This is a genomic window from Mucilaginibacter sp. OK268 (assembly GCF_900103125.1).
Taxonomy (GTDB): domain Bacteria; phylum Bacteroidota; class Bacteroidia; order Sphingobacteriales; family Sphingobacteriaceae; genus Mucilaginibacter.
In genome coordinates this window covers 57,672-115,342 of sequence record NZ_FNJV01000005.1, presented here as the reverse complement: position 1 = coordinate 115,342, position 57,671 = coordinate 57,672, and the positions used below count along the sequence as shown (strand labels likewise).

Sequence of the window (57,671 nt, the reverse complement as noted above, 5' to 3'; positions counted from 1 at the left end):
CAAACCAACACCACTTGTGCCGTTGGCACCGGCAATTACCGCGCTGCCACAGCCCATCAAAACCAATACCAGTGTGCCGAAAAACTCGGCCGAAAATTTTGAAAAAGTGCTTGTTTCCATTTGAATTATAAAATTAGGTTAAAGGATCAGGTAAATGATAGTTAAACTACAACATGGGTTTAATTATACCATAACCTGTGCATAGTTATATAAAGCTACGCATTGTTATATTGCAAATCCACATCAAATAAAATAAGTTTTAAATCTAATATTAAATAGTTTCGACAGATACCCGCATAATGTCGACAAAAGTTTAAAACCTGGGGATTAAGGTTAAAACCATTTGTCGATAAACTTTTTAAACGGTTCGCGATATTGTTCGCTAACTGGTATCAGTATTTTTCCAAACCGGATGGTGCTCCTGGTAACACTATCGATCTTATCCAGCGACACGATGAAAGAACGATGCACTCTCATAAATGCGCCAGTTTTTAATTTTTCTTCCAGGTTTTTCATGGTCGTCAATGATTTTATATAACCATCGGTGTTGGTTACATAAACTTTCACATAATCCTTAAATCCTTCAATGTAAAGTATGTTCTTTAGATAAACCTTCACCAATTCATACTCAACCCGTAAAAAAATAAAATCGTGCTCCGTATAATCAGCTAAGATTTGCAGTTGCCTGTTGTTCTCTATATCTGCTTTAGCCTTATAAACCGCCTTCATAAAAGCATCATGCTCAACTGGTTTAAGCAGGTAATCAAGAGCGTTGACTTTGTAAGCATCTATAGCAAAATGCTTAAATCCGGTAGTAAAAATAATACGCGGCGCATCGGTACCCATGCGCTCATTAATGATGCGGGCCAATTCAATACCATTGAGCCCGGGCATATGAATATCGAGAAAAACAAGTTGAGGATTTTGGCTTTCTATAGCCAACAACGCTTCGGCAGGATCAGCATAAAACGATAACAGGTTTAAAAATGGGGTGTTGTCAACAAGAATGCGAAGAGGGAAAAGCACCATCTCATCGTCATCAACAATCATGCAATCAATTAACATAGGTTCTGAATATAAGCTGGTCAGGCAAAATTCAGGCCATGGGGTAACAAGTTAACAATAACTTATGCGAACAAAAAGTTGGGTATTTTATTCCTCATAGCTCTACAAACAGTAATATAGATCGATTTAACTCCTGATCTCACTGGGTAGTATCCCAAAATATTTTTTGAATGCTTCAGACAGGTGCGACTGATGCTTAAAGCCAACCTCATAAGTTACTTCCCTAATAGTCATTTTCTGATCAACAAGCAGGTGACGGGCACGTTCCATTTTTAACCGGGTAACGTATCCATAAATGGTAGTGCCGAAATAGGCTTTAAAACCACGTTTTAATTTAAATTCATTCAGGGATACCATGCGCGATAAAACCGGCAACACTGGTGGATTAGCGAAATCCTGATCTAAAATATCCCGGGCTTGCTCTATTTTTTCCTGCTCCAGATTGGTATACTTTCGTACCTCATCGTGCTGATCATTCTGGAGTTGCTCCATCTGGAGCATCAGTAGTTCCAGTATTTTCGATTCGGTATGCAGGCGTTTCAGCTCTCCTGTTCTTTTGCATTCCACAATATCGTTGATGGTTTGTTTCATCTCATGCGAAACCAATAGATCCTGCGCCGATATGGAGGTGTATTTTCCATTCTTGATCTCCTGTACAAAATCGGCATGCAACGAAGAATCCTGGTTAATGAGATGAAAATAATATTCTTTTGACAGCACCACCAGGAAGTAGTTGTAAACCACATCTGGCAGCAACTCATATTTACCTGATAGTGACGGTATATAACGAATATTATGCCTCGCCCCTCCCCGCATTTTTTTTATGCGCTGCTTATCCTCAACCGCCTGCTTGTGCTCATAAAATATAAACTGGGAGGTTACGGTTTCGCCTTCTATCTCGAACAGAATGTTGGCCGGTTCATTGAACCGCATATGTACATTCATCAGGAACAACCCTCCAGAACTAATCATATGATTTGAAAACTGGTTAACCGGAGGCCTAGAAATCACCGCCTTTCAGGATGCCTGGAAAGCCATGAAAGATAGCCATGAGTTTTTTGGCTTGTTAAGAAAGTTTAAATTGAGCCGTACACAGGCATTGCACCTGGCTCCTGCGGGGTATGCTAAAAAAGTTGATCTGCAAGCGTTCAAAACCATTGCCGAAACATGCTCAGGGCAGCAAATACCTGTGATGATATTTGTAGGTAATAAAGGCTGTATCCAGATCCATAGCGGTAACATCACCAAATTGGTACCGATGGGGCCATGGTTTAATGTACTCGATCCGGAATTTAACCTGCACCTGCGCGAAGACTTGGTAGCCGGGGTATGGCACGTAATTAAACCATCAACAGACGGTGATGTAAACTCTATTGAACTGAACGATGCTGAGGGCGAAATGATACTGCAAATGTTCGGTAAACGCAAACCAGGCATCCCCGAATTAACAGAATGGCGCGAGCTGGTGAACCACACCTCCAAATAATATAACATACCTATGAAAAGCAAAATGGCCTGTAAAATTTACAGGCCATTTTTATTGAACAAGATCCGCTCTTTTAAAAATGTGGGTTTATTGGGTCTTTCGGAATATTCACGATACCATTACGGATGAGTGAATGCTTTTTACTATAGAAGAAATAAATAACCAAGCCAAGGATCATCCAAACAGCCAAACGGATCCAGGTATCAAGGGGTAATGAAACCATCATCACAACGCATATGATAATACCCGCTATCGGCACAAAAGGCACCCATGGTGTTCTGAAAGGACGCGGAGTATTTGGATCTGATTTCCGCATCACCATTACGCCAACACAAACCAAAACAAACGCGAATAATGTTCCGATAGATACCATTTCACCTACCACCCTTACAGGCACAAAAGCGGCAAATAAACTCACAAATACCGCGAATAATAGATTTGATTTATACGGGGTCTGGAATTTTTTGTGAACCGATGCAAATGTTTTAGGTATCAATCCATCCTTTGCCATGGTATAAAAAATACGGGATTGCCCCATAAGCATCACCAATATCACCGAAGTATAACCGGCCAATATAGCTACTATGATTGATTTTTGTAACCAGGCATAGGGGGTTTTGGCTATGGCTACTGCAACAGGCGCGGCGCTTTCTTTAAATTCTTTATAATTGGCAACTCCAGTCATTACATGCGAAAATAATACGTACAATATGGTACATACTACCAGTGAGCCTATTATACCTATCGGCATACCGCGTTTAGGATCTTTTGCCTCCTGGGCAGCTGTTGAAACCGCGTCGAAGCCAATAAAGGCAAAGAACACTACGCCAGCGCCCCGCAATACACCGGACCAGCCAAATTCACCAAATTTACCTGTGTTTTCCGGAATGTAAGGGGTATGATTGGCCGGATTAATAAAGCCCCAGCCAACAGCTATAAAAACTAATACGACAGCAACTTTAAGCACAACCAATAAGTTATTTACAAAAGCCGATTCCCTGGTGCCGCGAATCAATAATAAGGATAAGCAAACAATGATAAATACAGCCGGAAGATTCATGATTCCATGAACCACCGAGCCATCAGCAAGCGTAATGTTTTCCCAGGGCGACTTGGTAAACTGGGGTGGTATTTCCCAATTGAAATAATGCAAAAACTTGGTTAAATATTGCGACCAGCTAATGGATACCGTTGCTGCGCCTAATGCATATTCCAATACCAGATCCCATCCAATTATCCAGGCTGTAAATTCACCCATGGTTGCATAAGAATAAGTATAAGCAGAACCAGCGATTGGGATCATACTGGCAAATTCAGCATAACATAACCCAGCAAACGCGCAACCGATAGCACCTATTACAAATGATATGGTAACAGCCGGGCCTGCATTATTGGCAGCAGCCAGGCCGGTAAGTGAAAATAGCCCTGCCCCTATTATCGCACCTATCCCCATGGTAACCAGATTAAAACTGCTTAAAGTGCGCTTTAACGTACCGCCACCAGTTTCAGAGGCTTCTTTTAGTAATAAATCTAACGGTTTTTTAAATCTCATAAGGCTTAAATAAAGTTGTTTTGAATTATTATTTTTTTGTCGTTAAACGTACTTAAATTTATTTAAAACCAAAATAGAGTGATATAATAATATGATAATAAGCAACTTCAAATAAAATCGGGTCTTATTTAATTTAAACAAAAAAGGCCGTCTCTACGAGACGGCCTTTAGATATTATCCTAATTATTACCAGAACCTTACGTAGATGGCTGATAACAGTATCAGTATCACAGCTATCAGTATAATCGATGATGGTTTTAATTTAAACATCGATCTTTCAATAACAATAGCTTTAGCATTGATAACCTGTCCTCTTAAGCTAACGGCTATCATAACAATAAAGGTGATCAGGAACGACCAGCTCAGAGAGATAAAAAATGGGATCTCATAATCACCCTTCGCATTGTGAAATGCCGAGTACAATATCGTTTCAGGCCCAAGCAATTGGACGGCAAACTGGTTGAAAAACACGGAAGAAGCAAAGCCTACCAATATGCCAATAACTGCTGCTTCGGCAGTGGTTCTTTTCCAAAACATACCCAACAGGAAAGTAGCCAATACACCCGGACTTACAAAGCTGGAGTATTTCTGCACAAAGGTATATCCGCCCGCGCTACCGATGCCTAAAACATCGTTCCAGGTAAACATCACGGCTATTAGTAAACTCATTAAAATAGCCATTCTGCCTGTCCAAACCATACGGCGTTCGCTGGCATCTTTTTTCATGTATTTTTTATAGATATCCAGCGTAAAAATGGTGGCAATACTGTTAACCTTACCAGCCAGCGATGCTACTATAGCGGCCGTTAAAACCGCTAATGACAAGCCTTTTAAACCAGATGGCAAAAAGGACAACATAGCTGAATAAGCACCATCCTTACCCCCGGCTAATTGCGGCAGATGACCATTTTTATATAGTACAAAGGCTACAATGCCCGGCAGCATTACAATTACCGGCATCAGTATTTTTAGTAAGCTGGCAAATAAGATACCGGTACGGGCCGTAGTGATGTTAGCGCCCAAAGCCCTTTGGGTGATGTATTGATTACAGCCCCAGTAATTCAAGTTACTGATCCATTGTCCCGAAACATACATAGCAAAACCAGGTAAAATCAAGTATTTGGTTATGGTTTCGGTTGAAGCACCGGCTGTAGGTTTTTTAAATATCAGGTGAAAGTGATCGGGCGCGTTTTTCAATAGCAAATTAAAGCCGGTAAGCACATTGGTGCCAAAGCCAAATTTTTCGCTCACAATGGTTAATGACAGGTAAGTAATAGCAAGGCCTCCAATAATGAGCACCCCCACTTGTATAACATCGGTATAACCTACCACCTGCATACCCCCCAGGGCAATAATAACCCCGAATATAGCCAAGCCGATCATGATCTGGTGGAAATACTCACCGCCCAACAAACCGTTAATGGCTAAAGCCCCAAGGTATAAGATAGCGGTAAGGTTAATGAATACGTACAAAAGCAGCCAGAATATCGACATCACCAGTGCCACTCCACCGTTATACCTATCCTGCAGGAACTGAGGCATGGTGAATATCTTATTCTTAATATATATCGGCATAAAAAACACCGCCACAATGATCAAGGCGGCTGCGCCTACCCATTCATAAACCGCTACAGCTATCCCGGCAAAAAAACCGTCGCCACTCATACCGATAAACTGCTCTGCCGAAATATTAGAGGCTATAATAGAGGCACCTATGGCCCACCAGGTGAGTGATCCTTCGGCCAGGAAAAAGCTGTGTGAGCTATTATTGGTTTCTTTTTTACGGCGATTATAAATGTAGTATCCGTAACTGGCAACTATGATAAAATAGAAGAAAAAGACCAACAGATCGGCCGTAGAAATGTGTTTCAGCATGAGTATTTTTTTGCAATAGGAAATTTAGGCCGGTAATTTCAAGGCCGGTTCAATTTTTCAAATCTATGAAATAAAATGAATTGACATAACCGCCGGTGATATAATGTCACCAGCGGTTATGTTAATGGGGTATTGGTAGAAAACCCGCTTAGAATTTCAATGTTGCCGGTAAATATTTAGCAACCAGATCTTCATAGTACGGGCGCAGTTTTTTCCAATCCGGTGGCACGGGACTCTTGGAATAAAGGTCATATGGGTTAAACAGATCAACCGATTTAAATAACTGATGATCATGCGGGGTCATTAAATGACTGTAAGCATTTTCCCTGTGCTGTGGATAAAATGAGTGGTAACGAAGCATGTACAATGCCTGCTCAGGCAGATAAGGCTTCATAATATGGTAAATATACTCATCGTGTCCCCAGGTCATGTGTACGTTCTCTAAACCACAATTTGGCTCATAAACGCCATATTTGGTATTATATCGAGGGTCGTGATGATCGGGGTTTTGATCAAAATATTGCGCGTATACGATCTTGTCAGAAAAAGCGCATCCCACCGGGTAGCTATCGCCCACTACGGCCCATTGGGGCTCGCCAAAAAGGCATAATACCTTACCCAGATCATGGAATAAGCCTGTTAACACCATCCAATCAGGACGGCCATCTGCACGGATAGCTTCTGATGTTTGCAGCAGATGCTGTAATTGATCCAGGTCAGTATCCGGGTCGGAGTCATCAACCAGTTGGTTTAAAAAATCAAAGGCTTCCCAAACCGTCATCTCCTGTTTATCAAACGACAGATATTGTTGTTTCTTTTGCAATACAAAATCATAGGTTTGGTTGATGTGCTGTAAGCGATAAAACTCCCTTACACTATCTTTTGTAGTGGCTTCGTAGTCGCGATATGCTTGCGTATCCCTGCCAGCGGCTATGGAATCAGCATCCGGATAACGAACTAATAAATCATCTTCCCATTCTTCTATGGAATTTAGAGGGCCTTGTTCCGGCGTTCCGATTATCTTGCTCATGATGTTATAATTTAAAAGGAAATATAATTGGTAAACAATCCTTTATAGCTGGTTTTTATAGCTGTGTTATACAAATTTGTCCATTTTTAGAATCAGATTTATCAAAAACTCCGTATTTATTTGCTTAAACGTTTACTTAAACTGTACAAATGACAGCTATATTATCCTCACTTATTTTAAACGCTATTTTTATTACCTTGCTAAACTTTTTTATAGTTTAGCGATAAAAAATCACTTAACAGATAGTTAAAATCCCGAAAACCAATACCCCGATGGCCGAAGCAAAAAGTAACAAAGTAAACATGAAGACACTTGCCAAGGTGTTAAATGTATCTATTGCAACTATATCAAAGGCACTCAGGGACAGTCATGACATTGGTGAGGAAACCAAACAAAGGGTTATAGAAACCGCGAAATTGCTGCACTATGTACCCAATCCTTATGCCAGCAGTCTCCGGAAACGATCAAGTAATACTATCGCCATTATTATTCCCGAAATTGCTGACAGCTTTTTTAGCCAGGCTATCAATGGCATCGAAAGCATTGTTGGCCAGGAAAAATACCATGCCTTGATCTATTTAACCCACGACAGTTATGAACGTGAGGCACAAATGTTTAACGATCTGAGCAGTGGCCGCGTAGATGGGGTGCTCATGTCGGTTGCCAGTAACACCAAGGACATCAAGCATATACAAGAACTGCAACAGGCCGGTGTGCCCATTGTTTTCTTCGATCGGGTTTGTGAAGATATCCCTACCGCCAAGATCAAAACCGACGATTTTAACAGTGCCTATATGGCTACCAAACATCTGCTTGAACAGGGTTGTAAAAACATATCATTGGTTACTATTGAAGGCTACCCTTCTATTTTGCAAGCCCGTGAAGGTGGTTATAAAAAGGCACTGACCGAACATCAGGTTAAATCCAAAGAAGAAAATATAATCAGCTGCTCTAATAAGTATAACCAGGAAAACATAGCCGTTTTAAAAGAGCACATTACCACCGTCAAACCCGATGGGATCATCGCGACAGTTGAGCACCTGGCCACAACCACTTACCTCGCTTGCGAGGAATTAAAGTTGAACATCCCCAACGATATCAAAGTAGTATGTTTTACCAACCAGATCACCGCGGCTATATTGAATCCACCGCTTACCACCGTTTTACAACCGGCTTATGACATGGGCCGCAAAGCCGCAGAGCTTTTATTTGGTCACCTTGCGGGTAAGCCTATACAGCTGGAAAAGGAAAATATAACGCTGCCATCCAAACTGATAGTCAGGGACTCCACACGTGCCACCGACTAATCAGATTTTTAATATTTTATAACTTACTTCTGCGGTTTATCGGTCATAATAAATACCAGCGTCCCGCCCTCGCTGATCTCCTTGTGCGAGATGATGTAATCTTTTATTGGTGTACCATTAAAGCTTACGGCCTTCACATACTTATTTTTAGCTGAAAGACCTGTAGCCTTGATGATCAGTTTTTTACCATGCTGTAAGTTCAAAACTATATAAGGAAACTGCGGCGCCCCAATGCTGTAAACGCCTGATGCTGGCGCCACCGGGTAAAAGCCCATCACGTTGAAAATATACCAGGCCGAAGTCTGGCCGCAATCATCATTGCCGTTGATGCCGATGGCCGCGTTCCTGAAGTTCTGTTTCGAAGTATGTTCCCGTACCAGTTCCTGTGTTTTCCAGGGCATGCCGCAATAGTTAAACAGGTACAGGTAATGATGGCCAGGTTCGTTATCCGCGCGATAGTGGCCGCCGCTAAAATTCAGGCTCAGTTTATCGGCAAAGGCCTTTTCACCGCCCATCAGTTTAATCATCCCCGGTATATCATGCATGGCGCCGAAGGTATAGGTCCACTTGGTGCCTTCCGTAAAACCGGAATCCGGTTTGGCAGAAAAATGCCCGTCTGAATTACGCGGAGCCATAAAACCGGTTGCTCTATTGTACACGTTCTGGTAGTTTTTACTCCAGGCCATCAGCTGTTTATAGTCATCATCCTTACCTAAACCTTTGGCCACCTGGGCTACTGCATAATCATCAATAGAATATTCAATGGTACGCGAAACAGATTCCCGGGTCTTATCCACAGGTATATAGCCTAATTTATGATAGTTGGTCAAGCCACCACGGGCTTCAAAGCTTGTCCACAGGTCGCGGTCGCCCCAGCGTTTGTGGGTATCGCCATCCGGGGCATCGTAGGAGTCTTTATGCAGCGCCTCATAAGCCAGCTTGGTATCAAATCCGCGAAATCCTTTCACATAAGCATCGGCCACAACGGCATCGCCATGGGTACCTATCATAATATTGGTATAGGTTGGGTTTGGCCACATCGGCATCCAGCCACCCTCCTGGTACATTTGCAGCAGCGATTGCACCATCCCATCAACCCGTTGAGGTTGAGTAAGGGTTAGCAGCGGATGCAGCGCCCTGAAGGTATCCCAAAGTGAATAATCATTGTACGATTCGCCTTTGTGCACCTTATCATCAAAAGCGCTGTAATATTTGCCATACTCCGAAAACTGCCTCGGAAACAACATGGTATGGAATAAGGCAGTGTAGAAAATAGTCTTCTGATCCCTGCTTACCCCGCTTAATTGTATCACTTTTAAAGCCTGTTGCCATTGGTCGCGCGTGTTTTTTACTACCCGGTCAAAATCCCAATCAGGGATCTCCTTTTTGAGGTTTTCGCGTGCCTGCTCCAGACTGATAAATGAGGTGGCTACCACAACTCTTACCTCGTCATTGGCTTTGGTACGGAAGGATATAAAGGCTCCCATGCGGGTACCATATTGCTCGTGACTGCCCTTGTTGATCACCTGCTTATCCCAGGTACCGTATTTTTTGATCTGCTTGTTAAATTTGATGACAAAATAACCCTTAAAGTTCTTTAAATCTGGACCTAACTGGGCCGACTGCCTGTCGGGGTTATAGCCTGTTATTTCGTTGTTTACCGTATCTACGCGTACGTAGCCTTTCAGCTTTTTTATCCTTACGGTATAATCATTGGCCCAGTCCGTTAATTCAGGGTTCAGGTTGATGCCCTGGATAATGATATGCGCCTGATCGGCCTTGGGGAAAGTAAACCGGAACATACCACAGGTATTAGCGCCCGCGATTTCGGCTTTGATCTTCTCTGTACCGGTAGTTTTCAGCTTTACCGAGTAGTAATATGGCTTTGACACTTCATCTTTATGGCTGAAGGAAAGCACCCGTTCCTTTGGTAAAACACGCAATTTACCTACCTGCGGCATCACCGAAACATAGCCATAATCGCCCATCCAAACGGTAGGCTGGTGACTGGCAGTGAACCCGATAACCTTACTATCCTCATAGTGGTATACCATGTAGCTCATCTTGTTTTCGCGACTTTGCGCTACAAAATTGGTCATGGCAAAGGGTACGTTTACGCAGGGCATGGTGCCGCCGCCACCGTTGCCTTCCTCAAAACTCTTGGCAAAACCTTTTAGAGAAGTGCCTATCAACGGATCAACATAATCAACCTCATCCAATGGCTTTTTGGGGGTTGTGCTTTGGGCGAAATTATCCGCGTAAACAAAAGTTAGTAAGCCCAACAGGCAAATGCTCCGTTTTAATTGCATAGTTAGCAGAAGGTATAATTGGTGAATGATCTGCTTACAGATCGAAAACAAATCTCTTATTTTTAAGATCATATTTCTCAAAAATAGTTGAATTATTTACTTAATCGTTTTCACCCTTTTTTTGTTTGACCCTGATCCGTTCCCATACCATCATCCCCGCTTAAAAACTTTTTAAACCTTAAATTTTAACACTTTTTTAGTCAAAAACAGCATAAAAACGCTTGTTTTCATTCATTTTAACAAAGTTTTAACGCCATTTTAACACTTTTTAACAAATTTTTGATGGATTTTGAAAGGTTTAAAAAGTATTAAATAATTGATTGTCAAATAACTACACTAAAAATGGTCTATTTTGGCTTGATTTTATCCTAACCAAACGGCCCGGTTCCCTAATAAAAGAGAACCGGGCCGTTGCCTGATATACAAATATAACGATTTTTTTGGAGGGATGAAACTAATTAATCCAGTCATGCCGAACTTGTTTCGGCATCCCATAAGTAAGGTGCATAACATGCCGGTTAACCCGTCCTGTGGGATCCTGAAACAAGTTCAGGATGACTTATCCTACTTTACCTATCCCTCGTCTCCATTTGCCACCCAATTGTAAGAAATGAGCGAAAATCATTAAATAAATACAAAGTCTATGGGATTAATAGAATTATTTATATGTTTGCAGCCGAAGTCGTTCTTTATTTCATTTTTTAATTATCCAGAAAGACTGAGGGAAAGGCCCTGTGATGTCTTAGCAACCTGTACAGATTGTTATAAAGGTGCTAATTCCTATCTGCAATAATTTGCAGAAAAGATAATGATACGTCCACACGCTTACAGCTATAGGCTGTTCTTCATACCTCTCCTATTCTTTCTGTTTAATTGAAATCTGTTATTTTTTTATCGCCGGCTTAATTATAGCGGGCCCTTTAATAAATTCAATGAACAATAAATTTTTACTCATAGTTTATCTTTTCCTGTTTACCGGCATTACTGCCCGTGCACAGACTGCCGACTCTGCCAATATCGACCGCGGTTACCTGGTTAAAGTTGGCGAACAGGCTCCTGATGATTTTGAACTGGTACTCACCAACGGTACCAAAACTACCCTAAAGCAGTTACGCGGCAAAGTAGTAATACTACAATTTACAGCCAGCTGGTGCAGTGTGTGCCGTCAGGAAATGCCGCACTTACAAAAAGATATCTGGGAAGCCTACAAAAATAAAGGTCTGGTATTGATAGGCGTTGACCGTGACGAGCCCCTGCAAAAAGTTCAAAAATTTCACCAGGACATGAAGATCACTTACGATCTGGCGCTTGATCCTGGCGCGGATATTTTTGGAAGGTTTGCCAATAAAAAGAGCGGAGTTACGCGCAATGTGGTGATCAATCGCGAAGGCCGCATCGTTTACCTTACCCGCCTGTATGATCAGCAGGAGTTTGCATCAATGGTTAAAGTGGTTGATGCACTGGTGAACAATAAAACCGCATCCGTAAACTAAAAATAAATAATAAAGTAGGTGTCCCTGATCCTGTCATAACACATTGCTATATCGATTTAACCATTAATCACACCGCACATGAAAACAAATTACATAACCTTAAACAACGCTTCTATTTTGAACATTTACGTTTTATTATCTGCTTCTACTATGAATACCCCTATGTCATCTATGCAAAACAAGTGTTGCTGCTGTTAAACTACAGCGTTGCTTAGGTCGGTCAGGCTTTTTTCTCAGGCAACATAGCACAACCCAACAATCAAAGCTTTTACAGTTTAAGGGAATATTATCAACAGCCCGATCATCCGATTTGCGCATGGCTGGCCGTCTTTAGTTTTCCGGATGCTGTATGGTATCGTTAACATTCACAATCTATTACCATGTTTAAAAATTACAAACTACTACTGGCAATACTATTGCCTTTTATTTTCATCCAAACGGTTGCGGCGCAATCTGTTAAAATAAGCGGGGTGGTAACCGCCAAATCAGACGGGCTTCCCTTGCCGGGCGTGAGTGTTTCTGTTAAAGGAACAACCAACGGTGTACAAACTGCCAGCGATGGTAAGTTTACCCTGAGCGCCAAAGTAAATGACGTACTACGGATAACCTATATTGGTTTTACCACTAAAGAAATATCCGTTACCGGGGCCGATGGATCACTCCATATTATACTCGAGGAGCAAGCTAACGCTTTGAACGAGGTAGTGATCACGGCGCTCAATATCTCAAAAGATAAAAAATCACTGGGCTATGCCGTACAGGGTTTAAAATCAAAAGATATCTCAGAGGCTAAGGAAACCAACCTGGTAAACGCGCTGGCCGGTAAAATAGCCGGTGTAAATGTAACCAACAGCCAGGGCGATATGGGCTCATCACGCATCATTATCCGCGGCGAAACCTCGGTGGCCGGTAATAACCAGCCGCTGTTTGTGGTTGACGGTCTTCCGGTTGATAATACCCAGCAGTTAGGTACCGGTGGCTCAAGGGATTTTGCCAACCCGATATCGGATATCAATTCCGAGGATATTGAATCTATTTCGGTGCTTAAAGGGCCAAATGCCGCGGCGCTTTACGGTTCACGTGCGGCTGCCGGTGTTATCCTCATCAAAACAAAAACCGGTAAAGGTGCCAAAGGCCTGGGTGTTACTATTAATTCAAACACTTCATTTTCCAACTTATTGGGTCTGCCAAAATATCAAAATGAATACGGACAAGGATCCAACGGTAAATTCAGCTATGTGGATGGCAAAGGCGGCGGTGTTAATGATGGTGTCGACGAAAGCTGGGGACCTGCCCTGGATGGTCAGCTGATACCTCAGTTTAACTCCAACGGCACACCCGTACCATTTATAGCACACCCCGATAATGTGAAAAATTTCTTTTTAACAGGTGTTACGCTTAATAACGGGATCTCATTGGCCAGTTCGGGCGATAAATATGATTTCCGCCTGTCATACAACAACCTGCATCAAACGGGTGTAATTCCTAATACCGAGCAGGGTCGTAATTCATTTTTATTGAATGCTACCTATAAACTTACGCCGAAATTAACTTTAACTACCATTGCCAACTATATTAAGGACGATGCCGATAATTTACCAGGTTCGGGCGGCAGGCGTGCTACCAGTACCATGCTGCAGTTTACCTGGTTTGGTCGTCAGGTTGATATCAGTCAGTTAAAAAACTACCGCGATGCCAATGGCAATACTTTTAACTGGAATAACAGCTACTACAGCAATCCATACTTCCAGGCTTATGAAAATACGGTAAGCCAAACCCGTAACCGTTTTATTGGTAGCGCGGAATTAAACTACAAGATCATTGATGGCCTGTCGGCAAATTTCCGTACCGGTACCGATTATTATAACGATCGCCGCAAGATCAGAATAGCTTATGGCACCAATGGTACCCCATTCGGCTCATACGAAGAAGATGCTTACGATTTTACCGAAACCAATACCGAAGGCAGGCTACAGTATACTAAAAAACTAAACGATGATTTCTCGATCGACGCGTTGATCGGTGGTAACATCCGCGCAAACTCATTGGAGAATAACGATCAGAAAGCGCCTAAATTAGCGGTAAGCGGTTTATATACCTTGAACAACTCACGCGACCCGCTGATATCATCAAATACTTTTAGCAAGTATAAAACATACAGTTATTTTGCTTCCGGACAAATTGGTTTCAGGAACTATGCTTTTATCAACGTTACCGCCCGTAATGATTGGTCATCCACCCTTCCGGCATCCAGCTTATCTTATTTTTATCCTTCTGTTAATGGTAGCTTAGTGTTATCAGAAGCGCTGGATATTAAGAGCGATATATTAAGCTATTTAAAGCTACGCGGCGGCTGGTCAAAAGTAGGTAAAGCTACTGATCCTTATCAGTTGATCAATACCTATGACTTTACCGCTCCATTTAATGCTAACCCACAGCAAAGCGCAAATAACGTAGATCTGAACCCTAATTTAAAACCAGAAACCACAACCTCGGCCGAAGCCGGTTTTGAGTTGGGCTTTTTTAATGACAGGATCCGTTTAGACGCGAGTGTTTATAATACCAACAGTAATAACCAGATCTTAAAAGTTAATGTGAGCCCAACCACGGGATACAATCAAAAACTGATCAACGGCGGTACTATTAACAACAAAGGTTTAGAGGTACAGTTAGGTTTAACACCAATAAAACTAAAAGATTTTAGCTGGGACATCAACGTAAACTACTCCCGTAACAAGAGTAAAGTTGTTTCACTGGATAAAGAAGGTCGCTTGCAAAGCTATATCTTAGGATCTGACGGTACGGTACAAGTACTGGCCGCGGTTGGACAGCCTTATGGCGCCATTTATGGTAATGCCTTTCAGCGTAATGCCAGCGGGCAGGTAGTTGTAGATGCCGATGGAACACCTGTTATTAACCCAACCATACAATACCTGGGCAAGTTTACGCCAAACTGGTTAGGTAGCATCAATAACAGCTTTACTTATAAAGGTATTAATTTAAGCGTTTTGATTGACGCCCACATTGGTGGTTCTATTTTCTCAGGCACCAACCAAACAGGTACCTATACCGGTATACTGGCATCTACCCTGCCGGGCCGTGGTACAGCTAACGGTGGTTTAAGCTATTATTACCCGGGCAACAATACATCGGCAGCAGCAATTCAGGTAAGCGGCAGCGCCCCGGCCGGTGTAACTGTGTATAATGATGGGATCATTTACAATGGAGTAAAAGCCGATGGCAGCAAAAATAGCACCATTTTATCGGCACAATCATACTATAAAGCCTTAACCAATGCCGATGAGCCTTTTGTTTACAGCGCTACCTACATCAAATTAAGGGAAATAAAACTAGGTTATACCGTACCACAAAAATGGGCAAAAAGTATTGGTTTCCAGGGAGCGTCGTTCGCTGTTGTGGGTCGTAACCTGCTCATCATCCACAAAAACGCGCCAAACATCGATCCCGAAACCGCTTTTAATACCGGCAACGGACAAGGCCTGGAAGACTTAACCCTACCAACCGTACGCAACATTGGTTTTAATGTTAACCTTAAATTCTAATTATCATGAAACTTAAATATACATCCATCATATTATCCGGCACGCTATTGCTATCGCTGGCATCGTGCAAAAAAGAGCTGGTAAAAGTTAACCAGAACCCCAATGCCACACAAAATCCGCAGCCTGATTACCTGCTTACAGGAGTTATTAAAAACATATCTGATACTTACTGGGGTGTAGAAGACAACATGGGTTCAAGCTTGCTTTTTGTACAAAACTGGTCCAAAATACAATATACCGATCCCGACCGCTATATATTCACTAACACGTCGTTTCAAGGCTTGTGGACTACTGCTTATACCAAAGGAATTATTAACCTGAACCAGATCATTAAGCTGGCTGATGCCCAGGCGAACCCTAATTACAAAGGTGTTGCTTTGGTATTGCGTTCATGGGTATTTACTTTGTTGACTGATCAATATGGCGATGTGCCTTACAAACAGGCTATCAACATTGATCAGTACCTTACCCCTGCATACGATACCCAAAAAGATGTTTATTTTGCCTTGCTTGATGATCTGAAAGCGGCTCAGGCTTCTCTTGACCCATCAGGTAAAGCTATTTTAGGAGATGCTATATATGGCGACCCTAAGCTGTTTCCGAATAATATTAGAAACTGGAAAAAGTTTGCCAATTCTCTTCGTTTGCGCATAGCGCTTCGCATTGCCGATCGCGAGCCTGAAAAAGCCAAACAAGTATTAGCCGATATACAAGCCGAAGGAAGCGGGTATATCAGCTCAAACAACGAGATAGCGCAGCTGGTTTATGTTGATTCGCCAAACCAGAACCCTATCAGCAATTTGTTTGATACCCGTGACGATTATCGCATCAGCAAAACTATAGTTGATCAGTTATTTGCGCTTAACGATCCGCGCTTGTCTATATATGCCAGTCCGACCAAAGATGCTACCCCACAAACCTATGTGGGCGTGCCCAATGGTTTACTGGTTGGCGATGCCAGCGGTCTGGGCTTAACCAAAACATCAAAACCAGGTACCTATTTCCTGGCACCGCATGCACCAGCAGTGATCATCAGCTATGCCGAAGTACTGTTTGATCAGGCTGAAGCCGTAGCACGTGGCTTTATAGCCGGTAACGCAGCCGATTTCTACAATCAGGCGGTTACAGCTTCACTACAACAATATGGGATTGGTAATGCAGCTATTACTACCTATATCAATTCGGCAGCCGTTAAGTATGACGCCTCGAACTATAAAAAGTCGATAGGTAATCAAAAATGGATAGCTTTATTTGGCCAGGGCCTGGAAGCCTTTGCCGAGTGGCGCCGTCTGGATTATCCACAGCTACAACCAGCCGTTGCCGGCACCCTGAACGGGAAAATACCGGCAAGGTTCATTTACCCGGGAACAGAGCAATCATTGAATGGCACAAGCTACAAAGCGGCTGTTGCCAATCAAGGTGCCGATGTGCTCACCACCAAACTTTGGTTTGATGTGAATTAACGTTAAATAAGGATGTCATGCTGAGCTCCGTCGAAGCATGGTGGGCGGGCCTCTGCGCACGCCCTTCGACAAGCTCAGGGTGACATCCCTGCATATTTATTCGTAATATCTCCATAAACAACAGGGGCCGCTTAAAACGGCCCCTGTTGTTTATATCTTCGTCACCAACTTCCTGCCCTTAGTAAGATTATCATCGCAAAACAAAGGAGAACAAGTCGCGAAACCTAGTACTGCGGCTTTCTTTATATAAATACTTACACATTAGTTTATTTTTTAGCTCGATAGGCAATATAAATTTCAAATAGTACCATAATCGGCTTTATAAGTCCTTAATTACCGCTATCCGAGAAACCCCTGACTCACAAGCCTTTGACAAATCACCATTTTAGAATAAATCATAAATTATTAAATATCAATCAATTATAAATTAATTATTGATATTATTAGTCGATTATGGTAAAGTAAAGCTTTCATTAAATAAGCATTAACAAATTGGTCAAAATAGCGACAAATAAAGTTATTTAACTCAGATGAATCTATTTTTTAACCAATAATTATCATTATTATTTGAGGTAAATCCTTTAATCTGCCTGATAAACAACATAATATTAGGCCATTACCATATGTTTCAGGGCCTTTTTTTTCATTTTATTCTTTTTCTGTTCATTGTATTCACTGTGCATAAATATAAAAATATAGTGGTATTATTGTATAATTAATAAGATTAAGATGTCTTTGTTGTTAAATTTTTACTTTTTGATTAAAGTATAAGATTAATTTATTATTTTCATCTGCCATAATATTTAGTGTTCTGTATATCCTTCATCTGGGATTTTATGGTAGTTTTTACAGATAGCCATCGATTTTAACATTTTACCTACCCTATACCATGAAAAAACGTGCAATAATTGGATTAACCCCCTTCGAAAAACCCGATGTATCGCTTGCACTTGAATTGCATCACGCGGGAGCTTTTCCTGTACTGAGTCTCGGGCTCGATAAAACCACCGCCGAAGCAGCGCTTGAAAATTTAGTAAGCCGTGGCTTAATCGATTTTGGTGTTTGTTTTCCCACAGCGGACCTGGCCGATATCAAACTTCCGAAACAAGTAAGCATGATCATCGCGCCTTTCGGCGTAAAAATAAAACGCCCGGAAAACACCCAGCTTGTTTATCAAATAAACGACTTGGCTTCTGCAAAGCTGGCCAAAGCCCAGGGTGCAGATGGCATTATCATCAAAGGTAATGAGGGGGCGGGCAATGTGGCTTATGAATCTTCATACATATTATTCCAGCGCGTTATTCAGGAAGTAAAAGACATCCCGGTGTGGGTACAGGGTGGTGTAGGTATACATACAGCCGCGGCTCTATCTGCACAAGGGGCAGCCGGTATTGTGCTCGACAGTCAGCTGGCTTTATTCCCGGAATGCTCGGCTCCAAAAGAACTGAAGGAACTTTGCACCAAATTAAGCGGTACAGAAACCAAACTGATCGACAACTGCAGGGTACTGGTTCGGCCAAACTCCCCTGCTCTGCCAGAAAATACTACATATAACGATCTTAAAGCTTATTTCACCGATCTTAATGTCGAAAAAAGTTATATCCCTATGGGGCAGGATATCGCCCTGGCTACAGACCTGGTTAATCGCTACAAAAAATTAAACAAACTCGTATTTGGTATTAAAGAAGCCATATACGGTCACCTGAACCAGGCACGCTCACTCAATGTGATCAGACCGAACAATCCTTTAGCCAAAGATCTTAATATTACCTACCCTATTGCCCAGGGGCCCATGACCCGCGTAAGCGATGTGGCTCCCTTTGCCGATGCCGTAGCAGAAGCAGGCGCTTTATCGTTCATCGCGTTATCCTTATTAAAAGGTCCACGTGCTAAAGAACTGGTGATGGATACCAAAAAACTCGCCGGTGAAAAAACCTGGGGTGTAGGTATCCTTGGTTTTGCACCGCAGGAACTGCGCGACGAGCAAATGCAATACATCCTGGAAGCTAAACCACCCGTGGTACTGATTGCCGGTGGCAGACCATCACAGGCCAAACCACTTGAAAAAGTAGGTATAAAAACATTTTTACATGTTCCATCGGTTTCCCTGCTGGACATGTTCCTGAAAGAAGGCGCTCGCCGCTTTGTTTTTGAAGGCCGTGAATGCGGTGGCCACGTTGGCCCGCTATCAAGCATGGTGCTTTGGGAAAAACAAATTGAGCGCCTGTTAAAAGAAGATAAGCCCGAAGAGATCAGCGTATTTTTCGCTGGAGGTATACATGATGCCTTTTCATCTGCTTTTATAGCGGTAATGGCAGCACCATTAGCGGCCAAAGGCGTAAAAGTAGGCGTGCTGATGGGCACGGCTTATCTATATACTAAAGAAGCGGTTATTACCGGTGCTATACAGGACAAATTCCAGGAGCAGGCCATGCAGGCCAAGGATACCGTATTGCTGGAAACAGCTCCGGGGCATGAAACCCGCTGTCTGAATACGGCATTCGCCGATTTCTTTAGCACAGAAAAAGCTAAACTACAAAAGGCAGGTATCGACAAAAAAGAGATCTGGGAAAAACTGGAAAGCCTTAACGTAGGCAGGCTGCGCATAGCCGCCAAAGGTATTGAACGCCGCGGCGACGAGTTGGTGACCATTGATGAAGCCGACCAGCTAAACCTGGGTATGTACATGATCGGTCAGGTAGCCGTGATGCACAACAAAGTTATTTCCCTACTGGAACTACACCAGGATGTTGCCGAAAACAATTATCAGCATATCCAAGAAGCAGCTTTACCTGCTGCACCGGAGTCGACCGAGCGTTCACTTGATGTGGCTATCGTGGGTATGGCTTGTATTTTCCCCGAAGCAAAAAATATTGAAGAATACTGGCGCAATATCATCTTAGGAAAAGATTGCGTTACCGAAGTGCCCGATGAGCGCTGGAATAAAGCACTATATTACGATCCTGCATCTACCGCAGACGATATGTCGCACTCCAAATGGGGTGGTTTTATTCCGAAGATCGATTTCGATCCGCTCGAATTTGGTATCCCGCCGCAGTCATTGGCCGCTATTGAGCCAACACAGCTGTTAACCTTAATGGTTGCCAAGCAAGCTATGGAGAACGCCGGTTATGGCAGCGGTAATTTCGACCGTGATAACATATCTGTAATCATCGGTGCCGAAGGTGGTAACGATCTGGCCAACAGCTATAGCTTTAGAGGGTATTACAAACAGGTATTTGGTGAGATCCCAGCCGAAGTGGATGCAGTCCTGCCAAAAACTACAGAGGATTCTTTCCCTGGTATCCTCGCCAACGTAATTTCTGGTCGTATCACCAACCGCATGGATTTTGGTGGTCGCAACTTTACGGTAGATGCCGCCTGCGCATCGTCATTAGCCGCAATTGATCTGGCCTGTCAGGAATTGTTCCTTGAAAAATCAGACATGGTATTGGCCGGTGGCGCCGATTTACACAACGGTATCAACGATTACCTGATGTTCTCCAGCACCCATGCCCTATCCCGCAAAGGTCGCTGCGCCACATTTGACGGCGAAGCCGACGGGATTGCTTTAGGCGAAGGCGTGGCTATGATTGTTCTGAAAAGACATGAAGATGCCCTGCGGGATGGCGACCGCGTTTATGCCGTGATCAAAGGTATTGGCGGCTCAAGCGATGGTAAAGCCCTGGGCTTAACCGCTCCCCGCAAGATCGGACAGGTTCGCGCGCTGGAACGTGCTTACGAGCAAGCTGGTATCACCCCTTCACTATTAGGATTGGTTGAGGCACATGGTACAGGTACCGTAGTTGGTGATAAAACCGAGTTAAGCGCATTGACCGATATGCTTAACCAATCGGGTGCACTTGCCGGTCAAACACACTTGGGTTCGGTAAAAACACAGATCGGGCATACCAAATGCGCTGCGGGTTTAGCCGGATTGATCAAAGCTTCCTTGGCGGTTTATCATGGTATAAAACCACCAACCATACATTTAAAAACACCAAACGGATTCTATAATGCCGAAACCAGTCCATTCGCTTTCCATACCGAAGCTGGTTTATGGATGGATGAAAAACGTTACGCGGGTGTAAGCGCCTTCGGTTTTGGCGGTACCAACTTCCACGCCGTAATTGAAAGTAGTGGCCCTGCATCGGTGCAAAACCCGGTATTAACGTCATGGCCTTCGGAGCTTTTTGTTTTCCGCGGCGATACTTATAACGAAGCAAAAACAAAACTAAATTCAGTAAAAGCTTTACTGGAGATCAATGGCAACATCGATCTGAAAGACATTGCGTTTACCCTCGCAACAGCCAACACAAAACCAGTACAACTAAGTATTGTTGCAGATAATGCCGACGACCTGATGATGAAGGTTGAACTGGCCCTTTCCGGCATCGAAAGCAAAGACACTTATATTGTTAAAAAACAGGAAGGTAAAGTGGCGTTCATGTTCCCGGGTCAGGGAAGCCAGCGCATCAATATGGCCCGCGACCTGTTCGTGGTGTTCCCGGCCATGCGTAGTTTGCTAAAACAGTACCCGGACTATGAAAAAGTATTGTTCCCTAACGCGGCCTTCGACCCTGAACTGATAAAAGGACAGAAAGAAGCCATTAAAGATACCCGTATGGCACAACCATTATTGGGTATTGTTGACCTGGCTTTAGCCAATTTCCTGAAAACCATGGGTATTGAACCAGATATGGTTGCCGGTCATAGCTACGGTGAATTGCCTGCCCTTTGTTTTGCCGGAGCTTTTGACGAAAACGAACTGGTAAAACTGAGCGCCAAACGTGCCCAATCTATTTTAGATGCCGTTGTTGATGGTGATGCCGGCGCGATGATAGCCGTAAATGCTACGCAGGAGGAATTGCAAAAGATCATTTCGGGATTAAAGGATATTTACCCGGTTAACTATAACTCTCCATTACAATGTGTAATAGCGGGCACTACGCCAGCCATACATAATTTAATGGAAACACTTAAAACTGCAAAAATATCTGCCAGGAAACTGGAAGTTGCCTGTGCCTTCCACAGCCCGTTGGTGGCCCGGTCAAAAGAACTGTATACTGAAGTACTTGCCGGGGTAAACTTTAACGATCTGAGTTTGCCGGTATGGTCAAACACCACTGCCGCAGCCTACCCTGTTAAAGCAAACGAAATAAAAGAACGCCTGACCGATCATCTGGTAAAACCAGTAAAATTTGTGGAAGAAGTACAGCAAATGTATGCCGCAGGTGCCCGGATATTTATTGAAGTTGGACCTGGTAAAGTGTTAACCGGCTTAACTAAAGCCTGCCTGGGTAAAGATGAGGTATTGTTGTATGCCGAAGATAACAGCCGCAACAAACTCACGCACCTGCTTTGTATGCTGGCCGATTATATGGCTACAGGCCGTAACATCCATATTGAAAAACTATTTGAAGGCCGTGGTGCTAAATTGTTAAACCTGGACGAACCAGCTTTATACAAAAAAAGCGCCGCTGTTTGGTACGTAAATGGTCAGCACGCTATTCCTGCTAGCGGAAAGCTGCCCGCAAACGGTGCCTTACCTATCATTGAACCTATAAAAATGAAAAACAACGAAGTAAGAACTGAAACGCAGACCATCGTAAATTCAGGCGCTGAATTGATGATGCAGGAATACCTGAACAGCATGAAAATGCTGATACAGGCTCAAAGAGATGTAATGATGTCCTTTTTAGGGCAAAACCCAGGCAGCCCAATGGCTTACCAGCAGGCACCACAATATCAGCAACAAGCTTATGTTCAGCAGCCTATCCCGGTAGCTGCCTCTATTGAGGTTAAACAGGAAGTAAAAGCTATCACACAGCCTGTTGCCGCACCTGCTGCCGTACAAAAAGATGTTAAACAAGTATTATTACAGGTAGTAAGCGACAAAACCGGTTACCCACAAGATATGCTGGGTATGGAGATGGACCTGGAAGCCGATCTGAGCATCGACTCGATCAAACGGGTAGAGATCATTGGTACTTTACGCACCGAACTGGGTGGCTTTAGCAACAGCGAAAAAAGCGAAGATACCATGATGGAGCAACTGGCTGGTATTAAAACACTGAGCGGTTTGGTGAGCTGGATCAACGAAAACACTGCACAAACCGCCATAGCTGCACCAGTTGCCGTTAACGTAGAAGTTACTGTACAGACTACCACTAAAGCAAAATTCTCGTTGGAAGACCTGAAAGCGGCTATATTATTAGTAGTAAGCGATAAAACCGGTTATCCGCAGGAAATGCTGGGTATGGATTTGGATATGGAAGCCGATCTGAGCATCGACTCTATCAAACGGATGGAGATCATCGGCGACCTGAAGCTAAAGATCGGCTTCGGAAAAGCCAATGAGCAAGCCGATGATATGATGGAAAAACTGGCAGCTATTAAAACATTGAATGGTTTAGCCAACTGGATAGCTGACATAGAAGCAGAAACCGAGGGTTTGGTTATCGAGGCTAAAAAGATCATAGAGGAGCCTATTGCCGAACCAACAACTGATGAAACATTATCACGCTTGCGTTTTGAGCTTACCCCTACCAAATTATCAACCGCCGAGGACGCTGTTATCAAAGGCAAACGTTTTGCCATTACTGATGATGGCGGCATACAAGCCATCAAGATCAAACATCTGCTGGAGCACCGTGGCGCCACTGCCGACATTGTATACGCTGGCGGAAATTTGGAAGGCTACCAGGGTTTGATCATCCTCAATATGTTTGCCTCTCAAAAAGCAGTTGGCATTATCGATCACTTCGCTTTGATCAAGAAACTGGATTTTGAAACCGTAAAATGGGTTTACATCATATCAGATACCATGTTGCATCTGAATGAATTTGAAGATATCAGTCTGTTAAGACGCTATCAGGGTTATCCGGGCTTTTTCAAAAGCCTCGACCGCGAGTTTGAGCAAACCAAATGCCGCGTGGTAAGTTTGGGTACGCCAATGACAGCGGATGAAATAGCCGATATCACGCTAAAAGAATTGCTTAATCCTGATAAACCATCGGAAGTGATCTACCAGGATCATCAAAGACACGTGATGGAACTAATCCCATCACAACTGATCACCGGTTTAGAAGAATCACACATTAAACTGGATAAAAAATCGGTAGTAATCGTATTCGGCGGAGCCCAGGGTATCACCTCTGAACTAATGATTCACTTTGCTAAGGATTATCCTTGTACTTATATCCTGGTAGGCCGTTCTGCCGATCCACGAAAAGCAGGTGCAAGCGCCGCAGATTCGCTGGAATCAAAAGACGAGATCCGTGCTTATGTGATCAAACAGGGTGTTATTAAAAAACCCGCTGAGATTGAACAAGAAACAGCACGTATCTACAAAAACAACCAGGTAATGCGCACCATCGCTCAAATGGAAGCAGGTGGTTCAACCGTAGTATATAAATCACTTGATCTGTGCGACGAGCAACGCTTAAGCAGCTTTATTGATGATACTTATGAAATATATGGCCGCATAGATGGCGTGGTACACGGCGCAGGTTTACTGGAAGATAAATTATTCCAAAGCAAAACATCAGAATCATTTGGACGCGTTTTCGACACCAAGGTAAAACCATTGCGTATCCTGGCAGAGCAACTGCGTCCCGAAACACAATTTGTTATCCTGTTCTCGAGCATAGCCTCGGTTTATGGTAACCGTGGACAAACAGATTACGCTGCTGCTAACAGCGTGCTGGACAAATACGCCTGGGCGCTTAACAAACGCATCAATGGTAAAGTAATGTCTATCAACTGGGGTCCGTGGAAAGGTGCCGGTATGGTATCACCAACTCTCGAAAAAGAATACGAACGCCGTGGCATAGCGCTGATACCGCTGCAACATGGCCGCGAGATATTTTTAAATGAATTAAAATACGGCAAAGAAAGCCAGGTATTAATTATGGCAGGCAACAATTGGTAATACACCAGCCAAACCATTCCACACATGAAGAAAACCGATGTAGCAGTAATAGGGATGTCATGCATTTTTCCGGGAGCGGGCGATGTAGAAACCTTCTGGCAAAATATAATTAACAAAGTTGATTCAACTCAAATAGTGCCACCGGATCGGATAGATCCGGTGCATTTTAGTAAACAGGAGTCGGCTGTGGATCGTTTTTACTGTAACCGCGGCGGCTTTATACCCGATTATGAATTTGATCCGCGTCGTTTCGGAATCCTGCCCGTAGCTGTTGAAGGTACCGAACCAGATCATATGTTGACGCTCGATCTGGCCTACAAAGCCCTCGAAGATGCCGGCGTATTTGCTAGGAACGCCACGCTTGATAAAACAGGTATTATTATTGGTAAAGGTAACTATACCGGTCCCGGTGCAACCCGCGCCATTGAAATAGTACGTACCGGCGAGCAGATCGCCTCGCTATTGAAAGAAATATTGCCCGGCTTGGGCGATGCCGAAGTAGAAAAAGTAAAGCAGGAATTCCAGTTACGCAAAGGGCGTTTCAGCGCAGATACCGCCATGGGGCTTATCCCCAACCTGGTGGCATCGTTGGTGGCCAATCGCTTAAATTTAGGTGGCGTGGCATTCACATTGGATGCGGCCTGTGCCAGTTCATTAATCGCGATTGACCACGGTGTACAGGAATTGAACAGCGGCCGTTGCGATATGATCATAGCCGGGGGCGTACATACCGGGCAAAATGCCGCTTTCTGGAGTATATTTTCGCAATTGGGAGCCCTATCCCGCCAGGAACAAATAAAACCCTTTGACACCGGAGCCGACGGACTAATTATTGGCGAAGGCTGTGGCTTTGTGGTTTTAAAACGCCTGGAAGATGCCATAAACGATAAAGACAAAATTTACGCCGTTATAAAAGGCGTTGGTGTAAGCAGCGATGGCAGTGGTACCAGCGTGATGAGTCCGGCGGTAAAAGGTCAGCTTAAAGCTATTGAGCAAGCCTGGGAAAATGCAGGTGTTCAGGCAAATGATATTGGTTACCTGGAAGCACACGGTACGGGCACCCCTCTGGGCGACAAGACAGAGCTGCAAACCCTGGCTCAATTTTTTGGCCACCACCCCGAATTGCCTGATGCAGGTATAGGATCGGTAAAATCAAATATTGGTCATGCCATGCCTGCTGCGGGTATCGCGGGTTTTATTAAAACTTGTCTGGCGCTATATCACGATACGTTGCCCCCAACCCTGCATTGCGAAACACCTTTGGCCCAAATGGAAAAAACCCGATTTTCGCCGGTGCAAAATCAACGCAACTGGACAGAATCAGGATTACCCAAGCTTGCCGGTGTAAATGCTTTTGGTTTTGGCGGTATTAACGCCCACGTGGTTCTGGAAGGTTTTAACTCTCCTAAAAAGGACGAAGTTTTACTGCTGGCCCGTGAAACTCACGAAGCATTGATCACCGCGTTGGAAACAGAGGATTTTAGCGAAGGTAAAGGTAACTTCCGCATAGCCCTGTTTAACCCAACATCTGAAAGAATAAAAAAAGCCACTAAAATAGCGGCTAAAAATATGCCCTGGCGCAATAAACAGGATATCTGGTACACCAATACCCCATTGCTTAATGATGGTGGTAAAGTAGCCTTTGTATTCCCAGGTTTGGATGGTTTGGCCGGCGGTGAGGTTTCAACTGTATCCAGCTATTTTAACATTGCACCAGATAACGACACCAAAGCTGACGGCTTATTAAGCGAAGCCTTAGGTATACTCAATAAAAGCAGTATCCTGGATACCGCGCTTAAGCAATTAGGCGTAAAACCGGATATGAATGCCGGGCACAGCCTGGGCGAGTGGCTGGCGGCGCGTTCATCTGAACTGGCCGAGGAAAGCTCGGTACTGGAACTGCTGGATGTGTTGAATCCTGAGACATTTGAGTTAAAAGATTCGCGCTTTATAGCGGTGGGTTGCGGTATTGATCAGCTGGAGCCTATTATGGCTGGTATTCAAGATGTATACCTGTCAAACGATAACTGTCCGCAGCAAGTGATACTTTGCGGCAGCAAACCGGCGCTCGATGAACTGGTACCGATATTAAAAGCTAAACAGATATTTCACCAGGTACTGCCCTTTCAATCTGGTTTCCACTCCCCTTTTGTTGCCGATAAACTGGATTTAATATTGGACGGAATGCGCAACATGCAGTTCCGCAAAACGACTACGCCCTTATGGTCGGCCACTACACTGGAGCTTTATCCGGAAGGTTTTGAAGCCATCAGACAGTTGAGCGCTGAGCACCTCATTAAACCGGTACGTTTCCGCGAGCTTACCGAAAAATTGTACAGCGAAGGCGCCCGTGTTTTTATACAGGTTGGCTCCGGTGGTTTGATCGGCTTTATCGACGATACTTTAAAAGGCAAAAGCTTTAGTACGATAGCGTCAAACGTACCAACACGACCGGGATTAACCCAGCTACAGCGGGTATTGGCAGCATTATTTGTAGAAGGTAAAGAAGTTGCGCTGGACTTTATGGGTCATAAACCAACAGCCTCGCCCGTTAAAACAAAAGGTATTAAACTGGAGTTGGGCTCACCTATTGTACACAACCTGGCTGGGCTTAAAAATCTTGCCACTGTTAAACAACAGGCACCGATAAAACATGAAGCTATGCTGGTTGACGTTGCTGATCCGATCATGCGAGCCTTCAGTGAAAACGTGGCCGAAATGGTAAGCATTCAGAACGAAATGCTGCAGCTTTTCCAGAACAGACCCGCACAACCTGTGGTGAGAACAACAACATCGATACCTGTTTCTGCGCCACCGCTTCCAGTAGCGCCGCCGCAAACCACGACGACCGCTCCGGCAAAGCGGGTTCCGTTCTCGAAACAATTGGACGTTTCCCTGGATAACTGTCCTTATTTAATAGATCACTCCCTGCTTCGTCAGCCCAAAGGCTGGCATTGTGTGGAGGATATGGATCCGGTTATACCGATGACCATGATATTTGAAATGTTTGGTGAAATAGCTGCTGAACAATCACCTGGCGAACAGGTGCAAAAGATCATGAACATTAAGGTGTTCCAGTGGATGAACGTAGTAAAACCCTTCCGCGAAATCGTTACCGGTGAATGGAAAGACCAGCAACGCGTTTACCTGGATCTGGATAAGTTTGCCAATGCCGAAGTACAACTGGCCCGCGAACTCAGTCCGGCACCAGACAGGCATTTTGACGTAGGCGAACTATTGGACATTCAGCGCACGGCCGAGCAGATCTATGACGCGCATATGTTCCACGGCCCGCGTTACCAGGGCATCCGCTCCTTAACAGCGGTAGGCAAGAAAGGTATTACCGGTATTATTGAAGGTGACGCCGGCAAAGGCTCCCTGCTGGATAATGCCGGACAATTATTTGGTTTATGGCTGCAATTAACGCTGACTAAAGACCGTATCGCGTTCCCGGTAAAAATTCAGGAGATCGAGTTTTTTGAGCCAATGGAAGATCAAAAAGGTCAGTTTGAATGTACCTGCGTATTAACCGAGCTAAACGATGAATTTGCCACTGCCGATTTCGTCATGAAACGCGATGGCAAGATCTGGGCCATCATCACTGGTTGGCAAAACCGCCGGTTGGAGATTGACGAGCCGCTTTGGAACGTATCCATGTCGCCCTTACATAACCGTTTATCGGAAGAGATAGCTCCGGGCATATTTATGTTCCACCAGGCTTATTCGCGGGTGGTATCATGGGATTTTATCCTGAAACGTTACTTCAACCAGGACGAGAAAAAGTATCACAATACCTTGATGCCAAATAAGCGAAAGATCTGGATGATCAGCCGTGTGGCGGTGAAAGACGCGGTCAGGAACCTGCTTAATAAACAAAAACAACAAGCTTGCTACCCTATCACCTTTGAAATAAAGGCTGATGAACTGGGTAAGCCATATCCAAGCGGCGGTTTAGCAGATGGCATCCACATATCCATTGCCCATAAAGGTACCGACGCGGTGGGTATCGCCCAATATGACAAGCCAGTTGGTATCGACATAGAAACGATCGAGGATCGTGGCACAGGTTTTTTTGATATGGTATTTACCGAAACAGAAATAGCCCTGCTAAAAGATAAGGACAAAGCCGAATGGGCAACCCGTTTCTGGGTAGCCAAAGAAGCTTATGGCAAGTACCTGGGTAAAGGCCTGCAGGGTAACCCCAAAGCATACGTGGTTCAGGAGATCAAAGGCGACGAACTGCGCATTAACGACATTTATATCAAAACATTAAAACATAAAAACTACATAATCGGATGGACACAGTAGCATCAACAACAAAAATGAACAGGGACGAGATATTTGATCTGATGAAACAATTCATCACAGAAGTTATAGGTGAGGAATTTGTGGAAGAAATGGATATCACTCCAGAAAGTTCTTTCACTAAAGACCTTGAAATGGACAGCATCGAGATCGTATCTTTTTCCGAAAAAATAAAAGCCCATTTTGGTGACCAGATCGATTTTACCGGTTGGTTATCATCTATGGACCTTGATCAGCTGATCAATCTGAATTTAGGTATGATCATCAATTACATTTACGAATGCCAGTAATCAAAGTAAATAACAGGGATGTACATATCCAGGAGCTTAACAAAGGCGCGGCCGAAACCGTGCTGCTGGTTCATGGTATGTTCAGTAACCTGTCTGTTTATTATTTTAACATAGCGCCCATTTTGGCCGAACATTTCCACGTGGTGATGTATGATTTGAAAAGTCATGGCATGAGCGAGCGCACACTTCATGGCTACGATCTGAACAGCATGACCGACGATCTGAATGCTTTGATGGAAGCATTGCAATTAAATGTGGTACACCTGGCAGGCTATAGCTTTGGCGGATTGATCGCTTTAAAAATGGCATTGCGTTTTCCTGACAAAGTAAAAAAACTGGTAGTTATCGAAGCGCCTGACCCTAAAGATGAGAAAGCCCGCGGTATCATTGACGATTACAGTCGTGAGTTTTTGGAGCACTATGTGGAGAATTTCACAGATACTACCAAAGTAAAAATGGGTAAGCGCCAGATGGAACGCAACCACCGGATGTATGAGTACCTGTTTTACCAAACCAGTATCAAAAGCGATATGATAGCCGAAAAGGATTTCCTGGACGAGCCTCAAATCTCACTTCTGAACAAGGATACCCTGCTGCTTTACGGATCGGACTCTAATTGCCTGGAAACCGGCAAAGAGCTGAACGGAAAAATAAAAACATCAGAACTGACGGCTGTTCCCGGCGATCATAACATCCCGATACAGGAACCGGTACTGATAGCCAATATGATCAACACATTTTTTATGAATTAAACCTTACCCGCGAAAAACATCTACCCTATGGCAAAGTTTGTATTTATTGTACCTCCTTTAACCGGGCATATTAACCCTACTTTAAGCATGGGCGCTGTTTTATTGGAACGCGGCCACCGGGTGGGCTGGATAACGCTCGACGAATCATTAGCGGCCAAACTCCCCGCAGGTGGCGAACTGCTGCACATTAGCTATGATGAAAATGACCAACAGAAACGGGAAAGCGAACAATATTTGGATATTATCACCAAAAAAATAGTGTATGGTATTGATAGTCTTAAGTTCCTGTATGAAGAGGTATTGATTCCCCTTAACCGTCACAGCTATGACGGTATTGCCTATTTGCTCGATCAATTTGAACCGGACCTGGTTATCACTGATCACCAGATGTTTGCCGGAGCTATTGCGGCTACTAACAAAAAGCTGCCTTATGCTACATCGGTAACTGCTCCCGCTGCTATCAAGGTAATGGAGGAGCTGCCCAAAATACATGAATGGGAAATGAATCAGGTAATAGGCTTGCAGCGTGAGTTTGGCGTTGAAGCTAACACACCTATAGTTTGTTCTGAACTACTGACCATGGTACTTACGTCGCAGGAGTTTTTTGGTGATATGGAGTTAACACCTAACTTCCGCTTTACCGGTCCGGTGATCAACCGCCCGGCTACCAAAATAACATTCGATTGGGACAAGCTGCAGCAGAGCAGCAAACCTAAAATATTGGTGAGCATCGGCACAACCTTTGATCATGAGCATAAAAAGAACTTTTTCACCAAAGTGGTTGAAGCTTTTGGTGATGATGAACTAACAGTGGTGGTAGTTTCTGACCCTGCTTTGTTTGAGCAATGGCCTGAAAATTTTATAGTACAACGCCAGGTGCCTCAGCTTGATCTGCTGCCTCATCTTGACGCGGTTGTTTGCCATGGCGGACATAATACTGTTTGCGAAACCCTATCCAATGGATTGCCCCTGGTGGTTATTCCTATTGCCTATGATCAGTCGCATGTTGCAGGCCGGGTGGTTCGTACCGGTGCAGGCGAGCGTTTAAACTTTAACCGCTTTAAGGCTCACCATCTTAAAGAAGCCGTTCATCAGATATTGAACAACCCTGATTATAAAACCGCCGCCGAAACGATCAAAAGATCGTTCATAGAAGCTGGCGGAACGGAAACCGCGGCAGATATGCTTGAACAGGTGGCCACTAAACAATCTTTAGAAGTATTAAAAAACTAACATTACCATCTACCATGGCAAAATTTTTATTTGTTGTTCCACCATTTTTCGGGCATATCAGTCCAACATTAAGTATCGGCGCAAGCCTTATTGCCCGCGGTCATGAAGTAAAATGGCTGGGTATTACTCCACTGGCCGATAAACATATACCCGCAGGTGGCGAGTTCATCTATCCCGCTGCCGAGTTGGAACAATACCAGGACGAAATAAACCGTATCCTGAAACGCCAGGACGATGGCCCGGCCTGTTCGGGCCCTGAGGTAATGAAATTGGCTCTTGAGGAAACCTACGTGCCATTTGCCCGCATCATGATGCCGGGACTAAGCAATTTTGTGGATGCCTGGAAACCCGATGTGATCATTAATGACTGCATCACCTTTGCCGGTGCGTTATGTGCTTATATCAAAGGCATCCCATCGGTAACAACTACACCTGTACCACCCGATGTGATGGGTGATACAGCCAACAGCGCGCCTAAAATTTTTGAATGGCAGCAAAACCTGGTAAAAGGGTTGCAACAGGAATTTGGTGTTTACGGCGATGAGATCGTTATCCACTCACATAAACTCAATCTCGTATTTACTTCACAGGCTTTTGCAGGCTTTGACGAAGTATCCCCGCATATGAAATTCGTAGGTCCGGTAAAAGGCCGGCCTAACAATGCCGCTTTTGACTGGGAAAGGCTGGCCAAGGCTACTACCCCAAAGGTTTTTGTGTCTTTGGGTACGTTGCTGGTTGACATTCGCAAAGAATTTTTCCAAAAACTAATAACCGCTTTTGCAGATCAACCGGTAACGATAGTAGCCGCCACCAATCCCGATATTTTTGAGGTATGGCCCGATAATTTTATCGTAAACGGCTTTGTACCACAAACAGAACTGATGCCGCACATGGATGCCGTGATCTGTCATGGAGGGTTTAATACCGTTAACGATACTTTTACCAACGGTTTACCCATGTTGATCACCCCTATTGCTTATGATCATTTTCATACGGCCAAACTGATCGAAAATTCAGGTGCCGGTGTAAGCATACGCTATAAACGTTTGCGGATAGCCGATCTGCGCGATACCGTATTTGAGCTATTGCAAAACCCCAAATACCGTGAAGCAGCGGTTAAAGTGAAAGAAACCTTTATAGCTGCCGGTGGTAATGACAAGGCTGTACAATTATTAGAAGATTTTACAAAAACCGAGCAAATACTTGAAACTATGAGTTAATCAATAGCCTATGAGAAGAAAACTACTTTTTATTGAACGCATGATGCATGGAGATGGGAACTACGCATTTAACGCGCTTCTACCGGTACGAGTACGCGGTATTTTTTTAGAAACGGATATTCGCCTTGCTTTGGAGGGCTTACAAAAAAGCCATGTCCTGTTGAATGCAGTGGTAGAGAATGACAAGGATGGACAACCCTGGTTTGTAGTTGATGACAAACACAAGGTCAAGATCCCGATACGTACATTGACACGAATTGGTAATGATGACTGGCAAGCAGAATCAGTAAAAGAGTGGTCGATACCTTTTAATAGTTACCAGGAACCATTGATGCGCCTGGTATGGATAAAGGGCGAACCTGTTTCAGAGTTTATACTGGTGATGCATCATTGTCTTTTTGATGGTCGTTCGGCATTGGTTATCCTGGAGGAATTTTTACAACTATTGGATAACCCGGATGCCCACATTGCAGCCGAATTACCTATAACAGGTATCGCGGGAGTTGTTCCGCCAGAAATACTGAATAATAAGGTACACAAGGTTATAGCAAAGATGGTAGTAGGCATAGCGTCATTAACCTTATCGCTGATGCCATCCAAAGATGAGCCAGTGGAACGAAAAAAAGATTATCTGATACACTGGAGGCTGAATGAAGAGATCAGCTCGGCCCTGCTGACTTGTTGTAAAACGGAAGATATCAGGGTAAACACTATTATGTGTGCCATAATTCTGGATGCCTTTAAACAGGTTAGACAAGAAAAGGCATTGAATAAAATAATGTGCCCGGTTGATATCCGCAATTTTAACCCGCAGATAAAAAAGAATAACATCTTTGCATTTGCTTTAATGATACTGGTATCGGCTTATCCGGGTCTTGGTTTTTTCAGCAATGCGAGGGCCATGCAACAGGATATTGAGAACAAAATGGCCAAACTTGATCCATATAAGATCATCATGTTGTTAGAGGCCGCTCATGGATCGCTGCACAAAATAGTGCGGTTTTTAAGAAAGCAGAAAGCCAGTAATGACTGCATGTTTTCTAATTTGGGTAAGGTGGATATTCCGCGGCTGTACAAACAATTTGAAGTGGAAACCATATTTAGTCCGTCGGTTATGGTACCAGAAGGGCATGCTACCGCGTTTACGGCCTCTACTTATTGCGGACAAATGGATTTTTCTTTCATCAGCAATGAAGGGAGCCTGCCTTATGAAGATGCTTGGGCTATTAAAGATAAAATGATGGAAACAATTACATCATTAACAGGAACTGAAGAACTTAGTCTGGTATGAGAAGGAAATTATTATTTGGTGAAAGAATGCTGCACGGCGATGGTACGCTGCCTTTTAACGGCGTGATACCATTCAGGCTACGCGGCGTTTTTGTAGAAGCCAACCTGCATTACGCTTTAGGGAAAGTGCAGGAAAAACATCCCTGGTTGAATGCCTTTGTGCAAAATGATGAAAAACAAAGGCCGTGGTTTATCATTGATGAAGCAAAACCAGTTAAGATCCCGGTGAGAATAGAGAACCGGTTAAGTGATAACGATTGGCAAACAGAATCGCACAGGGAATTGCTTACACCGTTTGATACAGCTAAAGGCCCCCTTTTACGCCTGGTATGGATAAAAGATGAGACCGTGTCTGACATGATCATCACCATCCACCATTGTTTATGCGATGGCGGATCAGCCATGAGCATATTAGCCGAATTGTTGCAGCTATTGGATGATCCGACTGCGGATATCGGCAAAGAAGACCCGATAAAAGGTGTGGAAGATATTATTCCACCGGCTATTTTGAATAACAAAGCGAAACAGATAAAGGCTAAACTGATTGGTGGTTTGGCCGCGGTAGTTTTGAAGCTGATGCCGGTAAAGAAAAACCCGGTCGACAGGAAAAGAGATTACCTGATCCACTGGAAATTTGATGAGAGTTTGAGTAAAGAGCTCATCCTTTATTGTAAATCGGCAGGTATTACGGTAAATACTATGTTATGCGGGGTGCTATTAAGCGCCTTTAAACAGGTTAGGAAAGATCAGGCGCATAATAAGGTGTCGTGCCCGGTTGATATCCGGAGATTCGCACCGGAGATCAAGAAAGACCAGATATTTGCGTTTGGTTTGATGCTGGTAGTTTCGGCACATGCTGGTCTGGATTTTTTAGATAACATTAAAGCTATGCAAAAAGATGTTGATCAAAAATCGGCCAAGCTCGATCCTTATGCTACCATGATGATGATGGAATCGGCGCACTCCGCCATGGATAATTTTACCAATTTGCTAAAAAACGGGAAATCAACTAACGATTGTATGTTCTCTAACCTTGGTAAGATAGATATCCCGCATCAATATCGTTCGTTCAAACTGGAAACCATATTCAGTCCGGCCGTGATCGGTCCGCTGGGTAACACCACCACCATGGTAACTTCTACCTATCGCGGTCAAATGGACTTTTCGTTTATCGCCAGCGAGGGTTTTGTGCCTTATGAAGATGCTTTGGCTATAAAGGATAAAATAATATCAATGATTAAAGAACAGATTGGTAACATAGCGGTAGCCGTAGCATGAAAAGAAAACTAATGATGGTGGAAAGAATTATGCACGTAGATGCTTCTACGCCGCTTAATTGTGTATTCACCGCAAAAATAGCCGGGAGTATCAATCCGGAAAATCTTCATACAGCGCTTACCAAAGTTCAGCAAAAACACCCCCTATTACGGGTGCGTATAGATGAGGAACAGAAAGGTGGCCCCTATTTTATTACCAATGAGCATGTACGATCCATCCCGGTACGCATTGCAGAACGGCTTACCGACGATGACTGGTTAAAAGAATCGGAGACGGAATGGTATAAGCTATTTGATGGCGACAATGTACCATTAGCCCGGGTGGTTTGGGTAAGATCGGCCTCGGTATCAGAGCTTTTGCTGGTGATGCCGCATTGTGTTTGCGATGGCGGCACCTGTGTAGCCCTGCTTAGCGAGATATTGAACTTACTGGATAACCCGGCGCAGGAATTGGATGCTTATACTCCTTTTAATTCGGTACAGGAATTAATGCCTGATAGCTTTGATATCGCTAAAAACAAGCGTAAAGGGCGGATCTATTCTTTTTTGGGCAAACTCTTCTTCCTGCTTAAAAATACCCGGAACAAATTTGGAACCGGCCGAAACTACGTCATCCACTGGAAGCTGGATGAGGAACAGACCATTGCCATAGCAGAAACGGCTAAAAATGCGGGCACATCGGTACATGCCGCTTTATGCGTGGCGTTTTTAAAAGCGTTTCAGGAAGTAAGGGGTACTAAGGCCCGCGGCAAGGTAATTAGCCCGGTAGATATCAGGCGCTTTATTCCCGAAATAAAACAGGATACCATGTTTGCCTTCGCACCTATTGTGGAACTGACTATTGACAAAGACTCAACAAAAGGCTTTTGGGAACAGGCCCGCAAAATAAAAACCGATCTTACTGCCAAAATTGAAACCATGAACGCCTATGAAATGTTATGGATGGGCGAATACATGCACGCGACAGTAAACCGGATGATCAAATTTTTAAAGGCTACCGATGGCTCCCACGATGTTACCCTATCCAACATGGGCCGGCTTACTATTCCTGAAACTTACCAGTCATTTGAACTCGAAACTATTTATAGCCCAACGGTGGCGTTTCCATGGCGCAACCCTAATACATTGGTAACAACCACTTTTAAAAACAGGATGGACTTCACTTTTATGTCAAACGACAATTTTCTTGACGAGGCAGAAGCTTTAAAAATAAAAGCAGCCACAATAGATCTATTGTTTGCCAATTTACAGCAATTATCGCATGCCTGATAAACCAATACATAAAACCACATTACGACGGTTTGCACAAAAAAAACTGCTGCAATACATCATTCCTAATATTTTTTTCAATACCATTATTGCCTATGCCAGCTTCGCTAAATTAGGCTATACCCATTTGTTTGAAGGCGAACAAAGCGTGGCCAGGCTTACGCTGCCCATGTCGCTATTTTTACCCTTTATCCTCACCCTGGATATACTTAAAAAGACCATACTGGCCGTTGAACAGGGGGCACTTGACCTGGCTATTAGCGACGACCTGAATAAGAACAGGTTTACCATGCAAACGGCTATTATCAATGGCGTGGGTACATTACTGTTTGTTTTAGCTGTAATGTTCATAGCGCAGTTAAGCTTACCTGCCCATTATAAATTCAACGGACCGGTAATGGCTTATCTGGATGGCACCCTGGCGGCCGTTTACTCCATAGTTTTCACCTATTTCCCGATCAGGAAATTAAAGAAATATATGTCTAAACAGGTCGAAGTTCCGGTGTCTGCTTAAACCGGTTCAATTTCCGGGCTGACTTTTATAGTGGGCCTGCTCTTTATTAAAAATATCCAGGATACCAGTGGCTGATAATGGTTGGGCAAAAACCTTGATGCCATCCATATAACCATGAAATATTCGTTCTGACGGAAACTCTTCATTGCGTCCTATTTGCCATTTATTAGCTACAGACAGATTCACCGGACCTTCTACTGTTGACGTACCAGCTAATTTACCGTCGATGTAAACAGACAGCACATTACCGCTGCAAACCCCGGCTATATGGTGCCAGTTTTGTTTCCAGTTTGTTGGGAGGTTTACGGTACAATCGCCCCGGCCCCAGCCACCGGCAAAAAAGGTAAGGGCTTTATTATCGATCATTTGCAAAACATGGGTATCACCCTTGGTAAACATATCCACCAATCCGGTTTCTTTCCCTTCGGGATAAACCCATGCCATCATGGTAATGGTTTGGCCCAGGTTATCCAGGCTTGGTGCATTAGGTACTTCTACAAAACAATTATCGCCCAGCAATATCATTTTTCCGCTTTCTAATTCAATAGTCTTAGGATGAATGATGTTTGCGTCGTTCCCAAATCCAGACTTATCACCGATAATTTGATCATTCCCTTTTTCAGTAAGCGAAAGGTCAAGTAGTAATGATCCTTTATCATCACTAAATACTTTATATATATACCTTAAATCATTGATTATTAAATTTTTAACACCATTTATTTGATCAACAAATGAGTGAGCCTGGGGTTTACTTTCTCCCGGTGCCAACTGTACATGATCGGTATATAAAAGAGAATCATTCAGTTTTACAGGTATGGCAAATGATTGATCTTTACCGGTCAGGTTTTTTACCATGTAATTTATTTGCTGTTCCTGGCCTCGATGTATCAATGGCTTAATAGTGACGCCAAATATTTCAAACGGCGACTTCACTGGCTGCGCAGATTCAACAACCTCAACGGTGCTGCCACCTGCACTATCCAAACCTACGGTTACTTTCCCAAGGCGATATAACCTGCAACTAATAGAATCAGCAATTGTACTTCCCTGCGAAACAAGATAGTTTTTATTAGCGACCACTTTTCCAGCAGCGTATACCCTGATATGGGTTGTGCCAATCGAACCATTATTTTGGACCGTGAATCGAAGCCATAACTGTTCATTCGGTTCAACCTTGGTTTTCTGCAGGCTATAATTAGTAACTTTTATATCCGACGAGGTTTTGGTTTCGGATAATACTATAGGATCTTTATCTGTCGGCCAGCTATTATAGGCATTATTGTTTAGTGTAAATTGCATCTCTCCTCCACCGGTAATGGTTGCATGAGGTAAAACCAATTGTTCGTAGGCTTTGCCATTAACGGTTAATGCACTTACGTATTTATTTCCGGCTGATTGGTTTTTAGCCTCAATGACCCATGTTTTATGATTTTGCAAATGCAATGTTATGGATTGAAACAAGGGTGCTCCGATAGCATATTCTGGCTTACCAGGGCTAACCGGAAATATCCCCATCGCGTTAAATATATAAGCGCTTGACATAGCACCCAAGTCATCATTGCCCGGCAAACCGTCTGGTAGGTTTTTATATCGGGACAGCATAATATCTCTGCACCATTTTTGTGTCAGATCAGGTCTACCGGCGGCGTTAAACAAATATGGCAGATGTATAACCGTTTCATTATCAAATAATATGATACTATTATTTAAAGCAGAATCCAATCGTACGGAGAATGCGTTATCGCTACCCATCAGGTTCACCAGGTCTTTAGCATTGTGCGGCACGAAGTATGAATACACCCATTTGTCGCCCTCCTTATAGCCCGACATAGCCGGGTTGATCTTAAAATCGTTACCTGATCTGGGCAGTAAAAACAAGTCCTCAGGATGAAACAAGTTCCGGTAATTGAAACCTCTTTGTTGCAAAAGCTGATAATCAACTTCATTATGCATCACCTGTTTGGCATACTGAGATAAAGCCCAGTCATTATAAGCATACTCCACCGTTCGGGTTACGGACTCTGAGTTGGTATAAGGCACATAGCCCATCCGGTGATAGATGCTCATGTCTTTCTGTACAAAAGGCGAATCAACAATATTACTTTTCATGGCTTTGTAGGCCAATGTTTTATCAAAGCCGGTAATCCCTTTTAAATAAGCATCCACAATAATAGGTATCGCGTGGTTGCCCGTCATGCTCTCCGTAGGTAAATGACCGGTTTGCTTATAAATATCCAACATGGATAAAACTACATCGTTCTGCTTATCAGGATACAGCAAACTTAACAACGGATGCAATGACCGGAAGGTATCCCATGGAGAAAACCCGCCATACTGGAGCTTACCCGAAGCGTGATGAACCGCTCCATCCTCACCACGATAATTACCATCCACATCAGAAATTACCCAGGGGATCAGCAAAGAATGATAAAGGGCTGTATAAAACACGGTTTTATTAGCCTCGCTTTTATCAGTAATATCAACAGTGGAGAGTTGTTTGGCCCAATCATTGGCAGTACGCGTAGCATAGGCTCCAAAGCTTAATTTAGCTATTTCTTTATCAATATTGTTTTGTGCCCCCGCAAAGCTTATCGTTGAAGTACTCAGTTTAACTTCAATAACCTTCGATGTATTTGTTGTTTTAAAAGTAAACAGATAACCACCTTTTACCGGTTTCTTATCGGTAAAAGCTTCGCTAAAATTGATCACTGTGTTCAGCGCCGCTCCATGTATTACTTTTCCGGAAACAATGGTAATATCTCCTGCATTCCCTATATAAACCTGTGCCTTTGTTTTAGCGGGGAATGTAAAACGCAATATTCCTGTACGGATAGAAGTGCTGACCTCAGTAATGATATGATTATCACTGAATTTTACTTGGTAATATCCCGGCCGTGCAACTTCATTGCGGTGCGAAAAACAGTTGCTATACCGTCCAGGTTCAAAATATTTGTCTGCACCAACCGGCATAATAAACAAACGTCCTGCCGAACCTCCCGGGAAACCGCTATGATGGCCAAAGCAGCTAAAATAATAAATGGATGAATCGGCATAATCATAACCGTTTGCACCTTTAACCCGTGTTTCCGGGCTAATCTGGATAAAACCAGCCGGGGCAACCGCACCTGGATATGTGCCACCGTCGCCACCCCAATGTGTCAATACACCACTTTTGGTAGTACCAATGAATGGGTTTACGTATGATAAATTCGAGCGGCTCTGCGCATTTATATTGAGGGTGATGACAAGTAATAACAGCAACAGCCAAACAGTCTTTTTTACTATGAAAGATGTTTTATACATACGTAAACTTATATTTTTATATAGATCTTTCTTTTGTCCATCACATAACCTACAAGCCAGCAAAGCATCATATAACACAACGCGAAAACCAATGTACCAAAGGCTCCGGGAAAAAGTGGCTGATAAAATACCTGATTCACCCAATCGTAAAAATTCAGATTTGGTTTTACCCAAACAGTCGAAATAACGGTAAATAACAGCTCCGACAACAGGTATATCGCCAGCGAATTCCGACCAAAAACCAGGAAAAAATTAGTACCTCGTTTGATGTTCTTTATTTCTATAGCATAGATCAGTACACCGATGATCACCAGATCGATACCGATGGTAAGCAAAGTAAATGTGCTTGTCCATAATTTTTTAGCAAGCGGAAAAAACTGGGCCCAAAACAATGCTATACCAATCAAGCACACACCTGCTATCAACAATTTAGCTACCGACTCATAATTACGACCTTTGCGTTGGATATATGCACCAGCCAGGTAACCGGCTATAACGTTAACAATAGCTGGCAAAGTACTCAGCAAACCTTCGGGATCAAAGGCTATTGGGCCGCCTTTGTCGTGGTATAAATGCGCGTTACCCATAATTAATATATCTAATCGCGTACCGGCATTGCCCAGCATGGTCAACTCTTTTCCGGGTTCGCCAAGCAGCAATAAAAATACCCAGTACCCCAGCAATAGCATAACGGAGATAATAACCGCCATACGCTTTGAGCAATAATGTACTATAAGCGAACCAAAAAAGTAACAAAGTGCGATGCGTTGTAATACTCCCATAATACGGGTATTACCCAACGGATTAAACACCCATCCACCGGCTTCGCGATGAAAGAATGGAAACCAGTACATCAAATAACCCAGTAAAAATATGATCAACGTGCGTTTGCCTATTTTACGCAAAAACGCGCTGTTACTTTCAAATTTATTTTTGGAAAAGCTCAGCGCGTTCCCCACAGCGAAAAGGAAGGAAGGAAAAACAAGATCGGTGGGCGTAAACCCAAACCATGCAGCATGGTCAAGCGGGGCCCATTGTACCGCGCCCGAACCGGGAGCATTTACAATGATCATGAAACAAATGGTCATGCCTCTGAAAATATCGAGCGTTATAAACCTATCCTTTGCTAAAGCCATATATCTTAATTTTAGTTATAGTTTCCCCTGGAGCGTGTAAGTTACCCTTCCAGCCTCTTTTTCTGATCTGATGCTCACCTTATCTGGCCGGTTACCATTTTCGTCATAAATTACTACTTGATTTATACCCGCCTTCAACCAGCACTCCGGTATATACATGCCAATATTGCCAATTTTTTCGGGATAACGACCCAAATTATGACCATTTACCCAAACTGAACCATAGCTTAAGCCATCCGTATGAACGCGCCATATCAAGTGTTTACCCGGTGATTGCGGCACGGCAAACTGCGACCGGAAAAACTGCGGTCCAGCAAATGAGGTTTTTGGTACTAATGTATTCCAGCCCTCAACAGCATCCGGGTTTCCAGGTCCTCCAAACATTTTCCAGCCGCTTAAGATCATTCCATCACCAATACTATTAATTTTTACAGGTTGATCTATCCCACCCTCATTAGAATAGTTTTCGATGAACAGGGTAAGCACGATTGGTTTTTGAAGCGCAGCCGTATCATTAACCTCCACAGCAAAAGGTGAGTTCCAGCCTTTATGTTGTGCCACCTGTTTGCCATTGATAAACACAGTAGCATCCTCATCCACACTTCTAAAATTGATCGTCAATTTAGATGGATTGCCTTCCTGAACCGGAATAATGGTTTGAAACCAGCCGAAACCCTCCTGCTTGTTAAATACATCATCGCCAATCTTATATTTTTTCCAGCTGGTGGTGTCAAATACAGGTATTGTGCTCCTTACGTCGGTGACTTTTTCGGCTTTTGTAAAATACCAGTCAGTTGTGGTGGAAATAAACGGTCCGCCTTTTTTTAGTTGTACCTGCCCCGACAAGCCTTTTTTATCTACATCTGTGATCGCTCCTATATATGCGGCCAACTTATCACGGCCATCGTGCGCGGTAAATACCGCCAGTGTATGCTTTCCTTTTTCCAGATCGAATGTTACCTCGCCATCATGGACTTTCCATTGTGCTGCTTTCTTACCATCGACAAACGCGGTAGCACGATCGCCACCATCAACCTGTATGGTATACTTTCTTGATGATGAGACATCCAGCGTAGTCCGATACCAGGCATCGGCCGTCAGGTTATTATCAGTCCCCATTTGTTGCGGATCGACAGAACTAAACCAGTTGGTATCATCATAAGTTGTTGAGGCGTAAACCGATGCATTTTTATTTTGCCATGGCGTTAAAGTTACAGTAGAAACAAATGGCTTATTCAATTGATATACAGGAGTTAATAAAGTTGATTTACCCTCCAAATATAAGTGTGCCAGGCCATCTTTTTTTGCCGTCAGTGGATATTCTGCTTTTGCTGACAACTGTTTATTTTGCAAGTTAATCTCTGCAAGGTATGATGCGCCACTCACAATAACCGGTAATCCTCCGGTCTCGGTTATCCAGGTTTTATCCATTACCGATGCATCCCCTACTAAAACCCGAACACGCTGACCAGATACTTCGAATGTATATTCCGTTGGACTTCCGACCTGCACAGCCGCTGCAAGATTGATACTGCCATCGGTTATTTTAAATCCTTTGGCTCCCTGTATCGCAATGGGCTTTCCGTTTACCTTAAAATATAGTAGTGCAGCATTCTCTTTATTGGCCTCAACCAAAATGGTTGTGGTATTCCCTTGTTTAACCAGCCCGTATATACGTGTAAGCGCCCAGTTAAGCGTTATTACATTATTGATGGTATAATTGTGCACCAACGGATAGATCTCGCCAGGAGCAATGGTTACATTAGTTACCGGTATATCGGCATCAACCTTAATCCTGGCCTTTAAAACATTTTTAGTTGGATTATCTAAAAATATAAGATCACCAATATCAGCCGACCTTGCAGTTACCCTTAGGCTACTATCTACAGCAATATCTTTATAAGCAGCGGTGGCATCGGTACAATTCTCCAATATATCCTGAAAACTACGGGCAAATAGCGCCGCGCGTTTAAAGCCATAATATATTGGCCTAAGATCACCTGCCTGACCAACCGCCGAGCCATAATCATATGATGCAGCGTCCTCGTCGTTATTAGTATATTCAAAATTCGATCCACCGTGGGCCATGTAGTAATTATACCCGCCGCCACCATGCGCTATTATCTTCCAGGTACGACGAGCATATACTGCGGAATCTGTTGGCTTTGCGCCGTATTGAGAGTACCATACACTCCAAAACTCGGTAGAAAACCAGGGATTAGGGCGTTTAGGGTCATCCAATGTGCCATCGCCCGCAGGATCACTGGCATGGTGCAGGCCGCTAAAAAAGTACGGCACCTGCAAACCTAAACTCAGCGCTTTGCTTTGCAGGCGTTTAAAATAATTATCTGGTATAACAGTTCCCCAACCATTATTATGCTCGTTTTCCAGCTGCACCAATATTACCGGGCCACCTTTATTGATCTGCTGGTTAAAAACTATGGGTAATAACTTATCAAAAAAACGGTCGACGTATTTTTCAAACTCTTCATTGTCCTCCCGAACGCGCAAACCTGGTTTAAACTTAAGCCACAGCGGATAGCCACCCAGATCCCATTCGGCACAATAATATGGGCCTACCCTAACAATGGCGAACATATCCAGGCTTTTAACCATAGCCAAAAACGCGTTCAGATCATGATCTCCACTAAAGTTGAATTTACCTTCCAATGGTTCGTGAAAATTCCACATGGTGTATACTTCCACGCAATTGAAACCTGCCCGTTTTAACCGCAACAGCCTATCGTACCATAGTTGCCGGGGCACGCGCGCATATTCCATTCCTGCCGATGCCAGAAAAGTTCGTTTGCCGTTGATCAAAAAGCCTTTGTTATCAAAATTGATAAATGGTTTAGCTGATTCCTGGGCCGGAAATACATGATCATTCATGGCCTGGCTATAACCCTTGTTACAACAAAGCGCAAGTAATAATATGAAGTAAATACGCCTCATTACCGTTGGGTATATGCTTGTTGAATGGTGGTATGATACTTTTCAAATAACCGTTTTGAAAGATCAACGGCATTGCCTTTAGCTACATCCGGATAGGCATCATCGTGCTTGTTTACCCATTGCCATTCCAAGTCTTTCACTTGTTTGTCAAAAGTAAGTTCATCAAATTTACTGCCTGATGCAAGCGATTTGTTTAGCTGATCAAAAAACAGTTCCCAACGGGGTTTATAATAACCTTTGATCAAGCCGGCCCATTGACGGTTGGAGTATTCTCGCAAACCGCTTTCCTTATCGCCCCAAAGTGTAACCAAATCGCGGGCGTTAAATTCATATAGGTTCTTTTCTTTTTCGGTGATGCCATTTGCTCTTGCCTCAGCGATCCATTTACCTAACAGGAAATCTTTTCGGGTGCTTAATAAAGCATCCATATCATCCATCAATTGTAAAAATTGAGTGCTGTATAATTTAAAGTTTGCTTTATTCTTACTTTGGTAAGCTGAAACCATTTTTTGCTGCAACGGACTTGCATAGTTGGCCAGCACTTGCCTGGTAATATCAACCAGGTCATACTGGAAACCATCGCTTTGTTTCAGGCTATCTGAGGCATTCACAAACAGGCTCCAGGCTTTAAACAATTGTGCAGGGTCATAGTCCAGTTTAGTTAGTACCCTGTCGATGGTCTTCTTGAATGTTGGTCGCGCCACGATAATAGATTCAGGGCCACCTTCGGTTAAGCCCCCAGAATATACGGTGTTTAATAAAATATGCCACGCCTCGTTGATCTGGGTGTTGCTTTGACCATAACGTCTTTGAGCATAATTTACAAGCCATTTATCAGCATCTATCGGGGTATCATTCCATACATTCTCCAGCATAAGCGCAAATAGCGCCGGATTCTGTTCGATACCTTCGGGGGTAACACCTATGCCTCTCATATTTTCTGATTCGGGATCATGCAGAGCTACTGCTGGATCGGCAGCTACGTGGCGCATACGCCCGAATAAACTGATGTTACCCCCAAAGTTTTGTAGCATGCTCCAGATCCAGGGTTTGCCATAATAGGCTTCGGTACGGTTCCAAACCGGATGAGCATCGCTGTACAGATCCAATACGATCATTTGTTCGTTTGGTACGGCATTTAGCAGCGCTTTGATCTGCTGCGGCTGCCAGAATTTATTATTATAATGGAACATCCAGCCTTGCATCACCCAAATTGCTTTGGGATCAGCTGCGGCCATGGAATTAAAAACCTTTTTGCTCATGCCATCCAGGTAGGTGGAATCATTAGTTGGCGGCACATTTTCATTAAAAGTATCGGCAGAGTACAGGTGGTCTGTACCAAACTCTTTGGTTTGTGCCTCTATATATTTTTTACCGATAGCTTCAAACATCGGGTCGTCTGGATCAAGGATATATACATCGGGAAAACCGGCATCCCAGTTGGTTTTTTTAACCTTGGCACCGGGGAATTTATCTTTAAATGATGGAGGTACGTGACCTGTAAATGATGACAACACAGGTTTCATACCAAAGGAGCGCTCACGCTCCAGTATTTTCTTTTGCAATTCTTTATGGGAGTCCATCCAATGCTGTGGCAGCGGACCACCCCAGGCATCAATGTTACCCATCCAAAACCAGGCAAAATAAGCGGGGCCACTAAAAAATTCATCCAGTTGTTTATCGGTAAAGCCCATGCTTTTGTACACATTTTGCCAAACCGCTTCTTCACCGATAATGGCCAACGGGAGATTAATCCCATTTAGGGCCATCCAGTCAATTTCTTTTTGCCAGCGCTCCCAATCCCACCAGGCCATGGAATAATTGTAGGTACAGTAATTTAAATAATAACGGTACTTATATGGCGTTGTTTTATGCACCAGGCTCTTAACCATAGGCAAAGTTGCAGGAAGGTTAAGATTGGTGCCATTCCAGCCGATATCGCAAAAACAGTAATTTTTAAGGTAGTAGTTTAATGCTGAGGCTATAGACAGGCCATTATTTCCTTTCAATATTATTTTACCGTCCCTGCTGTCAAGTTCAAAAACATCTTTACTATTTTGCTGTGGAATAGCTTCTATAATAAACGAACTGCTTTTGCCGGGGATAACCCGTTCAATAAAGGCGTATGATGCCTTTTGATCAACCTGGGCACCAACTTTAAGGCCAAATGCCATAACAACAAGTACAAGTAAATACTTTCTCATTTAATAGTTTATTGAATAAAAATTATGAAGATATTAAAGCAAGCGTAACCAGGCAATTATAAAACACCGGCAATCAGAACAAAGTATTCTGCAAGAGAACTTTTTATCCTGATTACCGGTAGTTTATTTTATCATCCTTTAAAAGTTAGGGTTTTGCACCAAAACTCCTTTACTCTTATCAATTTCAACCTGCGGAAGCGGGAAATAGTAATTTTTAGGCCGAACAAATATGACATTCTTAGATTGATCTATCGGCGCTTTTGAAATAGGAAGATTGTATATCGCAGCAATATCTACAATCTTGTCCTTATCCCAACGCATCAGATCCTGATGACGTTCGCCTTCACCAGCCAGTTCAACACGGCGCTCGTGGATCAACTCTTTCATACCTGCACCAGAAACGGGTGGTAAAGTAGCAGATGCACGACGCCTGATCTGGTTGATCAGCGCATCACCGGCGCCCACCCCTTTAGTGCGGATCAAAGCTTCGGCAACCAATAAATAAATATCAGCAGAGCGCATTAATGGTACCGCGAAAGTATGATCAACACCACCATCCAAATCTCCATTGGGAGGATTAAATACCGCGTATTTGCGGAAAGCAAATCCCGTTGCAGAAAGATCTGCAGTAAATATAGAAGTTCTTGTTGCAACCAGGCCAATATCAATTGTATCACCAACTGCTAACAAAGTCGCCTTTTTTCTTGGATCGTTCTTTTCAAATTCGTTAGCCAATCCCTGCAATGGCTGGCTAAAGCCATACCCCCCCCATGGTCTTGGGATGTAATATACAGTAAAGTCATTTTGAACAACACTTTGTAATGCTTGTATAGAGAAAAGCAGCTCAGTACTGTTTTCATTGGCACGGGTAAAATTATCCTGGTAATTAGCAGCCAGCGCGTAATGTGCGTTAGATGTGACTTGCTGTCCGGTAGCTATAGCCTCAGGAAATTTTTCCCAGTACATGTATAGTTTGGTTAAGAACCCAAGAGCAGTTCCTTTACTTACACGCCCCCGGTCTGCAGGGCCATAACTTTCAGGGAGTAAAGAAACAGCCTGTTTTAAATCAGATTCAATTTGCTTACGCACATCTTCTATAGGCGATTTAGGAACATTGAATAGTTGTTTAGAGTAGTCATCTTCGGTGATAATGGGTACATCACCATGAATAATCATTAAACGCCAGTAACCAAAGGCTCTTAAAAAATAAGCCTCGCCCATACTACGGTTTTTAACATCGGCAGAAATGGCGGTAATTTTAGGGATATTAATGATACAATTGGTAGACCGGTTGATCTCTTCGTATCTCCATTTCCACGGATACCTGATGGCAGCGTTTGAGGCATCGTAAGTTAAGTTTTCTATGCCTTCATCCTCACCATGATCGCCAGAGCGCCAGTAATCGTCGGATGGGGTATCAAATGTTGATTCGGCATGACCAATATAATCCTCTTCTTCTAAAAGGCTGTAAATACCACTCACAGCTTTTACGGCATCGGCTTCATTCCTGAAATAATTATCAGAGGTATAAAGCCCTTGTTGTTTAAGATCGAGCGCTTTTTTACAGGCACTATTAAACAAGGCCAGCGCTATTACTATATATAATATTTTGTTCGATTTCATGATTTTATAGTTTAGCTGTTAAACCGAATGTAATTGTCCGTACCGATGGATATTGCGCCACATCAACTCCGCGTTGTAAGTTGCCGTTGGTGTAACCCAACTCTGGAGTATAACCTTTGTATTTGGTGATGATAAACACATTCTGGCCGGAAGCGTATAATCTTACGCTTTTTAGCGCCGCCTTTTTAGTCCATGTTGAAGGTAAAGTATAACCTAACGTTGCATTTTTAAGGCTGAAATAGCTGCCGTTTTCTACAAAAAGGTCTGAGGTACGGTAATTATCGTTAGGGTGATCAAGTGATAACCTTGGGATAGTATTACTGGTTCCCGGACCTGTCCAACGACCTAAATCCTCGGCATACAGGTTAAACGGATAGGTAGGATCGATACCCTGCATCCTATCGGCGTTATACAAGCTTACACCAAATACTCCTGTAAAATTTAACGACAGATCAAAACCTTTATAAGATAAGCTACCCTGTATACCTGCGGTTACATTAGGATTGGGGTTACCCAATGTGGTACGGTCATTACCATCAATTAAACCATTGCCGTCCAGATCAAGGAAACGAACATCACCGGGTTTAATATTTGCCTTACGAGGATCATTTTTCAAGGCTGGGTCATTATCAATATCAGCCTGTGTTTGGTATAAGCCATTGGTTTTCCAACCGTAGAATGATGCTATAGGCTGTCCCTGATAAGTTCTTGAAATCTCCTGGTTTGAGCGTCCGTAAAATGTAGATTGAATAAAAGTACCCGCACCATTTAGTTTGGTTACTTTGTTTTTAATAAACGAAGCATTTGCGCCAATAGAGTACTTTAATTTATCACCACCCTGGTAATTAAGTTCCACCTCAATACCCTTATTGTTCATGGTACCAATGTTTTGATTAGGGATAGCTACCGATCCAGTCGAACCTACTACCGGTGGAGATATCAGCATATCTTTGGTATTCTTATTAAACCAGGTTATTGTTGTATTTAGCTTGTTATTTAAAAAGCCTGCATCCAAACTGATATTTGTCATAGCAGCCCGTTCCCAGGTAATATTAGGATTGGCTAAAGTGGTAACTGCTGCACCGCTTACTCCTGTGCCACCAAAAACATATCCCCCGTTTTCATAAGTACTGCCAATATTTATTGAGCTTAAATACTGGTAAGGAAGAACATTCTGATTCCCCAATTCGCCGTAGCCTCCGGTTAATTTAAGATTATTTATCCAGGTTATATCTTTAATAAACTGCTCATTGGATAACCTCCATCCTAATGAAAAAGCCGGGAAGTATCCCCATTGTTTGCCGGGTGCGAATTTGGATGATCCATCTGCACGGAAGGTAAGCGTAGCCAGAAACCGGCTGTCGTAATCATAAAACAATCGCGCGAAACCCGATTGCAGAGATGATGGTTGAGGTATTATATTTGAATTGTATTGAAGGTTACCTGTGTTAAGTACCCTTTGGTCGAGGGCAGTATCATCATAACCGATCCTTGAAGCATTAAAGCCGAAGTCCTTAAAATTTTGATAAGAATAACCACCTGTAAAGGTAACATGGCTTTTGCCAAACACTTTATCATAAGTAAGGAAAGACTCCAGCAATTGAGAGGATACTTCTTCTTCACTTTGTGTTAAGGTGGATGTAGGGTTTTGTCTGGCCTGGTTTACATCGGCTATGCTAAAATTATAGTTGCGGATCAGGGTACCATCAAAAGCATAATTAACACGCAGTTTCAGATCTTTTGTAAAGGTAATTTCAGCAAACGCATTGGCCAGGGCACGATATTTTTTGGTATACTTATCTGTTTCCTGGATGGTGGCATAGGGGCTGTTAATATCGCCTAACTGATTAGCAAAAGCTTTTGAAGTGCCATAAGTTCCATCCGGATTAACCAACGGTATGGCAGGATTAAAGCGTAGGGCAGAAAAAATTAAGCCCGTTTGCGAACTATAATTATCAAAGCCATTCTGATTTCCATAAGTTAACTGAATGTTTTCACCAAGCTTTAGCCATGGTGTTATTTTATGTTCTGAATTGATGCGGGTGCTGTAACGTTTAAAATTGGTTTTATCGATGATCCCGTCCTCATTATAAATCGACTGTGAGAAGTAATAGTTGGATGCTTCATTACCACCCTGTATGCTAACATCACCATTTGTTACATGCCCTGTACCCATAATAGCCCGCTGCCAATCGGTTCTTTGAGTGGCATAATAGGAATCATTCCAGGGATCGCCGATAGCAACTCCGTCATTAGTATAACGCTCTCTTTTAAGTTGGTACAACTGAGGTGCTGTTAACAACTTAATATACTTAGTCGAGTTAGAAAAACCACTGTAAAAATTAACAGTGGTGGCAAGTTTTTGATTGTATGTACCTTTTTTTGTGGTCACCAAAACCACACCATTTGCAGCACGGGTACCATAAATAGCACTCGAAGAAGCATCCTTCAAAATATCAACAGAGGCAATATCATTAGGGTTAATATCGCTTAACGCATCCGGGTTGCTGGTAGGTATACCATCAATAACTATAAGCGGGTTGGCATCATTAACTGTACCTGTACCGCGTATCCTGATGCTCGGTGCTGCTCCAGGTGAACCATCATTACGTACAATATTTACGCCACTGGCCCGGCCATCCAGCGCCTGAGCGGCACTACTTACGGGTAAGTTTTGCAGATCGGCACCTTTAACGCTGGCCACAGAACCGGTAATATCAATTTTTTTACTGGTACCATAACCAACCACCACAACCTCATTTAAAGCTGATGGCAATGCATCCATTGTAATAGTTAAGCTTTTATTGCCGGCAATGGGAACGACCTTTTTTGCATAACCAATATAGGTTAGCTCCAGCGTACCGTCATCAGGCGCATTAATACTAAACGCACCGTTTATATCAGACGTAACACCAATATTTGTTCCTTGTAACTTAATACTAACCCCAATTAAAGGTTCGCCGGTTTTATCAACTACTTTACCTTTAATTATAGCCTGCCGACTGGCATCTTCCTGATTGGATATGATCACTACATGATCGTCACCCATTTTGTAGGAAAGTTTATTATCGATAAGGCTGCTTAGTACCTGATCAATCGTGGCATCCTTTACATCCAGATCAACCTTGCCCAGTTTTTTGATGGAGGTGTAGTTGTAAAAGAAACGATAATCACTCTGTTTTTGAATTTTGGTTAATATACTGCTTACTTCGGTTTGCTTAATGCTCAGTGTAAATTTCTGTTGAGAATACACTGTTGCCGAAACTTGCATGCATGTAACCAGAATTAGGAGGAAAACTGCTTTCATCAGCAAAATAACTTTTAGACATACGGGGGCACCCTGAAGCGGAAATACCCTTCTTGTTTTTTTCATTACATTTGTTTTGAAAATTAATGGATAGAGTAAGCACTGTGTTACAACACCTTACTCTGTTAATAAAAATCCGATTTGTTTTTACAGGGAGGAGTGCCAGCTCTTCCCTTGTTTATTTGGATGTCAGGAATCTGATAAGTAATGTTTCAATGTCATACGCGTTAGTTTTAGGGGTTAGTTAAATTAATTTTGTTTCTCTTTTTTCGACAAATAAACTGTCTTCCCATCCATGCGGTAATTGAATGGGGTTGTTATTTCAATGATCCGAAGCGCATCTTGCAGTGACTCTTTATCCAACAGGCCGCTTATTTGCTCGGTTTCAAGTGCCCGGTTTTCAAACACAATCTGCACGTTATATTTTCGCTCTATTTGTTTAGCTACATCTTCAAATAGCTCATTAGTAAACAATATCCGGTTATCAAGCCAGGCGGTTTCTTTGATCTCATCGGCTTTAACAGCAGGCAGGGTAATTACCTGGTATTCTATTTTTGCTTCCTTAAGGTTGCCGGTCCCCTGTGAGTGGGTTGGGGATTGGTTGTTAGCCACTAATAACTTTTCGTTAGGCAACAGTACTATATTTTTCTCTGGGTTGTTTTCCAATTCAACCAGTACTTTACCCTTGAGCAAGGTAGTTTCGATATTTTTGTCGTTATTATAAGCCTTAACATTAAATACGGTTCCAAGTACTTTTACAGTTAGCGTGTTGGTGTGTACCAGAAAAGGTTTTTTAGCATTGTGGGTTACTTCAAAAAAGCCTTCTCCGTTAAGCGTAACATCCCTGGTATTTTTTGCGAATGTTTCGGGATACGTAAGGGTGCTCCCGGCATTCAGCATTACTTTAGTACCATCAGGCATGACCAATTTTCGGGTTGTTCCGAAAGGAACCCGAACTTCATGCATGACTAATTTTGCTGCCTGATCCGCTTGCCGCAGTTTCCAGGTATACAGTAAGCCCCCAGCTATACCTAATACCAAAATAGCTGCGGCCGCCCACTGCCAATTAAATAAAGATTTTACCTTACTTGTATTGTTAAAAGTATTCGAATTCTCGTCCGAGCTTTTTATTTTATACCAAAGCTCTTCAAGCTTTGTGCTGATATCTTTTTGCTTTACAGTATCAGGTTGTTTTGTGCTGCCCTTTAAAGCAGCGGTAACCTGGTGCATTTTTTTTGATTCCGGAAATTGTTCAAGAAACGTGTTAAGTTCGGCTAATTCTTCTGTAGTGGCGGTTTTGCCCATACTTTTAGCCATTAACTCAATAAACCTGGATTTGCCCATAATAAGTTTTATACATCATAAGGACACACAACTATTGGTTTTTCCTAAAAGAAATAAAACTTTTTTTGATAATTTAATCGAATGCCAGCGTTTTACTTGCCGCCAAGCGCATCGTCTAATTTTTTAATAGCGATGGCTAACTGAGCAAAAACGGTTTTATTGGAAAGGCCAAGAATGGCAGCCACTTCATTAACGGAAAGGTCATCTTCCTTAACCATTTTAAATATGAGCTTGCAACGTGGGGGTAATTGATTAACTGCATTCAAAACCCTTGTCTCCAACTCCTTGCTGATGAGTAAGTGAGACGGATCAACAGATAACCGGAAATAATAGGTTTCGGTAAGCTGAAGTTCCTTAATTTTTTTAGTAGAGGTGTTTCGCAAATGGTTCAGGCAGGCGTTTTTTATCAATACATATAAATAAACCTGTAAATTCTTTATAGTATCCAGATTCCCGCGTCCGGTCCATATTTTTAAGAATGCATCGTTTACGATCTCTTGCGCCACTTCCCTATCTCCCAAAAACGAATAAGCAAATTTGTTAAGTCTGGGCTCATGCAATCCATAAAGCTCATTAAATGCCGCCTCATCACCATTAACCTGAATACGACGAATATGTTCCTGTGTACTCACAATGGACGACATTTAATAACAGCTTTAATTAATTAAGAAATGTTTTTGATAGGCAAATGTGTAAATTTATTACAACATAACAGGGCATTATATTGGCATATTTATACATTAAACAACATTTCCGCTAAAAAAGGCTGCCTAATCATCGCTATCGGTGTCCTTTCCGGCCAGTTTAGCCGGGTATGTTTTTTTTCCTTTAGCTGCAAACCACAAAATACGGTTCATCACATCATCATTTCCCCCATCAATATGATCATACTCTGGTCTTAATGATTGCTGTGCATAATGTAAGGCTGCTCCTTTAAGGGAGGATAGTTTAGGGCTAAGTTTGTTTAGTGGAATTTTATTTTTTACGACCTGATAAGTATAGTTTGATGGTTTATTGGTAAAACAATCAAACATGGGTAAAGCGGTTGCATCTATGATGTTCATTGGCGGCAAACCAAGTATTTGCTCAATGGAACGTACTATACAGGTTTGATTGTAGTTTTTACTCACCTTACTTTGCAAGCGGCTATAAGGACTTATCACAAAACCGGTAGTACGATATGCCGAAACATGATCCCACCCTGCCTGTGAATCATCTTCGGTAACAAAAATCACCGTATTTTTCCAAAAACGGCTTTTTGATACTGCTTCAACAATACGCCCGAGAGCCAGGTCATTATCAGCTATCATAGCGTCCGGTGTAGGAAACCCAGGTCGTGTACCTACCGTATGGTCGGCTGAAAGTGCCATGATCATTAGCTGGGGCAACTGATCGCCGGGCTTTTTCTCATACTCATTTAATTCTTTAATAAAAGCCGAGGCTCGCAACTGTTCGTTGATCTTGTGTTCATCAGAACCAGGATAGTTTTGCGACAACATGGGCCGTACCCTGGATATGGTACTGGTGTTTTTGAACGCAAAAGGTTTACCCACATTGTAATTGTTGTAAATATCGCTCCAGCTTAATTTTTCATCAAAATGTACCGCACAAGCTTCACCGTATATCCTTACTGTTTTGCCATGATCTGCCGCATTGTTCCATATAAAACCATTACCGTCATACACCAATGCATCTTCCTGCACATGCGGATAACTGCGAAACCACGACCGTACACTTTTTTCAACATAATCGGTTACCATGGCTGCATCTGTCCATTGGTGACCTTCGGCAGAACATTTTCCGGATGCATAATAGTTATCGAGCAATAAGAAATTACGGGCCAGGTTATGCTGATTAGGTGTAACGCTATCTCCATAGATACATAATGATTTTGCTCCATTTCCTTCTGGCATATCGCCTAAAACCTGGTCATAGGTGCGATTTTCTTTGATAATATAAAGCACATGATTAAACACAGATGGTTCACCTATACGTTCAGGTACCGGCCGTGCAGGAACATTTTTCCGGGGTAATAGCTGAGCGATTTGTTGTCTGAAGCTCAGGTTAAGGTCTTTTACCTTTTGAGTATATTGCTTTAACTGTGCCTCACCGGGAATTGGAATAATGGACACCGTTGCTTTTTGATGATGCGAATTGTAAGCCTCCGGGCTACCTTCACTTATCTCACCATCTGCCCCGCCCTTACCCATTTCTTTGCTGCTTATACGCGATCCTTCCCCTTCCAGGTTGGTTACAAATAGCGTGTTATTATCAACTGCAAGTCCGCCCGGGTAGGCTTCTGTAGGTATAAAACCCTTTACAGTACTATTCCCAATGCCCTTTGTTGCCGCTTTTGATCCTAATTTTACTATAGCAACCGCGTTATCAAGCCCATTGGCTACATATAAGATTGTACCTTCTTGGTTAATAGCCAATGCGTTCGGCGTATCACCTATATAACTTTTTTTACCTGGATTTAGCTTTACATCAATCGCATCTACATTTTGCAGAGTGTTTGTAGAGATAACCGATACCATATCGCTATTACCATTGGCTATATAAACAAATGCTTCATCTGCACTGCTAATTATCGCATTGGGATGCAAACCAACTGGTATCTCTTTAATTACAGCTCCTTTTTCTAAATTCATTACCATAACGGTACCCTGCGCAGTGGCTCCGGTTTTGAGATCAATATACGTTTTGCCATATGGTACACCAGCAGTTTCCCTATTCACCGTATCAATGGCATTAGGCCCGGCCCAATTTGTTACAAAAATTTTGCTTTTAGCTATCACAATGCCATAAGGGGCAACGCCGGTAGGTTTTGTCCAAACCGTTTTATTGGTAGATAGATCAATTTTAACCAGCTGATTATTGCCATTTAAAACCACATATAAAAAATCTACACCATTTTCGTTATTTATAGCCAGATCATTTGGTAAAGCCAAAGGCGATTCTCCTTCGGCTTTAAAAGTAAAGGTATTTTTTATGCTGATGCTTTCGCCATTCCAGATTGCTTGAAAAACATATGATTTAGAGTCTTTCCCTTTGCCGGCAGCCGCGCTCCAGAATATTTGTGTTTGCGTACCTATTTTTAAAACCTTTAATCCTGAGTAAGTACTGGAAAGCCCAAGGTACCGGGCATCCTGTTTATACGTCCAGCGGGTAACCACTTTACTTAATACAGTATCAATTAAAGTGATTCCATACCTATCCTCAACAGCTATAAGTTTGCTGTTTGGTATAAGTCTTACATCCATGCTGTGGTTTTCGTCACCAGGATCACCAAATGAAACAACTTTGCCAACCGGATCAATAATCCGGTTATAAGGCATTAAAACAGGTAATATGTTCCGATTTAACGTACTGTCATCATAGGCGCTATGCATGTTGGCCTGCTCATTACCGGTGGGTTTATTATTATTACTTATATTATGGCAAGCCATAAGCGATATAACTAACCCCGAAATAAGGGTAAATATTTTGCGACTCTTGTTATTCATTTTTTGTTCCTGACAGGTAAAATTACACTAACACTTTATACTGCAAGTTAAGCGATACTAAATTATCATAATTGTTACTAATATTGTTTTTAAATAGCAACCATAACTTGATATGAACCTCAGTAATTCTATAACAAGCAGACTAAAATTTCAGCATGAAACAATTGGCGAACTCATTTTAAATCTTGACGAGCAGCAATTGTTTAAAAGACCTCAGCCTGATAAATGGAATATCCATGATAACATTGCACATTTAGCAAGATATCAACATGTATTTATTGAACGAATCAATCAAATTTTAAATACTGAAAACCCCTTATTGGGCAGCTATAAAGCTGATAATGACCCGGAGTTTATAAGCTGGCAAAATAAATCTACAGAAGAGCTGATACAACAAATTAGTGCAGACAGGCAGGATATCATACAATTGATCAATACGATCCCTGAAAATCAATCGGATAGAAAAGGATCGCACCCTTTTTTTGGAAATTTAAATATCGCAAAATGGACAGAGCGATTCCTGCTACATGAAGCTCATCATCTTTTCACTATCATTAACTTAGTTAATCTATAAGGAAGTAATAGGCACGCGGAGGTCCTATAAATAATTGACTACCATTTGTCGCCATGAACGGGCCTGATGAGCTTCGTTATCCCAGATGTACAACGAATTATTAATGCCTTTCTCTGTTAACAGGTTACTTAACGTATAATTGTTATCCAATAAAATATCCTCTTTCCCTACTGTCAAAACGATATACAGTTGTCTAAGTACTTCCAGTTTATGCTCATCTGTTAAATTGGGTATATATTGCAATGGCATGTTAAAATATACATTTTCATCCCAATAACCCTCTAACAGATCTTCATAATGCCCTATTTTGGTTGCCAGATCGTACCTGCCGCTCATACCAACCACTTTATTGAAGATGCCCGGATGTCTTAAGGATATGTTCACCGCATGATAGGCACCCAGGCTGCAGCCTGCGGCAATTTTAAATGAATCGGGGTTTTTAACATCTATATATGGCATAACCTCTTCAAGGATATACTGCTGGTATTGAATATGC

Annotated in this window: 33 protein-coding genes and 1 riboswitch (2 of these 34 cut by a window edge); of the genes, 16 read left to right on the top strand and 17 right to left on the bottom strand. The window is 42.8% G+C overall.

Translation table 11 applies throughout. From position 1 onward, the window contains the following. From aqpZ to BLR84_RS17040, 3 genes are all read right to left on the bottom strand, one after another. On the bottom strand, positions 1 to 120 hold the beginning of the coding sequence (aqpZ, locus tag BLR84_RS17050; RefSeq protein WP_076369376.1) for an aquaporin Z. Its footprint begins 588 nt before the window's first position; only the first 120 of its 708 coding nucleotides appear in the window; its start codon is at positions 118 to 120; the stop codon falls past the left edge of the window. Positions 121 to 333: 213 nt separating this feature from the next. Continuing rightward, positions 334 to 1,065 (bottom strand): LytR/AlgR family response regulator transcription factor, encoded by a 732-nt coding sequence (locus BLR84_RS17045; RefSeq protein WP_090470540.1) that lies wholly within the window; start codon positions 1,063 to 1,065, stop codon positions 334 to 336. A 126-nt stretch (positions 1,066 to 1,191) separates the two neighbouring features. Then, positions 1,192 to 2,037, bottom strand: coding sequence for an AraC family transcriptional regulator (locus tag BLR84_RS17040; RefSeq protein WP_090470538.1), 846 nt, complete (start codon positions 2,035 to 2,037; stop codon positions 1,192 to 1,194). A gap of 64 nt (positions 2,038 to 2,101) precedes the next feature. On the opposite strand from BLR84_RS17040, the gene BLR84_RS17035 reads away from it, so the two are divergent. After that, the gene (locus BLR84_RS17035) at positions 2,102 to 2,551 is read left to right on the top strand and encodes a ChuX/HutX family heme-like substrate-binding protein (RefSeq protein WP_090470536.1); all 450 of its coding nucleotides are present in this window, start codon (positions 2,102 to 2,104) and stop codon (positions 2,549 to 2,551) included. A gap of 73 nt (positions 2,552 to 2,624) precedes the next feature. On the opposite strand, the gene BLR84_RS17030 is transcribed toward BLR84_RS17035, so the two are convergent. The 3 genes from BLR84_RS17030 to BLR84_RS17020 form a co-directional block, all read right to left on the bottom strand. Beyond that, positions 2,625 to 4,103 (bottom strand): amino acid permease, encoded by a 1,479-nt coding sequence (locus BLR84_RS17030; protein WP_090470534.1) that lies wholly within the window; start codon positions 4,101 to 4,103, stop codon positions 2,625 to 2,627. A 186-nt stretch (positions 4,104 to 4,289) separates the two neighbouring features. Further along, entirely contained in the window at positions 4,290 to 5,978 is a 1,689-nt protein-coding gene (locus BLR84_RS17025; RefSeq protein WP_090470532.1) for a sodium:solute symporter family transporter, read from the bottom strand. Between the two features lie 148 nt (positions 5,979 to 6,126). Continuing rightward, complete coding sequence (locus tag BLR84_RS17020; protein ID WP_090470530.1) at positions 6,127 to 7,008, bottom strand: inositol oxygenase family protein; 882 nt, start codon at positions 7,006 to 7,008, stop codon at positions 6,127 to 6,129. 272 nt (positions 7,009 to 7,280) lie between these two features. Here BLR84_RS17020 and BLR84_RS17015 point away from each other — a divergent pair, with 272 nt between their 5' ends. Then, positions 7,281 to 8,315: a LacI family DNA-binding transcriptional regulator gene (locus tag BLR84_RS17015; RefSeq protein WP_090470528.1), complete on the top strand. Its 1,035-nt coding sequence runs from the start codon at positions 7,281 to 7,283 to the stop codon at positions 8,313 to 8,315. A gap of 23 nt (positions 8,316 to 8,338) precedes the next feature. Here BLR84_RS17015 and BLR84_RS17010 read toward each other — a convergent pair whose 3' ends face one another. Further along, positions 8,339 to 10,624 carry a GH92 family glycosyl hydrolase gene (locus BLR84_RS17010; protein WP_090470526.1) on the bottom strand — a complete coding sequence of 762 codons (2,286 nt, stop codon included), beginning with the start codon at positions 10,622 to 10,624 and terminating at the stop codon, positions 8,339 to 8,341. Positions 10,625 to 11,326: 702 nt separating this feature from the next. Then, a riboswitch (SAM riboswitch) is annotated at positions 11,327 to 11,436 on the top strand. Positions 11,437 to 11,556: 120 nt separating this feature from the next. Between BLR84_RS17010 and BLR84_RS17005 the strand changes: the two genes are divergently transcribed. The 13 genes from BLR84_RS17005 to BLR84_RS16945 all read left to right on the top strand — a co-directional run bounded on the left by BLR84_RS17005 (position 11,557) and on the right by BLR84_RS16945 (position 37,226). Then, positions 11,557 to 12,117: a TlpA family protein disulfide reductase gene (locus tag BLR84_RS17005; protein WP_090470523.1), complete on the top strand. Its 561-nt coding sequence runs from the start codon at positions 11,557 to 11,559 to the stop codon at positions 12,115 to 12,117. Between the two features lie 380 nt (positions 12,118 to 12,497). Then, complete coding sequence (locus BLR84_RS17000) at positions 12,498 to 15,680, top strand: SusC/RagA family TonB-linked outer membrane protein (protein WP_090470522.1); 3,183 nt, start codon at positions 12,498 to 12,500, stop codon at positions 15,678 to 15,680. Positions 15,681 to 15,685: 5 nt separating this feature from the next. Beyond that, positions 15,686 to 17,143 carry a SusD/RagB family nutrient-binding outer membrane lipoprotein gene (locus BLR84_RS16995; protein ID WP_090470520.1) on the top strand — a complete coding sequence of 486 codons (1,458 nt, stop codon included), beginning with the start codon at positions 15,686 to 15,688 and terminating at the stop codon, positions 17,141 to 17,143. An 889-nt stretch (positions 17,144 to 18,032) separates the two neighbouring features. Beyond that, positions 18,033 to 25,076 (top strand): type I polyketide synthase, encoded by a 7,044-nt coding sequence (locus BLR84_RS16990; protein ID WP_090470518.1) that lies wholly within the window; start codon positions 18,033 to 18,035, stop codon positions 25,074 to 25,076. Positions 25,077 to 25,100: 24 nt separating this feature from the next. Continuing rightward, positions 25,101 to 29,384: a type I polyketide synthase gene (locus BLR84_RS16985; protein ID WP_090470516.1), complete on the top strand. Its 4,284-nt coding sequence runs from the start codon at positions 25,101 to 25,103 to the stop codon at positions 29,382 to 29,384. Then, positions 29,372 to 29,671 carry an acyl carrier protein gene (locus BLR84_RS16980; protein ID WP_076369424.1) on the top strand — a complete coding sequence of 100 codons (300 nt, stop codon included), beginning with the start codon at positions 29,372 to 29,374 and terminating at the stop codon, positions 29,669 to 29,671. The genes BLR84_RS16985 and BLR84_RS16980 overlap by 13 nt, the downstream gene beginning before the upstream one ends. Next, positions 29,662 to 30,423 (top strand): alpha/beta fold hydrolase, encoded by a 762-nt coding sequence (locus BLR84_RS16975; protein ID WP_090470513.1) that lies wholly within the window; start codon positions 29,662 to 29,664, stop codon positions 30,421 to 30,423. The genes BLR84_RS16980 and BLR84_RS16975 overlap by 10 nt, the downstream gene beginning before the upstream one ends. A gap of 27 nt (positions 30,424 to 30,450) precedes the next feature. Further along, positions 30,451 to 31,656: a glycosyltransferase gene (locus tag BLR84_RS16970; protein WP_090470511.1), complete on the top strand. Its 1,206-nt coding sequence runs from the start codon at positions 30,451 to 30,453 to the stop codon at positions 31,654 to 31,656. A 14-nt stretch (positions 31,657 to 31,670) separates the two neighbouring features. Beyond that, the gene (locus BLR84_RS16965; protein ID WP_090470509.1) at positions 31,671 to 32,876 is read left to right on the top strand and encodes a glycosyltransferase; all 1,206 of its coding nucleotides are present in this window, start codon (positions 31,671 to 31,673) and stop codon (positions 32,874 to 32,876) included. 10 nt (positions 32,877 to 32,886) lie between these two features. Continuing rightward, a complete protein-coding gene (locus BLR84_RS16960; RefSeq protein ID WP_090470507.1) occupies positions 32,887 to 34,167 on the top strand; it encodes a condensation domain-containing protein in 1,281 nt (426 codons plus the stop codon). Further along, positions 34,164 to 35,444: a condensation domain-containing protein gene (locus BLR84_RS16955; RefSeq protein ID WP_090470505.1), complete on the top strand. Its 1,281-nt coding sequence runs from the start codon at positions 34,164 to 34,166 to the stop codon at positions 35,442 to 35,444. The genes BLR84_RS16960 and BLR84_RS16955 overlap by 4 nt, the downstream gene beginning before the upstream one ends. Next, positions 35,441 to 36,712, top strand: coding sequence for a phthiocerol/phthiodiolone dimycocerosyl transferase family protein (locus BLR84_RS16950; protein WP_090470503.1), 1,272 nt, complete (start codon positions 35,441 to 35,443; stop codon positions 36,710 to 36,712). Before BLR84_RS16955 ends, BLR84_RS16950 begins: the two co-directional genes overlap by 4 nt. After that, positions 36,705 to 37,226 carry a hypothetical protein gene (locus BLR84_RS16945; protein ID WP_090470502.1) on the top strand — a complete coding sequence of 174 codons (522 nt, stop codon included), beginning with the start codon at positions 36,705 to 36,707 and terminating at the stop codon, positions 37,224 to 37,226. The genes BLR84_RS16950 and BLR84_RS16945 overlap by 8 nt, the downstream gene beginning before the upstream one ends. 6 nt (positions 37,227 to 37,232) lie before the next feature. Here BLR84_RS16945 and BLR84_RS16940 read toward each other — a convergent pair whose 3' ends face one another. The 9 genes from BLR84_RS16940 to BLR84_RS16900 form a co-directional block, all read right to left on the bottom strand. Next, positions 37,233 to 40,529, bottom strand: a complete 3,297-nt coding sequence (locus tag BLR84_RS16940; protein WP_090470500.1) for a GH92 family glycosyl hydrolase — start codon at positions 40,527 to 40,529, stop codon at positions 37,233 to 37,235. Between the two features lie 8 nt (positions 40,530 to 40,537). Next, a complete protein-coding gene (locus BLR84_RS16935; protein WP_090470497.1) occupies positions 40,538 to 41,665 on the bottom strand; it encodes an acyltransferase family protein in 1,128 nt (375 codons plus the stop codon). A 15-nt stretch (positions 41,666 to 41,680) separates the two neighbouring features. Further along, positions 41,681 to 44,617: a beta-galactosidase gene (locus BLR84_RS16930; protein WP_090470495.1), complete on the bottom strand. Its 2,937-nt coding sequence runs from the start codon at positions 44,615 to 44,617 to the stop codon at positions 41,681 to 41,683. After that, on the bottom strand, positions 44,617 to 46,821 hold the full coding sequence (locus tag BLR84_RS16925) for an alpha-N-acetylglucosaminidase (RefSeq protein ID WP_090470493.1): 2,205 nt from the start codon (positions 46,819 to 46,821) through the stop codon (positions 44,617 to 44,619). Before BLR84_RS16925 ends, BLR84_RS16930 begins: the two co-directional genes overlap by 1 nt. A 138-nt stretch (positions 46,822 to 46,959) precedes the next feature. Next, positions 46,960 to 48,444: a RagB/SusD family nutrient uptake outer membrane protein gene (locus BLR84_RS16920; RefSeq protein ID WP_090470490.1), complete on the bottom strand. Its 1,485-nt coding sequence runs from the start codon at positions 48,442 to 48,444 to the stop codon at positions 46,960 to 46,962. A gap of 4 nt (positions 48,445 to 48,448) precedes the next feature. Continuing rightward, positions 48,449 to 51,817 carry a TonB-dependent receptor gene (locus BLR84_RS16915; RefSeq protein WP_090470488.1) on the bottom strand — a complete coding sequence of 1,123 codons (3,369 nt, stop codon included), beginning with the start codon at positions 51,815 to 51,817 and terminating at the stop codon, positions 48,449 to 48,451. A gap of 183 nt (positions 51,818 to 52,000) precedes the next feature. Then, positions 52,001 to 53,095 carry a FecR family protein gene (locus BLR84_RS16910; protein ID WP_090470487.1) on the bottom strand — a complete coding sequence of 365 codons (1,095 nt, stop codon included), beginning with the start codon at positions 53,093 to 53,095 and terminating at the stop codon, positions 52,001 to 52,003. Between the two features lie 92 nt (positions 53,096 to 53,187). Next, positions 53,188 to 53,739 (bottom strand): RNA polymerase sigma factor, encoded by a 552-nt coding sequence (locus BLR84_RS16905; RefSeq protein WP_090470485.1) that lies wholly within the window; start codon positions 53,737 to 53,739, stop codon positions 53,188 to 53,190. 126 nt (positions 53,740 to 53,865) lie between these two features. Then, positions 53,866 to 56,601: a bifunctional YncE family protein/alkaline phosphatase family protein gene (locus BLR84_RS16900; RefSeq protein ID WP_090470483.1), complete on the bottom strand. Its 2,736-nt coding sequence runs from the start codon at positions 56,599 to 56,601 to the stop codon at positions 53,866 to 53,868. Positions 56,602 to 56,713: 112 nt separating this feature from the next. On the opposite strand from BLR84_RS16900, the gene BLR84_RS16895 reads away from it, so the two are divergent. Then, the gene (locus tag BLR84_RS16895; protein WP_090470481.1) at positions 56,714 to 57,175 is read left to right on the top strand and encodes a DinB family protein; all 462 of its coding nucleotides are present in this window, start codon (positions 56,714 to 56,716) and stop codon (positions 57,173 to 57,175) included. Positions 57,176 to 57,199: 24 nt separating this feature from the next. On the opposite strand, the gene BLR84_RS16890 is transcribed toward BLR84_RS16895, so the two are convergent. After that, positions 57,200 to 57,671, bottom strand: partial view of an esterase family protein gene (locus BLR84_RS16890; protein WP_090470478.1) — the 3' portion only. Its footprint extends 257 nt past the window's final position; the window shows 472 of its 729 coding nt (coding positions 258-729); the start codon falls outside the window, past its right edge — the gene reads right to left on this strand; its stop codon occupies positions 57,200 to 57,202.

What these genes read in the sequence shown, in the direction of transcription:
- BLR84_RS17045 (WP_090470540.1), bottom strand. Translation starts at nt 1,065, where the DNA reads ATGTTAATTGATTGCATGATTGTTGATGACGATGAGATGGTGCTTTTC.
- BLR84_RS17040 (WP_090470538.1), bottom strand. Translation starts at nt 2,037, where the DNA reads ATGATTAGTTCTGGAGGGTTGTTCCTGATGAATGTACATATGCGGTTC.
- BLR84_RS17035 (WP_090470536.1), top strand. Translation starts at nt 2,102, where the DNA reads ATGAAAGATAGCCATGAGTTTTTTGGCTTGTTAAGAAAGTTTAAATTG.
- BLR84_RS17030 (WP_090470534.1), bottom strand. Translation starts at nt 4,103, where the DNA reads ATGAGATTTAAAAAACCGTTAGATTTATTACTAAAAGAAGCCTCTGAA.
- BLR84_RS17025 (WP_090470532.1), bottom strand. Translation starts at nt 5,978, where the DNA reads ATGCTGAAACACATTTCTACGGCCGATCTGTTGGTCTTTTTCTTCTAT.
- BLR84_RS17020 (WP_090470530.1), bottom strand. Translation starts at nt 7,008, where the DNA reads ATGAGCAAGATAATCGGAACGCCGGAACAAGGCCCTCTAAATTCCATA.
- BLR84_RS17015 (WP_090470528.1), top strand. Translation starts at nt 7,281, where the DNA reads ATGGCCGAAGCAAAAAGTAACAAAGTAAACATGAAGACACTTGCCAAG.
- BLR84_RS17010 (WP_090470526.1), bottom strand. Translation starts at nt 10,624, where the DNA reads ATGCAATTAAAACGGAGCATTTGCCTGTTGGGCTTACTAACTTTTGTT.
- BLR84_RS17005 (WP_090470523.1), top strand. Translation starts at nt 11,557, where the DNA reads ATGAACAATAAATTTTTACTCATAGTTTATCTTTTCCTGTTTACCGGC.
- BLR84_RS17000 (WP_090470522.1), top strand. Translation starts at nt 12,498, where the DNA reads ATGTTTAAAAATTACAAACTACTACTGGCAATACTATTGCCTTTTATT.
- BLR84_RS16995 (WP_090470520.1), top strand. Translation starts at nt 15,686, where the DNA reads ATGAAACTTAAATATACATCCATCATATTATCCGGCACGCTATTGCTA.
- BLR84_RS16990 (WP_090470518.1), top strand. Translation starts at nt 18,033, where the DNA reads ATGAAAAAACGTGCAATAATTGGATTAACCCCCTTCGAAAAACCCGAT.
- BLR84_RS16985 (WP_090470516.1), top strand. Translation starts at nt 25,101, where the DNA reads ATGAAGAAAACCGATGTAGCAGTAATAGGGATGTCATGCATTTTTCCG.
- BLR84_RS16980 (WP_076369424.1), top strand. Translation starts at nt 29,372, where the DNA reads ATGGACACAGTAGCATCAACAACAAAAATGAACAGGGACGAGATATTT.
- BLR84_RS16975 (WP_090470513.1), top strand. Translation starts at nt 29,662, where the DNA reads ATGCCAGTAATCAAAGTAAATAACAGGGATGTACATATCCAGGAGCTT.
- BLR84_RS16970 (WP_090470511.1), top strand. Translation starts at nt 30,451, where the DNA reads ATGGCAAAGTTTGTATTTATTGTACCTCCTTTAACCGGGCATATTAAC.
- BLR84_RS16965 (WP_090470509.1), top strand. Translation starts at nt 31,671, where the DNA reads ATGGCAAAATTTTTATTTGTTGTTCCACCATTTTTCGGGCATATCAGT.
- BLR84_RS16960 (WP_090470507.1), top strand. Translation starts at nt 32,887, where the DNA reads ATGAGAAGAAAACTACTTTTTATTGAACGCATGATGCATGGAGATGGG.
- BLR84_RS16955 (WP_090470505.1), top strand. Translation starts at nt 34,164, where the DNA reads ATGAGAAGGAAATTATTATTTGGTGAAAGAATGCTGCACGGCGATGGT.
- BLR84_RS16950 (WP_090470503.1), top strand. Translation starts at nt 35,441, where the DNA reads ATGAAAAGAAAACTAATGATGGTGGAAAGAATTATGCACGTAGATGCT.
- BLR84_RS16945 (WP_090470502.1), top strand. Translation starts at nt 36,705, where the DNA reads ATGCCTGATAAACCAATACATAAAACCACATTACGACGGTTTGCACAA.
- BLR84_RS16940 (WP_090470500.1), bottom strand. Translation starts at nt 40,529, where the DNA reads ATGTATAAAACATCTTTCATAGTAAAAAAGACTGTTTGGCTGTTGCTG.
- BLR84_RS16935 (WP_090470497.1), bottom strand. Translation starts at nt 41,665, where the DNA reads ATGGCTTTAGCAAAGGATAGGTTTATAACGCTCGATATTTTCAGAGGC.
- BLR84_RS16930 (WP_090470495.1), bottom strand. Translation starts at nt 44,617, where the DNA reads ATGAGGCGTATTTACTTCATATTATTACTTGCGCTTTGTTGTAACAAG.
- BLR84_RS16925 (WP_090470493.1), bottom strand. Translation starts at nt 46,821, where the DNA reads ATGAGAAAGTATTTACTTGTACTTGTTGTTATGGCATTTGGCCTTAAA.
- BLR84_RS16920 (WP_090470490.1), bottom strand. Translation starts at nt 48,444, where the DNA reads ATGAAATCGAACAAAATATTATATATAGTAATAGCGCTGGCCTTGTTT.
- BLR84_RS16915 (WP_090470488.1), bottom strand. Translation starts at nt 51,817, where the DNA reads ATGAAAAAAACAAGAAGGGTATTTCCGCTTCAGGGTGCCCCCGTATGT.
- BLR84_RS16910 (WP_090470487.1), bottom strand. Translation starts at nt 53,095, where the DNA reads ATGGGCAAATCCAGGTTTATTGAGTTAATGGCTAAAAGTATGGGCAAA.
- BLR84_RS16905 (WP_090470485.1), bottom strand. Translation starts at nt 53,739, where the DNA reads ATGTCGTCCATTGTGAGTACACAGGAACATATTCGTCGTATTCAGGTT.
- BLR84_RS16900 (WP_090470483.1), bottom strand. Translation starts at nt 56,601, where the DNA reads ATGAATAACAAGAGTCGCAAAATATTTACCCTTATTTCGGGGTTAGTT.
- BLR84_RS16895 (WP_090470481.1), top strand. Translation starts at nt 56,714, where the DNA reads ATGAACCTCAGTAATTCTATAACAAGCAGACTAAAATTTCAGCATGAA.